The sequence below is a fragment of the Paenibacillus pedocola genome, assembly GCF_031599675.1.
Classification (GTDB): domain Bacteria; phylum Bacillota; class Bacilli; order Paenibacillales; family Paenibacillaceae; genus Paenibacillus_AQ; species Paenibacillus_AQ pedocola.
Map to the genome: position 1 here is coordinate 1,844,550 of NZ_CP134223.1, position 57,671 is coordinate 1,902,220.

The 57,671-nt window shown below is 51.5% G+C and carries 48 protein-coding genes (2 of these 48 cut by a window edge); 39 read left to right on the forward strand and 9 right to left on the reverse strand.

Annotated features, from left to right (window positions below; translation table 11 throughout):
* The 16 genes from spoVAC to QU597_RS08025 form a co-directional block, all read left to right on the forward strand.
* Window positions 1-212 carry the 3' end of a stage V sporulation protein AC gene (spoVAC, locus tag QU597_RS07950; protein ID WP_370656238.1) on the forward strand. 286 nt of this gene lie to the left of the window's left edge, so the window shows 212 of its 498 coding nt (coding positions 287-498); its start codon lies off the left edge, out of view; the stop codon is at window positions 210-212.
* Between the two features lies 1 nt (window position 213).
* Window positions 214-1,248 carry a stage V sporulation protein AD gene (gene spoVAD, locus QU597_RS07955; RefSeq protein ID WP_206103824.1) on the forward strand — a complete coding sequence of 345 codons (1,035 nt, stop codon included), beginning with the start codon at window positions 214-216 and terminating at the stop codon, window positions 1,246-1,248.
* Window positions 1,245-1,595, forward strand: a complete 351-nt coding sequence (gene spoVAE, locus QU597_RS07960) for a stage V sporulation protein AE (RefSeq protein ID WP_054939558.1) — start codon at window positions 1,245-1,247, stop codon at window positions 1,593-1,595. Before spoVAD ends, spoVAE begins: the two co-directional genes overlap by 4 nt.
* Before the next feature lie 152 nt (window positions 1,596-1,747).
* The gene (locus QU597_RS07965) at window positions 1,748-3,223 is read left to right on the forward strand and encodes a methyl-accepting chemotaxis protein (RefSeq protein ID WP_310832150.1); all 1,476 of its coding nucleotides are present in this window, start codon (window positions 1,748-1,750) and stop codon (window positions 3,221-3,223) included.
* Window positions 3,224-3,498: 275 nt separating this feature from the next.
* The gene (locus QU597_RS07970) at window positions 3,499-4,455 is read left to right on the forward strand and encodes an AAA family ATPase (protein WP_310832151.1); all 957 of its coding nucleotides are present in this window, start codon (window positions 3,499-3,501) and stop codon (window positions 4,453-4,455) included.
* A 2-nt stretch (window positions 4,456-4,457) separates the two neighbouring features.
* Window positions 4,458-5,708: a DUF58 domain-containing protein gene (locus QU597_RS07975; protein ID WP_310832152.1), complete on the forward strand. Its 1,251-nt coding sequence runs from the start codon at window positions 4,458-4,460 to the stop codon at window positions 5,706-5,708.
* Entirely contained in the window at window positions 5,705-7,933 is a 2,229-nt protein-coding gene (locus QU597_RS07980) for a DUF4129 domain-containing transglutaminase family protein (protein ID WP_310832153.1), read from the forward strand. Before QU597_RS07975 ends, QU597_RS07980 begins: the two co-directional genes overlap by 4 nt.
* An 80-nt stretch (window positions 7,934-8,013) precedes the next feature.
* Entirely contained in the window at window positions 8,014-8,541 is a 528-nt protein-coding gene (locus QU597_RS07985; protein WP_206103829.1) for a YqeG family HAD IIIA-type phosphatase, read from the forward strand.
* Window positions 8,538-9,665 carry a ribosome biogenesis GTPase YqeH gene (yqeH, locus tag QU597_RS07990; protein WP_310832154.1) on the forward strand — a complete coding sequence of 376 codons (1,128 nt, stop codon included), beginning with the start codon at window positions 8,538-8,540 and terminating at the stop codon, window positions 9,663-9,665. The genes QU597_RS07985 and yqeH overlap by 4 nt, the downstream gene beginning before the upstream one ends.
* Window positions 9,666-9,708: 43 nt before the next feature.
* A complete protein-coding gene (aroE, locus tag QU597_RS07995) occupies window positions 9,709-10,581 on the forward strand; it encodes a shikimate dehydrogenase (RefSeq protein ID WP_310832155.1) in 873 nt (290 codons plus the stop codon).
* Window positions 10,582-10,627: 46 nt separating this feature from the next.
* Entirely contained in the window at window positions 10,628-10,921 is a 294-nt protein-coding gene (gene yhbY, locus QU597_RS08000) for a ribosome assembly RNA-binding protein YhbY (protein ID WP_036697934.1), read from the forward strand.
* A gap of 33 nt (window positions 10,922-10,954) precedes the next feature.
* Window positions 10,955-11,557, forward strand: coding sequence for a nicotinate-nucleotide adenylyltransferase (locus QU597_RS08005; RefSeq protein ID WP_310832156.1), 603 nt, complete (start codon window positions 10,955-10,957; stop codon window positions 11,555-11,557).
* The gene (gene yqeK / locus QU597_RS08010) at window positions 11,529-12,107 is read left to right on the forward strand and encodes a bis(5'-nucleosyl)-tetraphosphatase (symmetrical) YqeK (RefSeq protein WP_310832157.1); all 579 of its coding nucleotides are present in this window, start codon (window positions 11,529-11,531) and stop codon (window positions 12,105-12,107) included. Before QU597_RS08005 ends, yqeK begins: the two co-directional genes overlap by 29 nt.
* A complete protein-coding gene (gene rsfS, locus QU597_RS08015; protein ID WP_206103834.1) occupies window positions 12,104-12,451 on the forward strand; it encodes a ribosome silencing factor in 348 nt (115 codons plus the stop codon). Before yqeK ends, rsfS begins: the two co-directional genes overlap by 4 nt.
* Window positions 12,448-13,362, forward strand: coding sequence for a CvfB family protein (locus tag QU597_RS08020; protein ID WP_054939565.1), 915 nt, complete (start codon window positions 12,448-12,450; stop codon window positions 13,360-13,362). Before rsfS ends, QU597_RS08020 begins: the two co-directional genes overlap by 4 nt.
* A gap of 15 nt (window positions 13,363-13,377) precedes the next feature.
* Window positions 13,378-14,148 carry a class I SAM-dependent DNA methyltransferase gene (locus tag QU597_RS08025; protein WP_310833258.1) on the forward strand — a complete coding sequence of 257 codons (771 nt, stop codon included), beginning with the start codon at window positions 13,378-13,380 and terminating at the stop codon, window positions 14,146-14,148.
* 125 nt (window positions 14,149-14,273) lie between these two features.
* Here QU597_RS08025 and QU597_RS08030 read toward each other — a convergent pair whose 3' ends face one another.
* Entirely contained in the window at window positions 14,274-14,432 is a 159-nt protein-coding gene (locus QU597_RS08030) for a hypothetical protein (RefSeq protein ID WP_054939566.1), read from the reverse strand.
* Window positions 14,433-14,945: 513 nt separating this feature from the next.
* Here QU597_RS08030 and QU597_RS08035 point away from each other — a divergent pair.
* The 3 genes from QU597_RS08035 to QU597_RS08045 all read left to right on the forward strand — a co-directional run bounded on the left by QU597_RS08035 (window position 14,946) and on the right by QU597_RS08045 (window position 18,081).
* Window positions 14,946-16,280, forward strand: a complete 1,335-nt coding sequence (locus QU597_RS08035) for an ABC transporter substrate-binding protein (protein ID WP_310832158.1) — start codon at window positions 14,946-14,948, stop codon at window positions 16,278-16,280.
* Window positions 16,281-16,347: 67 nt separating this feature from the next.
* On the forward strand, window positions 16,348-17,244 hold the full coding sequence (locus QU597_RS08040) for a carbohydrate ABC transporter permease (RefSeq protein ID WP_310832159.1): 897 nt from the start codon (window positions 16,348-16,350) through the stop codon (window positions 17,242-17,244).
* Window positions 17,245-17,247: 3 nt separating this feature from the next.
* Entirely contained in the window at window positions 17,248-18,081 is an 834-nt protein-coding gene (locus QU597_RS08045; RefSeq protein ID WP_310832160.1) for a carbohydrate ABC transporter permease, read from the forward strand.
* Between the two features lie 70 nt (window positions 18,082-18,151).
* Here QU597_RS08045 and QU597_RS08050 read toward each other — a convergent pair whose 3' ends face one another.
* Window positions 18,152-19,108, reverse strand: coding sequence for an ArsR/SmtB family transcription factor (locus tag QU597_RS08050; RefSeq protein ID WP_310832162.1), 957 nt, complete (start codon window positions 19,106-19,108; stop codon window positions 18,152-18,154).
* A gap of 358 nt (window positions 19,109-19,466) precedes the next feature.
* On the opposite strand from QU597_RS08050, the gene arfA reads away from it, so the two are divergent.
* The 8 genes from arfA to QU597_RS08090 all read left to right on the forward strand — a co-directional run bounded on the left by arfA (window position 19,467) and on the right by QU597_RS08090 (window position 29,887).
* The gene (gene arfA / locus QU597_RS08055; protein ID WP_370656239.1) at window positions 19,467-20,993 is read left to right on the forward strand and encodes an arabinosylfuranosidase ArfA; all 1,527 of its coding nucleotides are present in this window, start codon (window positions 19,467-19,469) and stop codon (window positions 20,991-20,993) included.
* An 89-nt stretch (window positions 20,994-21,082) separates the two neighbouring features.
* Complete coding sequence (locus tag QU597_RS08060; protein ID WP_310832164.1) at window positions 21,083-22,327, forward strand: extracellular solute-binding protein; 1,245 nt, start codon at window positions 21,083-21,085, stop codon at window positions 22,325-22,327.
* Window positions 22,328-22,406: 79 nt separating this feature from the next.
* Complete coding sequence (locus QU597_RS08065; RefSeq protein ID WP_310832165.1) at window positions 22,407-23,285, forward strand: carbohydrate ABC transporter permease; 879 nt, start codon at window positions 22,407-22,409, stop codon at window positions 23,283-23,285.
* A 66-nt stretch (window positions 23,286-23,351) separates the two neighbouring features.
* Window positions 23,352-24,254 carry a carbohydrate ABC transporter permease gene (locus tag QU597_RS08070; protein WP_370656255.1) on the forward strand — a complete coding sequence of 301 codons (903 nt, stop codon included), beginning with the start codon at window positions 23,352-23,354 and terminating at the stop codon, window positions 24,252-24,254.
* 30 nt (window positions 24,255-24,284) lie between these two features.
* A complete protein-coding gene (locus tag QU597_RS08075) occupies window positions 24,285-25,763 on the forward strand; it encodes an alpha-N-arabinofuranosidase (RefSeq protein ID WP_310832167.1) in 1,479 nt (492 codons plus the stop codon).
* Window positions 25,764-25,797: 34 nt separating this feature from the next.
* On the forward strand, window positions 25,798-26,760 hold the full coding sequence (locus tag QU597_RS08080) for a glycoside hydrolase family 43 protein (protein WP_310832169.1): 963 nt from the start codon (window positions 25,798-25,800) through the stop codon (window positions 26,758-26,760).
* Between the two features lie 257 nt (window positions 26,761-27,017).
* On the forward strand, window positions 27,018-29,120 hold the full coding sequence (locus QU597_RS08085) for a phosphatidylinositol-specific phospholipase C domain-containing protein (protein ID WP_310832170.1): 2,103 nt from the start codon (window positions 27,018-27,020) through the stop codon (window positions 29,118-29,120).
* An 86-nt stretch (window positions 29,121-29,206) separates the two neighbouring features.
* Window positions 29,207-29,887: an SOS response-associated peptidase gene (locus QU597_RS08090; protein ID WP_310832171.1), complete on the forward strand. Its 681-nt coding sequence runs from the start codon at window positions 29,207-29,209 to the stop codon at window positions 29,885-29,887.
* A gap of 89 nt (window positions 29,888-29,976) precedes the next feature.
* On the opposite strand, the gene QU597_RS08095 is transcribed toward QU597_RS08090, so the two are convergent.
* Entirely contained in the window at window positions 29,977-30,831 is an 855-nt protein-coding gene (locus QU597_RS08095) for an AraC family transcriptional regulator (protein ID WP_310832172.1), read from the reverse strand.
* 263 nt (window positions 30,832-31,094) lie between these two features.
* On the reverse strand, window positions 31,095-31,625 hold the full coding sequence (locus QU597_RS08100; RefSeq protein ID WP_310832173.1) for a hypothetical protein: 531 nt from the start codon (window positions 31,623-31,625) through the stop codon (window positions 31,095-31,097).
* 212 nt (window positions 31,626-31,837) lie between these two features.
* On the opposite strand from QU597_RS08100, the gene QU597_RS08105 reads away from it, so the two are divergent.
* Window positions 31,838-34,507, forward strand: coding sequence for a YhgE/Pip family protein (locus tag QU597_RS08105; RefSeq protein WP_310832174.1), 2,670 nt, complete (start codon window positions 31,838-31,840; stop codon window positions 34,505-34,507).
* A 13-nt stretch (window positions 34,508-34,520) separates the two neighbouring features.
* On the opposite strand, the gene QU597_RS08110 is transcribed toward QU597_RS08105, so the two are convergent.
* Both QU597_RS08110 and QU597_RS08115 read right to left on the reverse strand, forming a co-directional pair.
* Window positions 34,521-34,889, reverse strand: a complete 369-nt coding sequence (locus QU597_RS08110) for a hypothetical protein (RefSeq protein WP_310832175.1) — start codon at window positions 34,887-34,889, stop codon at window positions 34,521-34,523.
* Window positions 34,890-35,093: 204 nt separating this feature from the next.
* Window positions 35,094-36,068 carry an aldo/keto reductase family protein gene (locus QU597_RS08115; RefSeq protein ID WP_310832176.1) on the reverse strand — a complete coding sequence of 325 codons (975 nt, stop codon included), beginning with the start codon at window positions 36,066-36,068 and terminating at the stop codon, window positions 35,094-35,096.
* Between the two features lie 183 nt (window positions 36,069-36,251).
* Here QU597_RS08115 and QU597_RS08120 point away from each other — a divergent pair, with 183 nt between their 5' ends.
* The 9 genes from QU597_RS08120 (at window position 36,252) to QU597_RS08160 (ending at window position 48,179) form a co-directional block, all read left to right on the forward strand.
* Window positions 36,252-36,920, forward strand: a complete 669-nt coding sequence (locus QU597_RS08120) for an SGNH/GDSL hydrolase family protein (protein WP_310832177.1) — start codon at window positions 36,252-36,254, stop codon at window positions 36,918-36,920.
* Between the two features lie 54 nt (window positions 36,921-36,974).
* Window positions 36,975-37,112, forward strand: a complete 138-nt coding sequence (locus QU597_RS08125) for a hypothetical protein (RefSeq protein WP_310832178.1) — start codon at window positions 36,975-36,977, stop codon at window positions 37,110-37,112.
* Between the two features lie 13 nt (window positions 37,113-37,125).
* Window positions 37,126-38,961 (forward strand): sensor histidine kinase, encoded by a 1,836-nt coding sequence (locus QU597_RS08130; RefSeq protein ID WP_310832179.1) that lies wholly within the window; start codon window positions 37,126-37,128, stop codon window positions 38,959-38,961.
* A complete protein-coding gene (locus tag QU597_RS08135) occupies window positions 38,942-40,570 on the forward strand; it encodes a response regulator (protein WP_310832180.1) in 1,629 nt (542 codons plus the stop codon). The genes QU597_RS08130 and QU597_RS08135 overlap by 20 nt, the downstream gene beginning before the upstream one ends.
* 189 nt (window positions 40,571-40,759) lie before the next feature.
* The gene (locus QU597_RS08140; RefSeq protein ID WP_310832181.1) at window positions 40,760-42,139 is read left to right on the forward strand and encodes an ABC transporter substrate-binding protein; all 1,380 of its coding nucleotides are present in this window, start codon (window positions 40,760-40,762) and stop codon (window positions 42,137-42,139) included.
* A 97-nt stretch (window positions 42,140-42,236) separates the two neighbouring features.
* The gene (locus QU597_RS08145) at window positions 42,237-43,139 is read left to right on the forward strand and encodes a carbohydrate ABC transporter permease (protein WP_310832182.1); all 903 of its coding nucleotides are present in this window, start codon (window positions 42,237-42,239) and stop codon (window positions 43,137-43,139) included.
* Between the two features lie 13 nt (window positions 43,140-43,152).
* On the forward strand, window positions 43,153-43,989 hold the full coding sequence (locus QU597_RS08150) for a carbohydrate ABC transporter permease (protein ID WP_310832183.1): 837 nt from the start codon (window positions 43,153-43,155) through the stop codon (window positions 43,987-43,989).
* A 98-nt stretch (window positions 43,990-44,087) separates the two neighbouring features.
* Complete coding sequence (locus QU597_RS08155; RefSeq protein ID WP_310832184.1) at window positions 44,088-45,092, forward strand: glycoside hydrolase family 130 protein; 1,005 nt, start codon at window positions 44,088-44,090, stop codon at window positions 45,090-45,092.
* 6 nt (window positions 45,093-45,098) lie between these two features.
* The gene (locus tag QU597_RS08160; RefSeq protein ID WP_310832185.1) at window positions 45,099-48,179 is read left to right on the forward strand and encodes a glycosyl hydrolase; all 3,081 of its coding nucleotides are present in this window, start codon (window positions 45,099-45,101) and stop codon (window positions 48,177-48,179) included.
* A 32-nt stretch (window positions 48,180-48,211) separates the two neighbouring features.
* Here the strand turns inward: QU597_RS08160 and QU597_RS08165 are convergent, their stop codons facing one another.
* The gene (locus QU597_RS08165) at window positions 48,212-49,042 is read right to left on the reverse strand and encodes a helix-turn-helix domain-containing protein (protein ID WP_310832186.1); all 831 of its coding nucleotides are present in this window, start codon (window positions 49,040-49,042) and stop codon (window positions 48,212-48,214) included.
* A 142-nt stretch (window positions 49,043-49,184) separates the two neighbouring features.
* Between QU597_RS08165 and QU597_RS08170 the strand changes: the two genes are divergently transcribed.
* Together QU597_RS08170 and QU597_RS08175 are read left to right on the forward strand one after the other, a co-directional pair.
* Complete coding sequence (locus tag QU597_RS08170) at window positions 49,185-50,471, forward strand: Gfo/Idh/MocA family protein (RefSeq protein ID WP_310832187.1); 1,287 nt, start codon at window positions 49,185-49,187, stop codon at window positions 50,469-50,471.
* A gap of 267 nt (window positions 50,472-50,738) precedes the next feature.
* Window positions 50,739-56,534 (forward strand): S-layer homology domain-containing protein, encoded by a 5,796-nt coding sequence (locus QU597_RS08175; protein WP_310832188.1) that lies wholly within the window; start codon window positions 50,739-50,741, stop codon window positions 56,532-56,534.
* An 81-nt stretch (window positions 56,535-56,615) separates the two neighbouring features.
* Here the strand turns inward: QU597_RS08175 and QU597_RS08180 are convergent, their stop codons facing one another.
* Window positions 56,616-57,428, reverse strand: a complete 813-nt coding sequence (locus QU597_RS08180; protein ID WP_310832189.1) for an ABC transporter permease subunit — start codon at window positions 57,426-57,428, stop codon at window positions 56,616-56,618.
* Window positions 57,425-57,671, reverse strand: partial view of an ABC transporter ATP-binding protein gene (locus QU597_RS08185; protein ID WP_310832190.1) — the 3' end only. The gene runs 641 nt beyond the window's last position; only the last 247 of its 888 coding nucleotides appear in the window; its start codon lies off the right edge, out of view; the stop codon is at window positions 57,425-57,427. Before QU597_RS08185 ends, QU597_RS08180 begins: the two co-directional genes overlap by 4 nt.

Genomic DNA, 57,671 nt, shown 5'->3' on the forward strand with positions numbered 1-57,671 from the left:
CCCAGTGGTGCGGAGCCGGGACTGCGGTGCCTGTTACAGGTTTCGCCAACAGCATGTGCTCCGCGGCGCTGGAACACCGTGCAGAGGGTCTGGTGCTCGGGGTAGGCGGAAATATGTTCAAGCTGGCCGGTTCCGTCATTGTGTTTGGTGTGGTTGCTGCGTTTGTGGTCGGTGTAGTGTACGCCATTATGGGCTGGGGAGGTTCGCACTAAAATGGAGCAGCTAGGCAGCCAGACCTGGAAGTTCACTACCCGTCCTGTCATTCTTGGTTCCTCTGCCGTCGTAGGGCCGGAGGAAGGGGAGGGACCGCTAGCATCGGATTTTGATTTCATTTATGATTCGCTCGAAATGGGCGAGAAGACTTGGGAAAAAGCAGAGCGTGCCCTGTTCGAAAAAGCCTCCAAGCTGGCGCTGATGAATGCCGATCTTGAGCAGGACAAGCTGGAGTTTTTTGTCGGCGGTGATCTGATGAATCAGATTATCAGCAGCTCCTTTGCGGCTAGAAAGCTGGGCGTACCCTATCTCGGGGTCTTCGGGGCCTGTTCCACCTCCATGGAGAGTCTAGCCATCGCCTCAATGATTGTTGATTCCGGAGGCAGCAAATATGCCCTGGCCGGAACCTCAAGCCATAACTGCACAGTGGAGAAGCAATTCCGTTATCCGACCGAATACGGGTCACAAAAGCCGCCGACCGCCCAATATACCGTTACAGGTTCAGGCTGTGCGGTTGTCGGCCGCAATGACGGCAGTGCACAGGGGATTCATGTGGTATCTGCAACGATCGGCAAAATTATGGACTTGGGGCTAACCGACCCATTCAATATGGGGACCGCCATGGCCCCGGCTGCAGCAGATACGATTACTGCCCATTTTCGTGATACGGCCCTGTCACCCGGGTATTATGATTTAATTGTGACCGGTGACCTTGCTTCCGTAGGTCTGCCAATTGCCAAAGAGTTGCTGGCCAAAGAGGGCATTCCGATGGAACAAACGACGTTTAATGACTGCGGACTGCTTATTTTCGACCTGGATAAGCAAAAATATGTGATTGCAGGAGGAAGCGGCTGCGGCTGTTCAGCCGTTGTAACTTATGGACATATTCTTAAACGGATGAAAAAAGGAGAGCTGAAGCGTGTGCTCATCGTAGCAACCGGAGCACTGCTCTCACCGCTGTCTTACCAGCAGGGGGAGAGCATTCCCTGCGTGGCGCATGCCGTAGCTCTTGAGAGCGGAGGTGAAGAGCAGTGATCTACTTATGGGCGTTTCTCATTGGCGGGGCAATTTGTGTAATCGGCCAATTGATGTTCGATGTGCTCGCGCTGACCCCCGCCCACACGATGAGTACACTCGTAGTGGCAGGGGCGGTAGCCGACGCGTTCGGACTGTATGATCCGCTGGTGAAATTTGCCGGAGCCGGAGCCAGTGTGCCGATTACGAGCTTCGGGAACTCCTTGGTGCATGGTGCATTGACGGAATTGGAACGGGATGGCTGGGTCGGTGTGGTAACAGGCATTTTCGATGTGACCAGCGCCGGGATCTCCTCGGCAATTGTCTTCTCATTCCTGGCAGCGCTGGTCGTAAGACCGAAGGGTTAGAGGTTTTGAACAGCAGGAAGTGCCTGCGAACAAAGATCGCCGTGAAGGCGGTCTTTTTTTTTGCTCTGTGCCTTATCTGGGATATAAATAAATTGTCGAATATTGACGATATAAACTCAGGGTATATAAAAATGACAGGGGACGTGCAGAGGTTGCAAAATGAACGTAAAACTGAATTATTCTGGATGAGAAACAAAATTATTATTACTATTTTTTGGGTGGTAACTGTGGTTGGAGTCATTCTTGCCTTTCAGGTTCCAAAATTGTGGGGGACAAGTGCGGTCGCTGTTCCGCTGGCGGTGGCACTCAGCTTATGCAACTGGAAACGAAAAGGTGTGCTTGTAATTCCATGGATTATCACAGTGATCCTAACTTTGATGGCTTTCTATTTAACTTTAAGCTCTGTGGATGGTTTGGTGGTGCTGCTGCTCTGTTCTTTGCTGCTGCTCTATCCTCACTATAAATATTATGCGGTTTCAGCCGCTGTGAGTGCTGTCAATATTCTGGTCCAGCTGTTAATCGGAGCTGAGGACTCAGGGGCTGACAGTAAATTGATGCTCTATTTTACAAGCCTCGGGCTGTACATTATCATCAGCGTCGTGCTGTTGGTAGTCTCCTACCTGAATGAGAAGCTGCAGTCAAAGAGCGACCAGCAGCGGGAGCAGGTAGAAACCGCCAGCACTCAGGTGGAGTACCTTCTTAGCCGTGTGAAAACTGCGGTGGACGGTCTATATGCATTCACAGCCAGATTCAAAGAAGAGGTAGAAATGACTGGGGCCATAACAAGTGAAGTGGCAATCGGATTCCAGGAGGTTTCCAAGGGTATTGAGTATCAGGCAACCAGTATCGGAGAAATCACGGAAGCGATTGCAGTTTCGGACCAGCATATCCGCGATGTTGCCGGCTATTCCCAGGAAATGAAGGAGCTGTCGGAAGCGACTGCTGCGGTCAGTGAGCAAGGCAGCGGCAACGTCACAATGCTGGCGGGTCAAATCTCAGAGCTTACTGAAACGATGGATATTACCTCCACACAGATGCAGGAGTTCAGCCGGCGCAGCCTGGATATCAATGAAATGCTTGAAGGAATTATGCAAATCTCCAGACAGACCAATCTGCTTGCCCTTAATGCGTCCATTGAAGCTGCCCGTGCCGGTGAACATGGCCGCGGTTTCGCGGTAGTTGCCGGAGAGGTGCGGAAGCTGGCCGAAAGTTCCGGCAAGACAGCGGATTCTATCAGTGAAGTCATCGCGGGCCTGCAGCAGCAGACACAGACATTGATCGCACAGTTTGAACAGAGCCGCAGCATTCTGCAGACCGGACAGGAGTCGGTGCAACGGACGGAAGAGGTATTTCAATCAATTCAGCTCAACGCTCAAAAGGTGCTGGCCCAAGCCGGTGAGGTGGAGCAAAGCTCAGCGGGCATGAAGCATTTCTCGGAAAAAGTGGTGAGCGAAATAACAGAGTTCTCCAGTGTTACCGAGCAGTCCAGTGCAGCTACTGAAGAAATTCTGGCCGGTGTGGAAGAACAGCGCCGGATGACGGATAACATGGTGGGCAGCTTCAAACAGCTTGAAGGTCTAATTGTAGGTTTGAATGAACTGGTAAGCGACCACAATCAAACGAATTAAGAGAATGGCTGAAACAGGGCAGTGCTTCTCCAGATCCGGGAGAGCGCTGCCCTGTGTTTTGGTTTACTGACTTTTTGCTGCGGATATAGGAAGTGTGCTGGATTGATTTTTGTAATATATTACAAGAAATAGGCGGTTTCGCTACTCATATTTGTAAAACGGGCTATATGTTAGGATATATGCAATTTCACCTCCTTCAATAATGTACTTTGGGTCCCATAATCATGTAAAATATAATTATTACTGTTTATTCTGACATTGGAGGTCTACCATATATGCCCGTACGTCAAGAATCAACGCAAATTATGAAGGCTGTGCGCTCTAATCTGGAATCCTGCATACTCGGCAAAACTTTTGAAATTGAACTCCTGCTCACGGCACTCTTGGCTGGTGGACATGTCCTCATTGAGGATGTGCCGGGAACCGGCAAAACCCAGCTGATACGGGCGTTGTCACGATCCATGTCCGGCGATTACCGGCGGATTCAATGCAATCCGGATATTCTGCCAAGTGATATTACCGGGGTATCTGTCTATCATCCCCGGGATGAAATGTTCCATTTCCGGCCCGGTCCGGTCATGACCAACATTCTGCTGGCGGACGAAATTAACCGGGCTACGACCAAGACGCAGTCGGCGCTGCTTGAGGTCATGGAGGAACGAAATGTAACCGTGGACGGCGAGACCTATCCGCTTCCCCATCCCTTCATGCTCTGTGCAACTCAGAACCCGATTGATTTCGAAGGCACATATACACTGCCGGAAGCCCAGCTCGACCGCTTTATGCTGCGGATCAGCCTTGGTTATCCGGATAGCGAAACCGAGAAGAATCTGCTGCTGAGCCACCAGGACGGACAGCCGGTGGACAAGCTCACACCGGTCACGGGCATGGAGCAGATCGCTGCTATTCAAGAGGAGATTCGTGAGGTGTATGTCAGTGATCCGGTGCTGAACTATCTGCTGGACATCGTGCGCCAGACCCGGGAGCATCCGCTGGTGCTGCTGGGTGCGAGCCCGCGGGCCTCGCTGTCATTCATGATGGCGTGCAAAGCCTACGCCTTCCTGCAGGAACGTGATTATGTGCTGCCGGATGATGTGAAGATCCTGGCCCCATACGCCCTGGGACACCGCATCATTCTCCGTCCGGAATCGCGGCTTGACAATGTGAGTGTGGAATCCCTGCTTCAGAAGCTGCTGCAGAGCATCCGTGTGCCAGTTACGATGAGGCAATAAAGATGAAGAATTATCTGTCTGGGGCGGCCGCTGTCATCCAGCCACGAAAATTCGCCGGTATACTCGCAATTTGGGCTGTTACGCTGCTCTATGTGCTGTTTCAGGGCGGCAAGACCTCATTCATGCTGTTCATTATGGTCTCCGTGCTCATTCTTTATTTGGTTATCGGCGCCCTTGGCGGAGTCCGGCGGGCCAAGGGTACACGCAGCCTGTATTCGGAGCAGGAGAAGCCTGAGCTGCTCTACGCAGGCGGCTATCTGCGTGTGAAGCTGAACATCACCATTCCGGGCTTTCTGCCGTTGCCGTATGTAGTGGTAAGAGAAATTCTGAAGCGCCATAACGGCGAGTCCTGGGTATTTGAAGAAAGTCTGGTCCCCAGCCTGAGAGGCCAGGGAGAGCTGCTGTTTCAGACACCGGCACTGGAGCGGGGCAGCTACACGTTCGAGAACACGGATATTATTGCTGAGGATATTTTCGGACTGGTAGAGCATAAAGGCACATTCAAGGCCGAAGGGCAGTTCCGTGTGCTCCCCCGCGCAGTATTTGTGCCGCGCTGGCATCTGTATGAGCGCAGATCACGGCTGGCCGGGCTGCAAACCTCACTGCTCCATTCGCGGCGTGAGACAACACAGATTAACGGTGTGCGCGATTATATCTACGGCGACCGGTTAACACGCATCCACTGGAATGCCACTGCCAAGACCGGCGAATGGAAGTCCAAGGAATTTGAGCATGAATCGGTGCCTAAGACTATCCTGGTGCTGGACGGCAGTTACATGGCTTATGGCAGCTCCAGCCAATTTGAGCTGGCGGTTTCCATTACAGCTTCGCTGCTGGGATTTGGCATCCGTGACCGGATCGGCATCGGGCTCTGCTGCCTGGACAGGACGACCAAGGTATTCAGTCCTGCCGAAAGCGCGGCGGAGCGGCAGAAAATGATTCAATATCTGATTGATATCAATGCCGAAGGCCGGGGGCCGCTCGTGCCAAGGCTGGAAAAAGGCCACCGCATGTTTCCGAAAGGGGCATATTTCGTTCTGATCAGCCCGCAAAGCGGCCAGCCGGTGCTGGATGTGATGCGCTGGGCGGAGAGCCGGGGAATGACCCCTTCGCATATTCAGGTACGCAATCCAGCCGGTAAGGCCGGCAGCGGGGAATGGCTGGATGTTCTGAAATCACGCGGGGTGACGGGGTATAGCATCAGCTCCCTGCAGGAGCTTCCTGCAATCCTTGGAGGTGATACTACAGTATGAACCGCTGGTGGAACGGAATCAAATCATCCTGGCATCATTCCTTCAGCCTCCTCTGGCTGGTACTCATTGCCCTGCAGTGGGTGTCCTTCACAGAACCTTTCTGGCTGGAAACGACTACATCGGCTGTACTGCTAACCCTTGCAGCTGTGGCCGTTATTGAAATTCTTTTACCGGTTAAATGGGGCTACCGGCTGGTTCTTGAAGCACTGGCCATGCTGTACGTGGTATACCGGCTGATCCTGTACAACAAAATCTATGTCCCTGATCCCTGGGCTCCGGCACTGCGTGACCGGCTGCCTGATACCGCAGCTCATATGGTCCCGTATATATGGTTTGCTCTGGCTGCCGGAGCCTTGCTGCTGCTGTCCTCCTGGTGGGTCACCTCGAAAGCACGGATTCTGATGTTTCTCACCGCGAATATTGTTGCTTTTGCCGCACTGGACTCTTTTACTTCATCTATACTTTGGCAGGAGGTTGCCTGGACGGTATTTTCCGGAATGGGCTGGCTGGTCACCCAGCATTTGCGGAGCTTCCAATTGCATTATCCGCGGGGCTGGACCTACTTGCTGCAATACCCTTTTAAAGTAGCTGTCAATATTGCCATTATCTTCTCTCTGGTTATTGTTACTGGCGTTAATATGCCTGATGTGCGGCCTACACTGACTGATCCCTATACAGCCTGGCAGGATTGGAATGGCGTAGGGAAATCCTCCGGTTCAGGAACCTCAGGATCTTCGGAGGCAGGCGAGGGCGGAGCGGCAGCAGGCAGTTCCTCTTCCGGTTATAGTCTTGATGATAATAATTTAGGCGGAGGCTTTAATTTCGATTATTCACCGGTTATGACCGTAACCTCCGATTTGCGGACCTATATGCGCGGAGAGTCACGCAGCGTGTATTCCGGCAAAGGCTGGAGCGATGACGACCGGCTTAAACGGGGACCGCTGGAAAAGGCCTCAGTAGGAGCAGAATTGGACCGGGCAACGGCCTCCAAAGGAGAGACCCGGACATTGCAGCAGACCGTTAAGCTGCTCGGTAATAATGATTATCCGGTACTGTTTGGCGCTTATTCCATTTCCAAAGTGGATTCGATCGACGGTGAAGAGGCTGGTAACGGCCTGTTCTGGCGGAGTGTGGACAGCGAGATGCTCTGGGGTTCCACTGAAGATCTGGCCTATCCGCAAACCTATGTACTGACCTCGGAGATTCCCGTTGTTTCAGTCCAGGAGCTGAGCAAGCAGACCTATGATCAGCTTTACACAAACCAGGATATTACGAGATACCTTCAGCTGCCGGATAATTTTCCTAAACGGGTCAGTGATTTGGCTGAGAACATTACCCAAAGCGCACAGACTCCTTACGAAAAAGTAGCCCTGCTGCAGCAATATTTGCAGGTGAATTTCCCGTATACGAATCAACCGGATCTCTCCCGTAAAAAGAGCAGGGATATGGTGGAAAGCTTCCTGTTTGAGATTATGGAGGGGTATTGCGATTATTATTCGACAGCGCTTGTAACGATGGCCCGTTCGCTCGATATCCCGGCCCGCTGGGTAAAAGGTTATGCCCCGGGTGAGCAGGCAGAGCTGCCCGATAATCTGGCGCAGCAGGGCATTGTTAACAATAATTACACCATCACCAATGCCGATGCCCATTCGTGGGCGGAGGTGTATTTCGGAGACTATGGCTGGATTCCGGTGGAAGCGACACCCGGGTTTACCGTCCCGCTGCTGACTCAGAGCGAGGAGACGGTCACTGAGGAGCCCGAGCAGCCGGAAGAGGAAAAGGCCGAGCCGCAGCAAGCGGCAGCCGGCAAGGATTCCTCGGAAGGAAACTTGCACCTCGGAGTATGGAGTTTCTCAGCAGCTGCAGCTATACTGCTGCTCTGGGCAGGTTATCAGCTCTGGCAGCACCGTATGAGCCTGCGCTTCCTGATTCAGCGGCTGCGTAACGGCCAGCCGTTGTCACCGGTGCAAAAAGTTGTAGTTGAAACAGAGCGCTGGGTAAGGTATTTACGCAGAAAGGGCATGCTGAAAGAAGAGCATGAAACCCTGCGCGAGGCAGTCGGCCGCTGGAGCCGTGAGACTCCGGAAGCCGCGGGCAGCCTCTCTTCACTGCTCCGGTTGTTCGAGCAGGCGAAATACAGCCCGGATGTTATAGAAGACAAAGACTGGCGCAGCGTGTATACTGAAGCTTTGCGGCTTCAGCGAAGCCTTAGATCACGCAGATAAACCCTACGCGGCTCAGCAGGTTCATTTGCGAAGCGCAAAGAGTATGTTATAGTTTTTTGTATGAAATCGAGGTGAACGTATTGTTTGAAAGGTTAGTTCCGAAACTCCGGGTGAACACGGTATTTGATATTGGGCTGGAAGAGCTGTACCAGAAGGGATACCGGGGCATCATTACGGATCTGGATAATACGCTGGTCGGCGCCAAAGCCCCACTGGCTACTCCGGAGCTGCTGCTGTGGTTCGCGAAGGTGAAAGAGCTTGGCTTCAAGCTGATCATTGTATCGAACAACAACATGGACCGGGTGTCACGCTTTGCAACGCCGCTGAATATTGAATTTGTTCATCAGGCCCGCAAGCCGAGCAATACACCGTTCCTTAAGGCGATGAAGCTGATGGGGCTTACGCCGGAACAGACGATCGTAGTCGGCGATCAGATGCTTACGGATGTATACGGCGGAAACCGGCTGGGTCTGTACACTGTATTGGTATTGCCAATCTCCGTTAAGGACGAAGGGATTGGAACAAGAATTAACCGCCGGGTTGAGCAAATTGCACTGACACGGCTTCGCAAGCAAGGATTGTGGCACGAGGAGGATAAACCCCAATGAATCAACTGAATGAAACTCAGCGCCCTGCCAAATGCAGCGGCTGCGGGATTACGCTGCAGACCGGGAACAAGGAGCTTCCGGGCTATATCCCGGAGGTTGCCTTTGAACGGGAACCGGTCATCTGCCAGCGCTGTTTCCGGATTAAGAACTATAATGAAGCTTCTTCCGTATCCGTCGATCAGGATGAATTTCTTCATCTGCTTAGCGGAATAGGCGAGAAGAATGCGCTTGTGATCCATATCGTGGATCTGTTTGATTTTGAAGGCAGCCTGATTTCCGGCCTGCAGCGGTTCGTAGGCAACAATCCGGTGATCCTTGCAGTGAACAAATGTGACCTGCTGCCGAAGGTGACGAACTGGAACAAGCTGCGTAACTGGATGCAGCAGCGCTGTAAGGAGCATGGTCTGCGGACAGCCGAAATTGTACTTGTCAGCGCCAAGCGCAATCAGGGCTTCGAACGCCTGCTGGAGACGGTTAGTGAGCTGCGCGGACAAAGGGACATCTACGTAGTTGGTGCAACGAATGTGGGCAAGTCAACGCTGATCAACCGCCTGATCTCCGATTACAGTGATCTGGAGCAGGAGCTGACGACTTCACGTTATCCCGGCACAACGCTGGATACGGTCAAAATCCCGCTGGATGACGGCCACTATATTATTGATACGCCGGGAATTGTATATCCTTGGCGTTACAGCGAGCTGGTGGAGCGGCGTGATCTTGGCGCAGTGATGCCGGAGAATCCGCTTAAGCCTGCAGTTTATCAGCTTAATGAAGGGCAGACGCTGTTCTTCGGCGGGCTGGGACGCTTTGACTTCATTCAAGGTCCGCGGCAATCCTTCACCTGCTACATCAGCACGACCCTTAAGATTCATCGTACGAAGCTCGAGCGTGCAGATTCCCTGTATCAGGACCACCGCGGCGAGCTGCTGACACCACCGGTGGCGGCAGACATGGATAAGCTTCCGCAATGGCAGCGCCATGAATTCCGGATCGGCCGCGGCAGCCAGACGGATCTGTTCATCTCAGGCCTCGGCTGGATCAAGGTAAATGGAACCGAAGGCGCAGTAGTGGCTGTTCATGTTCCGCGGGGAGTTAAGGTGCTGACCCGCCCTTCGCTGATTTAACTTTAAGTATATGCTAACAAAACTTTTAGGAGGATCGGTGCCTATGGACGGCAATCACAGAAACATGGACATGCTGCTTGGCGTCATGGGCGATCCGATCGCCCAGTCGAAATCACCGGTGATGCACACAGCAGCACTGAAAGCATTGGGCATAACGGGCGCCTATGTACCTCTGCACATCACAAGCGGTCAGCTTGGTGAAGCGGTGCAGGCGATCCGTACGCTCGGCTTCCGCGGAGTCAATGTGACGATTCCGCATAAAGTTGCAGTCATGGAGTATCTGGACAAGCTGGATGAGAGCGCGCTTGCCGGAGGTGCGGTTAATACCATTGTCAATGATGATGGTGTGCTGACCGGATATAATACCGACGGTATCGGATATGTGCGCTCACTGAAGGCGGAGGCTGTGCCGGAGCTGTCCGGCACCCGTATCCTGGTCCTCGGGGCCGGAGGTGCGGCAAGAGGCATTGTCAGCGCTTTGCTTAAAGAGAACCCGGCCTCTATCGTTATCGCTAACCGCACTGCGGACAAAGCGCAGGAGCTGGCGGCAGCATGGCAGGCTACAGGCAAAGTAACAGGCACGGCTATGGATGGGGTTGCCGGTATAATTCCGGAGGCGGATATTGTCATCAATACCACATCTGTCGGCATGTTTCCATACCCTGACGAGCTGCCTATTGACCCCGGGCTCCTGCACGGGGGGCTCGTGGTCAGCGATCTGATCTACAACCCGCTGCGTACCCGGCTGCTGGAGGAGGGCTTGCGTGCAGGCTGCACCATTCACGGAGGTCTCGGTATGTTCATATACCAGGGCGCCTATGCGTTTGAGTATTGGACAGGGCAGGCGGCTCCTACGGAGATTATGCGGCGGACGATTATAGAATGTTTTGGCGGCAGTGAAGACGAAATGGAATGACAAGTTTAGGGTAATAATATTTGTTAATTAAGGGGTTTGTTCATTTATGTTAACTGGAAAACAAAAACGTTATCTCCGCTCTTTGGCGCATCATCTTGATGCTGTATTTCAAGTCGGCAAAGGCGGCGTAAACGACCATCTGATCCGCCATATTGAAGAAGCGATTGAAAAGCGCGAGCTGATGAAAATCAGTGTGCTTAACAACAATGCGGATGATCCGAAAGAGATCGGTGCTGCCCTGGCAGAGCAATCCGGTTCCGAGCTCGTACAGGTGATCGGTAAAACCATCGTGCTCTATAAGGAATCACGCGACAACAAAACCATTGAGCTTCCGCGTTAGACTTTACTTGGAGAATAAGAGGAGGTACACCTCTTGAAAGTTGGAATTATGGGAGGAACCTTTGATCCTCTTCACATAGGTCACATGATGGCGGCAGAAGCCGCAAGGGATACGTATTCACTGGACGAAGTATGGTTCATGCCCTCGCATATCCCTCCGCATAAACATGAGGCCGGAGCTTCGGGGGCGGACCGGCTGGCGATGGTACAGAGCGCGGTAGAAGGACATGAGGCGTTCCGCATTCTGGACTGGGAAATTGTCCGGGGCGGTGTATCCTATACCATTGAGACCGTACACAGCCTGAAGGAAGCCTATCCCCAGCATGAGTTCTATTTCATCGTTGGTGCGGATATGGTGGAATACTTGCCGAAATGGCACGGGATTGAAGAGCTGGTGGGCGCACTAACCTTCATCGGTGTAGGACGCCCTGGAACACCGCTTGATCTGGCGGCACTGCCCGGCTTCATCGCCGAGAAGGTTGTGCTCGCAGATATGCCGCTGGTGGATATATCATCCACGATGCTCAGGTCACGCGCGGCAAGCGGCCGCTCAATCCGCTATATGGTGCCTGAGCAGGTATATAAATATGTGCAGAGGAGTGGATTGTATGGCCTACAGCCGCGAAGCGCTGATTGAGGCAGTCTCTGCCCAGATGCCAGACAAACGCTGGCAGCATACGCTGGGGGTAATGGAAACGTCGGTTAAGCTGGCCCGGCATTATGGCGCCGATCCCGTTCAGGCGGAAACGGCAGCTATTCTCCATGATGTAGCCAAATATTGGCCGGTGGAGAGAATGAAGGAGATCATTGAACAGAACGGGCTGTCAGCCGAGCTGCTTCAATATGACAAGCAGCTATGGCATGCTGAGGTGGGAGCATTTGTTGCGCAGCAGGAGTACGGAATTACGGACCCGGAAATCCTGGGGGCAATCCGTTACCATACTTCCGGCCGCGAAGGGATGAGCCTGCTGGAGAAGGTCGTCTGTCTGGCGGATTACATCGAGCCCGGACGGGACTTCCCGGGTGTAGACGAGATCCGGAGGCTGTCTAAGGTAAGCCTTGAAGAAGCGCTGATCGCCGGATTTGATTCCACCATCAGCCTGCTGCTGCAGAAGCGCCGGATTGTATTTCCGCTTACGATGCTGGCGCGCAACGACTTAGTAAGAATACTGGAGGATAAAATATGAGTGTACAATCAAGCAAGCTGCTGGAATTGGCCCTTAAAGCCGTTGAAGACAAAAAAGCGATGAATGTTGTGGCATTGGATTTGCGCAATGTTTCACCGATCAGTGATTATTTCATCATCTGTCATGGTAATTCAGATACCCAGGTACAGGCGATTGCTACTGAAGTGCGCAAAGTGGTTCATGAAGCCGGCGGTATGATCCGCGGGATTGAAGGCATGGATGCGGCCCGCTGGGTTCTGATGGATCTAGGGGATGTTGTCGTGCATGTGTTCCACCGCGACGAGCGTGAATACTACAACATCGAGCGTCTCTGGTCTGACGCCAAGGTTGTGGAGACGGTATGAGCCTGATTGCAGGTACTACGGTAACGCTGGAAGTATTGCGGGAAGTCTCTCCTTACGGCTACTTTCTGGGCGCAGGTGACCAGGATGTCATGCTGCATTATACAGAGCTGGTAGGCAGCAAGCCTAAGCAAGGCGACAAAGTGGAGGTATTTATCTTTTTTGATACCGAGGACCGTCTTGCCGCCACTATGAAGAAGCCTTTTCTCACTCTGGGTGAGATGGCCCTCCTGGAAGTGGCGGATATTCATCCGCGTCTGGGCTGTTTTCTGGAAATGGGACTCGGCCGCCAGCTGCTGCTGCCGATCCGGGAGCTGCCTGAACTGGTGGAGCTTCGCCCGCAGATCGGCGACAAGGTATTTGTACTGATGGAGCATGATAAGCAGGGGCGTCTGCGCGCCAAGCTGGCCGGAGAGCAGGAGCTTGCTCCGCTGGCTCTGCCGGCGCCGTCCTCGTGGATGGGGCAAACCGTTACAGCCAGAGTCTACAAGCCGCTGCAAATGGGTACATTTGTCCTCGTGGACGGGGGCGTGCTGGGATTCGGGATCATCGGAATGGTCCATTCCTCCGAGCGCAGCCGTCTGCTTCGGCTAGGCGAACAGTTTGAAGCGCGTGTCTCGCATATCCGCGAGGATGGCCGTGTCAATCTGGCCATGACCCACCGCAAGGAAGTGGGACGGGATGTGGATTCCGCAGCATTGCTGGAGTTCCTGCATTCACGCCCGGGCGGGGCGATGCCTTATTCGGATGCTACGCCGCCGGATATTATCAAGCAGCGCTTTGGCATCAGTAAGTCCGCATTCAAACGCGCCATGGGCAAGCTGATGAAGGAAGGTCTCATTACCCAGAAGGAGAACTGGACCTATCTTGCAGGGGCTGAAGAAGAGAAGGGTCCGGAACAGAATCAGGAATAGAAAGCGGTGTACGTTGTGTCTTCCTATGGGAAATTTGCTTATGTATACGACGAGCTGATGGCGGACATGCCGTATCCGGATTGGCTGACCTTTGCGGAAACCGCATGGGGCATGTACGGCAAACCCCGGACCGTGGCTGAGCTTGGCTGCGGTACGGGCAGCATCACCATTCCGCTTGCTGCGGCAGGCTATCACATGACCGGCATCGATTTATCTTCGGACATGCTGTCCGTGGCGCAGCAGAAGATGGAACGGCATCCGCAGGGACGCCGGTTTTTACGTGAGGGCAGCGTGCGCTGGATCAGACAGGACATGAAGGAGTGGGAGCTGCCGGAGCCGGTAGATGCCGTGATCTCTTTCTGTGACTGTCTGAACTATGTGCTCGAAGAGCAGGATATTCAAGCGGTTCTGGCCCGGACATACGCAGGCCTCAAAGACGGGGGGACTTTTCTGTTTGATGTCCATCATCCGAATACACTGCTCCGTTATGAGGAGGAGCAGCCTTTTGTTCTGGATGAGCCTGCCGTGTCCTATATCTGGACTTGTGAGCTGGATGTGCCGCGCCGTGAAATTGAGCATCATCTGTCTATATTCGCCCGTGAAGAGAGTGGCAGCGGCCTCTACCGCCGTTTCGAGGAGACGCATATCCAGCGCGCTTATGATCCGCAGTGGCTGACAGACGAGCTGTACAAGGCCGGATTCAGTCTCGTTAAGACGTATGCCGATTTCGAATGGATCCCGGCAGATGACAGTGCCCAGCGTCTTTTTTATGTAGCTGTGAAATAAATCTTATGTATATAGGGGTCCTTGCCTGCCGGGTGAGGGCCTTTTTGCTGTCCCGCTGACGGAGTATTGGACTATAAGGGAACCGGCCTGTACTTGCAGTACAGAGCCGGCATCTTCCAACCTTTTTACCGGTGCTCAAACAAGTCGATGGTGCCCAGTACAATATGCGCCAGACCAAAGCCAAGCACGCCGGTTGCGGCCAGCTTATATTTGCTTCCAAGAAAAGCTGCGCCGGAAGCGGAAACTACGGTACCAAGAACGGTGGGGATCAGACCTTCACGCATATGAAACACTCCTTCTCGGTGGTATGGGAGACAGGAGTTATTGTTCGTTAGCCGGCCCCGAATTATGTATCAGGAAGCAGAAGGGCTAATATGGTTTAAATGGATTTAAATAAAACGAAATAAATCAGAGCGAAAACTATCTTTTTTTACAATTTCAATTAAATATTATGATATTTTTCGAAAAGTTCTTCTCTTGGTTTTAAATCCATTTGGACTAAAAGCTCATTGTTTTCGTAAGAAAGCTGCCTTGTTTTCGTGGAATTTTCAATTATGGGCTTTGATTTACAAAAGAATTAATAAATATATGTTTTTTTAGGTCTCAGAAGTTTCTATTTGCTCTTCCAGCTGAATACATTATAACTGCCTAAAACATTTAACAAATGTGTAAAGGGAGGTTGATGCAAGGCTCTGGGAGCCGCAGGCAGCCCAAGCAGCCATAATCCGGGGATTAAAATGTATCCGTTTACACAAATGCGGGCAACAATTATTTTTCATCATACAGGAGGGTCAAGCATGAAAAACAAATGGTTCATTTCTTTGATGGTACTCTCGATGATCGTGTTTCTGGCAGGCTGCGGTAAATCTTCCTCCAATTCCTCAAGCGGGGAATCTTCTGTCCTGAACGGCGGTGCAGGGGAGAAGGCCACGGAGCTGTCGTACTGGACATTTGTAGAGCTGCATGGGCAGCATTTTGAGAAAATGCTGGAGAAATGGAACGCGGCGAATCCCGACCGCCAGATTAAGCTGAATGTAACCGTGATGCCGTACGATGATATGCATAACAAGTTATCGATTGCGGTGCAGACCGGGGTGGGTGCGCCGGATATCGCCGATATCGAGCTGGGCAAATTTCCGGATTTCCTGGCGGGAGATCCGCAGCTTGAACCGCTGAACGATGTGGCGGAGCCGTACAAGGGCACGGTTGTCCAATCCCAGCTCGACCTCTACAGCAAGAATGGCAATATTTATGGATTATCCACGCATGTAGGAGCAACGGTTGCCTTTTACAATACAGAAATCCTCGAACAGGCCGGGGTGGATTACAAGACTATCGTAACCTGGGAGGATTTCAAGAAGGCCGGCATCCAGGTATATGAAAAAACCGGCAAATATATGGGCACCGCCGACACCAGTGCGACCTGGCAGGCTTCTCTGCTCTTAGCGCAGCAGAATTCCGACTTCACCGATGCTGACGGGAAACCGCAGGTCAATACGCCAGAAATGGTAAGAGCGCTGACGATGCTGAAGGATCTGCAGGACAACAATGTAATCTCCACAATTGCCGGCGGACAGCCGGATACAGAAGAAGCTTACGGTGAGTTCAACTCCGGCAACTACGCAACCGCCTTCATGCCGCTGTGGCAAATGTCCCGGTATACCAATTACATGAAGGACCTGAGCGGCAAAATCGCCATCGCTCCGCTTCCTGTTCTTGAAAAAGGGATGCACAGATCGTACGGCGGCGGCGGTACCGGTACGGTGGTCACCAAGACAGCCAAGGATGTACAGCTGGCTAAGGATTTTATCGCCTATGCCAAACTGTCGCTGGATGCGAACATTGAAATCTGGAACACGCTCGGTTTTGACCCGATCAATATGAGTGTCTGGGATATGAAAGAGGTAACCCATAATCCGGACAATCAATTCGTCAAATATTTTGTAAACAACCCGTTTGATGTGCTGAATGAAATCCGGGAGGAAATTAATCTGATTAGATCCACCTCTGCTTCGCCGACGATCAACAATGTGCTGTGCACCGTAACCTTAAATGAAATATTCGAGGACGGGAAGGACATACAGAAGGCGCTGGATGATGCCCAGACACAGATTGAACAAGAACTGAAGTAGTAGCGGGTACGGTTACTTTCAGAGCTGTCCAACCCGTGGGCAGCTCTATTCAAAAGGAGCAGAAGCCATGATCAAGAACTTCTTATATTCGCAAAAGGTTGCTCCCTACGTGTTCGTGCTGCCTTTTGTGCTTGTATTCATTATCTTCTGGGTCTATCCGCTGCTGAGTTCCTTCGGCATGAGCTTTCAGAAGGTGACGCTTGGCCAGGAAGCACATTTTATTGGCGCGGATAACTACACAAAACTGATGGGGGATACTATCTTTTTCAAAGCGGTACGCAACAGTGCAGTATATATGCTACTGACGCTGGTGATTCTGATCCCGTTCCCGATGCTGTTCGCCGTGCTGATTAATAACAAATCAATGTGGGCCCGGGAATTTTTCAAATCCGCCTTCTTCTTTCCAGCGCTGACCTCTGTAGTTGTGGCTGGAACCATCTTCCGCCTGATGTTCGGTGAGATGGAAGGCTCTCTGATCAACAGCATACTGGGTGTGTTTGGTGTAGAGCCGGTGAAATTTCTAAAAGGACAGACTACCGGCTTCATCGCCCTGGTGGCGCTGGCGACCTGGCGGTGGATGGGTGTGAATATGCTCTATTTCTTATCGGGGCTCAAAAATATTCCGGATGATTACTATGAAGCGGCCTCTATCGACGGAGCTTCCGCCTTCCAGCGCTTCACCCGTATTACCGTCCCGTTGCTGAAGCCGACGACAATCTATGTGCTGACAATCAGCATTTATGCCGGCCTTGCGATGTTTATTGAGAGCATGATGCTGTGGAACGGCAATAACTCCCCGAAAAATATCGGTTTAACCATCGTCGGCTATCTCTACCGGCAGGGGATTGAGAAAAATAATCTGGGATACGCGGCTGCGGTCGGCATTGTGCTGCTGCTCATCACCATGGTGATAAATCTGACGCAACTCGCCTTCAGCGGCATGTTTAAGAAGGAGGAGGATTAGGAGATGAAGACAGGGAGCATCCGGAAAACCATCCTCTTTGCTTTTTTTAGCGTGCTGTGCCTCCTGATCCTGGTGCCTTTCTATGCGGTGACCATCGCTTCATTTAAACCCGGCGAAGATCTGATCCGGTATGGCCTCAACCTCAGATTCAACCTTTCGGCGATGAGCTTTGATAATTTTGTTTTTCTGTTTACCGGGGAGCATGCCTACTTTACCTGGTTTTTCAATTCGCTGCTGCTGACAGTGGTACAGGTTGTGGTGACGCTGCTGGTCAGTGCCACGGTAGCCTACGGTTTTTCAGCCTATGAATTCAGGGGCAAAACCTTGCTGTTTATCTGCGTGCTGCTCATTATGATGGTGCCGTTTGAAATTCTGCTGCTGCCGCTGTATACATTAACCTTCAACATGGGGCTGATGAACAGCTATTCTGCGATTATTTTGCCGGGTGTGGCCAGCGCAGCGACCATCTTTTTCTTCAGGCAATATTTACGGGGGATTCCGAAGGAAATGATCGCTGCCGGCCGTGTGGATGGTGCGAATGAATATGCGATTTATGTACGCCTGATTCTGCCGGTGATGAAGCCGTCCTTTGCGGCGATGGCGATCCTGAACGGGATGAACAGCTGGAATAATTTCCTTTGGCCGTTTATGGTGCTGAGTGATGAGAACAAGTACACACTGCCGATTGGCCTGAAGACACTGCTTACTCCATACGGCAACAACTATGATCTGCTGATTGTCGGCTCGTTTTTCTCCATCCTGCCGATTCTGGCCTTATTCCTCGGCTTTCAGAAGTACTTTATTGACGGAATGACGGCAGGTGCGGTGAAGGGATGAGTTCAAATAAATTATCAAACTAAAAAGCAAACCTCCATTGCCGGAGGTTTGCTTTTTGGTGTATAGAAAGCTATTCAATAGATGAAGAGGTGAGGCGGCTGCCCGCTTCTTCAACTTCATGGACGTTGTAGAGTACCCGGGCCAGCAGGTCCTGGCTGTAGTTGCCAAAATGCTTACCGTAAATGGTCAGCCCGCGTTTGTTGACCGGCTTGTCGGTAACGGCAATGCGGAAGGTCAGCTCGCTTTTGTAGTCCAGTTTAATATCGTCCAGTGTAATGTCAGAAATGCGGCAGCCGTCGATGAAGCTTCCTTCATTGTTAATCCGGATCAGCTTAAGCATGCCGTACTGATTCAAGTGAGGCGGCCACCAGTCAGGATTGAACGTGCCGCGCTGGTCGCCGAAGTCTCCGGGACTGGTCCAGTATCCGATCTCAATCCCGTTCACATAAAAGTACAGGTCGGAAGGATAGTTGTCGTTGAACCCGGGAGCTTCGGAACCGATTTCCATAGAGAACTGAATCTCACGGAAGGTCTGGTTTGCCTTCAGATAGTTCGGAATGCGGTATTCCAGGAAACCTTCCGCCATCCAGATAATCTCTGAATCAATCCGCTGAGGATCGGCGAAGTAACGGGGCTCGTCGAAGTCACCGATAATGCTGTCTTTGGTAGCCAGACCACAGGTTGGAACTGCCTGATAGTTGCTGTAATGCCCAACCTGGATTTCAACCTCATAAAGGTTGTCGACATCCTTGCTGCGCAGATCGACCATCAGTTTATCCTTATTTAAGTAACATACCTTCTGGATGCCGTGTTTGCCTACTGAAGTATTGATTTCGATGAGGCCGCTTTCCTCCAGCTTCTTAATATGCATGGTGATGGCGCCATTGCTGAGATTCAGCTTCTTGGCAATTTCATTCAGGTTAAGTGCCTGATTAGTGGCTAGTAATTCCAGAATTTGAATCCGGATTTCAGAGCTAAGCGCTTTGAAAATTTCAATGCCACTCATTAAATCTTTGATATAAATCATATCAAACCTTCTTCCGCAGACGTCGTAAAATAACTATTTTATAAAATTATAAACTAATTGAGGTAAAAAGGAAAGCTTTCTTCCTTTATTTGTGATAAACAATTAAATTTGAGCTATTATTAATTGAAATAATTGTTTTACTTTAGATTAATATGAATATAGTTTTATGATTTCTTGCAAAAATACCTACTTTTTTTCTGAAAAGGCCTATATTTAAGGTTTGTTTTGAAGAGTTATAAATAGATTTATACTTTTATGTTTACAACCTAGCTTATATATGTTATTTTATATCTGTAAGCGAATACATTCAAATGTTTTTTAACTAATTAATGAATATGTGAAATGGATGGTGGTCACATTGACGTCAGACACCCTAAGAGCAACGCTTATCGCCGATAAGTCATTTGTTATCGCCGAAGTGGACAAGCGTATTTACGGCTCATTCATAGAACATTTGGGGCGGGCGGTCTATGGCGGTATTTACGAGCCGGGTCATACTGCTGCGGATTCTCTCGGCTTCCGGGGCGATGTGAAAGCGCTGGTTAAGGAACTGAATGTACCGATTATACGTTATCCCGGCGGTAATTTTGTATCCGGATATAACTGGGAAGACGGGGTAGGACCTGTAGAACACCGTCCCAGACGGCTGGAGCTGGCCTGGAGAACGGTCGAACCGAATGAGGTAGGCACGAATGAGTTCATGGAATGGGCCAAAGAGGTCGGCTCAGAAGTAATGATGGCAGTGAATCTCGGAACACGGGGTGTTGATGCGGCCCGTAATCTGCTGGAATACTGTAATCATCCCGGTGGTACATACTGGAGTGATCTCCGGCGGCAGCACGGTGTAGCACAGCCGCATAAGATCAAGACCTGGTGTCTGGGCAACGAGATGGACGGGCCTTGGCAGATCGGACAGAAGACGGCTGCCGAATACGGACGGCTAGCTTACGAGACGGGCAAGGCGATGCGCCTGGTCGATCCGGACATCGAGCTTGTCTCCTGCGGAAGCTCCAGCTCGGCAATGCCAACCTTCCCGGAATGGGAAGCAGTAACACTGGAACATACTTATGACGTTGCCGATTATGTTTCCCTGCATCAATATTATGGAAACCGCGACAACGATTCCGCCAATTTCCTGGCACGCAGTATGGACCTGGAGCATTTTATCCGCACCGTAACGGCCACCTGCGATTATATCAAAGCAAAGAAACGCAGTAAGAAGACCATGTATCTCAGCTTTGACGAATGGAATGTCTGGTATCATTCTAATGAATCCGATACCAAGATTGAGCCTTGGACCATAGGGCCGGCGCAGCTTGAGGATCATTACAATTTTGAGGACGCGCTCCTGATTGGCAGCATGCTGATTACTTTTCTCCGGCATGCAGACCGGGTGAAGATGGCTTGCCTGGCTCAACTGGTGAATGTCATCGCTCCGATTATGACGGAAGCGGGCGGAGCGGCCTGGAAGCAGACGATTTTCTATCCTTATCTTCACGCTTCGACATATGGAAGGGGCCTTTCGCTTCAGCCGATTGTCAATTCTCCTAAATATGATGCGCAGGATTATACAGATGTCCCTTACCTGGACAGCGCAATCGTATACAATGAAGAAAGTGACGAGCTGACAATCTTCGCTATTAACCGACATCTGGAAGAAGCACTGGAGCTGAAATGCGATGTGCGCGGATTTGAAGGGTACCGTCTGATTGAGCATATCGTGCTTCATCACGACGACCTGAAAGCGGTTAATACCGCACAGGAGCAGATTGTTAAGCCAAGGCAAGCATCAGGTACTGAATGCAAGGACGGATATGTTGAAACTCTTTTGACTAAAGCGTCCTGGAATGTCATTCGTCTGGGCAAGGCGGCAGTAAACAGCTGACCCGTCCGGAACTAAGCTAGAGTTAATTGTTTGCAAAAACATTTTTGTAGATGATTTACTAATTTTTAATCATTTAGGAGGAGAAAGTATTGAATAAAAAGTGGGGTTTATCAGCATTAGCACTTGTTCTATCCTTATCTACGGTATTGGCGGGCTGCGGGAACGATGACAAAAAGACAATTACGTTCTGGACGCCGCTGACAGGTGATGACGGTGCTTATATGGATCAGTTGGTCAAAGACTATAATGCAACTAATCCGGAAATTAAAGTGAAGCATGTCATTACAGCAGATATGTATACAAAGGTTTCCACCGTGCTCAACTCCGGTAAAGGCGTGCCAGACCTGGCAATTATCCACGCTGACCGTGTACCGGGCTTTGTAAAGCAAGGTCAATTGGAGCCTATGACTGCCGTAACTTCAGCGCAGCCTGAAATCAAGGAAGAAAACTACCTGCCGCAGGCATGGAATACAGGAAATATTGACGGAACCCAGTACACTGTACCGCTCGATATCCACAGTAACGTAATGTACTACAATAAAGATTTGCTCAAGAAGTATGGAGTGGAATCCTTCCTTGACGATAACGTGGTAACTATTGATGAAATGCTCTCCCTGCAGGGAAAATTGGATGAAGGCGATTATGTTGTCAATGATGCCTTACTTGGCTGGGTTATTCTGGGACAAATTCAGAACCTTGGCGGAGATATCCAGGAGAACGGCAAACCTGCTGTAAATACACCGGTTATGAAGGAAGCCTTTGAAGATGTTAAAAAAATCAACGATGCCGGCCTGATGACACCGTTTGGTGAAGACGGCTACCTGATGTTCCAATCCGGGAACGTATTGTTCTCCACAGACGGTACTTGGAGCTCCACTGCACATGCCAAAGTGGAAGGCCTGAACTTCGGAGTTACCAACGTCTATTCCGCAACACCTGACAAGTTCACTAACAGATCCTCTTCCCACTTATTCGCAATGCTGAAGAACAAAAACAGATCTGAAGAAAAAGTAGCCGGAATCGGCGCCTTCCTTGAGTTCATCCGTGAGAATTCCATGGAATGGGCGAAAGCAGGACAGACTGTAGCAAGTAAACAGGTTATCGAGAACCCTGAATATAAGAACTACATGCAATCCTTCTTCACCTCCGATGAAAAAGAAATCCAATCCCTGTACATCTACACTTATGAATACTACCCGTACATTGCAGAAGCCGTTGATACCTATTGCGGAGATATCGTCCGCGGCAATGTAGATATCGATGAAACGCTGGCTACCATGCAGAAATTCGTAGAAGACAAAATTGCCGAAGGAACAAGCGGCGAAGCGAAGTAAAACGTAAGGGGAAATGATTGTATAGAGCAATGTGCCATTCATGGCACATTGCTTTATGCCAAAGGAGAAAAGATTGCCTATGAAAAAGAAACTAAATTTGGCGCCTGTTTTCTTTGTAGGTCCACATGTCATCTTATTCATTGTATTTATTTTACTGCCGACAATATACGGGATTTATGCGTCGTTCACCAAATGGAATCTGATGAATGATCCGGTCTGGGTTGGCCTCGACAATTACAAGACCATTCTTTTTGATAATGGATCTACCTTTCATACGCAGTTTAACAACGGCCTGAAGAATACGCTGTTATTCGTTGTCCTCAGTGTACCGCTGCTAATTGTGCTCCCGCTGCTGATTGCAGTTGCGCTAGAACACAAGAAAGTGAAGGGGAAAAGCTTGATTCAGGCGATTCTGTATGTTCCGGGCCTGATTTCCATCTCGGCGGGAGCTTTGATCTGGCTGCTGCTCTTCAACAAACAGCTAGGGATGGCCGGCAATGTATTCGGTTCCGATGTATCCTGGCCGACCCACCAGCCTTATGCCTGGATTCTGATTATTATCATTACGATCTGGGGCGGCGTCGGGGGCAACCTGATTATTTACCGTGCTTCGATCAGCGGTGTAGCCCAGGATCTATATGAATCGGCAGAAATGGACGGAGCAGGACCGATCCGCAGATTTGCGAGTATCACTTTGCCTTCGATTCGTTTCCCGCTCGTCTATACCTTTGTTATGACTACTGCAGGAGCCTTTAACGTCTTCGGCCAGCCGCTTATGATGACAGACGGCGGTCCGCGCCAGAGCACGCATGTACTGATGATGTATATCCGCCAGCTCGCATTCGGTAACGGCGAGTCTATTGCGGGGATGGCTTCGGCGATGGCGGTACTCTTGGGACTGGTTATTTTGCTTATTTCAGCCCTCCAGTATTATGTGATGAACCGGAATGCAGCGTAGTCTTGGATAAGACTATGGATCAAGCAGCGAAATTGAAAAGGCAGGTGTACCCGCATGGCAAACCAAATGGCTGGGCAATTGGATAAAGGTCCGCTTGTAAAGGGACAGCATGTAGACAAAAGAAAAGGATCAGGCATTAGCATCTCAAAATATATCTCTTATCTGTTCCTGATTATACTGTGTGTAATTTGGATCGTCCCTGTCGTCTTCGGCATCACAACTTCCTTCCGGTCACAGACCGAGGTTGTCAGCTCAGGGTTCAGAATGTTTCCGAAAGAATGGATCCTTGAAAACTATGTAGCGATTTTGGAGAACACTTCAACGGCTCCTATCCTGCGTTGGCTCATGAACTCTTTGTTTATAGCAACAATGCATACCCTGCTCGTAGTTATTGTGATCTCCATAACCGGTTACGGCTACTCCCGCATGAAGTTCAAAGGAAGAGATACACTCTTTTTCACCCTGCTGGGTATTTCCTTTTTCCCGGGTGTCGTGAACCTGATTCCTTCCTACAAAATCATTGATGCTCTAGGCTGGGTTAACACCTCCTGGGCGATGATTATTCCCGGACTGGCTGGTATGGGAAATCTATTCCTGGTCCGGCAATTTATGAATGGTATTCCAAAGGAACTCGATGAATCGGCTCATGTGGATGGTGCAGGCCATTTCCGTATTTATGCCTCGATCATTGTACCGCTGATGAAACCGATTCTGATTGTATGCGGACTGTTCTCGTTCACCGGATCGTGGAATGACTTCCTCTGGCCGGTCATCGTATTTACAGATGTAGACAAAATGCCAGTTACAGCGGGACTCTTGCTGCTGCAGGATATTTACGGAAACTACCGGATGATCGGGCAGTTGATGGGCTCGGCGATTCTGGCAATTATTCCTACACTGCTGCTGTTCTTGTTCGCACAGAAGTACTTTGTACAATCCATTAATCTGAATTCAGGGATAAAGGGCTAAATAGAAAGCTTACCCAAGGAGAGAGAAACTATGACTGCAAAGCTTGTAATCAATGCCGATCTTCCTAAAAGTAAAATCAACAAAAATATATACGGGCATTTCGCCGAGCATCTGGGCAGATGTATTTATGAAGGCATATGGGTAGGCGAGGATTCGCCGATCCCGAACACGGACGGCATTCGTAATGATGTGGTCGAAGCGCTGAAAAAGCTGAACATACCGGTGCTGCGCTGGCCGGGCGGCTGTTTTGCCGATGAGTATCACTGGAAAGACGGGATTGGTCCCAAGGAAAGCCGCAAGCGGATGGTTAATACCCACTGGGGCGGTGTAGTCGAGAACAACCATTTCGGAACGCATGAGTTTTTCCGCCTGTGCGAGCTGCTGGAATGCGAGCCTTATATTTGCGGCAACGTCGGCAGCGGTACGGTTCAGGAGATGTCGGAGTGGGTCGAGTATATGACCTTTGACGGCGAATCCCCGATGGCTGCCTGGCGGCAGGAGAACGGGCAGGAGAAGCCGTGGGCGCTGAAATATTTCGGCGTCGGCAATGAGAACTGGGGCTGCGGCGGCAATATGCGTCCGGAATATTACGCTGACTTGTACCGGCGTTATCAGACCTATGTCAGAAACTATGGCGACAACCGGCTCTACAAGATTGCCGGGGGAGCGAATGTTGATGATTATAACTGGACGGAAGTAGTCATGCGGGAAGCGGGCAAAATGATGGACGGACTCAGCCTGCATTCCTATACCATTCCCGGCAGTTGGGAAGAAAAACGCCAATCGCTCGGGTTCGATGAAGCCGAATGGATCGAAACGATGCAGAAATCACTTCACATGGACGAGCTCATTACCCGTCACTCGGCAATTATGGATAAATATGATCCGGAGCAGCGGGTAGGATTGATTATAGATGAGTGGGGAACCTGGTTCCTGAGCGAACCGGGAACGAATCCCGGATTCCTCTATCAGCAGAACACACTTAGAGATGCGCTGGTTGCAGGCATCCACCTGAATATTTTCCACAATCACAGCAGCCGGGTGCAGATGACGAACATTGCCCAAATGGTCAATGTGCTGCAGGCGCTGATTCTGACAGAAGGCGACAAGCTGCTGCTTACGCCTACCTATCATGTATTTGAGATGTACAAGGTGCACCAGGATAATGAACTGCTGGAGGTTGCGTTCGAGAGCCCGCTCTACACATACGGCGGGGTTACGATACCGCAGCTTAGCATTTCTGCGTCCCGTGACAAGGAAGGCAAAATCTATGTCTCGATCTGCAACCTGAGCCATGAGGCTGATGCCAGCCTAAGCTTTGCTGTCAGAGGCACTGGTGCCAGCCGGGTATCCGGACAGATCCTGACGCATGCAGAGCTTGGGGCACATAACACATTCGAAACACCGGATACTGTAGCGCCTGTTGCCTACGAGCAGGCAGAGCTGAAGGATGGCATTCTGAATTGTACCCTTCCGCCGGCGTCTGTAGTTGTACTTACACTGGAATAGGAATCGATCTTTGATAGACCAAAGGAGCAACGATATGAGCACGAACAAAGAATACAGCAATCCGCTTGTGGAGCAGCGCGCGGATCCTTGGGTATATAAACACACAGACGGTTATTACTACTTCACCGCTTCCGTACCGGAATACGACCGGATTGAGGTTCGCAGAGCGGAGACGATTGAAGGACTCAGAGATGCAGCACCGGTTGTTGCCTGGCGCAAATATGAAACGGGACCGCTTAGTGCTAATATCTGGGCTCCCGAAATCCATTATATCGCCGGCAAATGGTATATTTATTTCGCTGCAGCCCGGACCACAGAAACCAATGACGGACTGTTCGACCACCGGATGTTTGTGCTGGAGAATGAATCGCCGAACCCGCTGGAAGGCAGCTGGACCGAGAAGGGCCAGCTGAAGACAGCCTGGGAATCTTTTGCCCTGGATGCAACTACCTTCGAGCATAACGGTGTCCTCTATTATGTATGGGCACAGAAGGATCCGGAGATTCCGGGGAATTCCAATCTGTACATTTCTGAAATGAGTAGCCCCTGGACCCTGACCGGACGGCAGACGATGATCGCTACACCGGAGTATGAATGGGAAAAGATCGGCTTCAGCGTGAATGAAGGAGCAGCCGTGCTGAAAAGAAACGGACGGATCTTTATCAGCTTCTCGGCCAGTGCTACCGATTTCAATTACTGCATGGGTCTGCTGACTGCCGATGAGGACAGCGATCTGCTGGATGCCGCCTCCTGGAAGAAGCATCCGGAGCCGGTGTTCAAGACCAGTCAAGAAACCGGACAATACGGTCCGGGTCATAACAGCTTCACTGTCAATGAGCATGGCGAAGATGTGCTAATCTATCATGCCCGCAATTATAAGGAAATTACCGGAGATCCGCTGTATGACCCGAACCGCCACACCCGTGCCCAGGTACTGGGCTGGAACGAAGACGGTACGCCGGATTTCGGCGTACCGGTGAAGGACAGCCGGAAGTAGGTTTTAGGAAAACAGGACTAATTTATTCAGGAACAGCGGCAGTCATGGACTAGGAAGTCCTTGGCTGCCGCTGTTTTGTTGTAGTAGGCTTCGATGAAATTAGGTGGAGTTACTTCTGAAAAATGTAAACAACTCAAACAATATAAATAGGCTATTCATTTAAAATTTTAACTTCAAAGACAATATAATGGGTTAATATTGGAATTGTCTATGAAAAGTCAATAAGAAATAAATATTTAATAAATGGAGGGATGATATTGGATTACAAGAATTGGATGTATGTAACGACGGGAATTCATAATCGTAAACTGCGAAATATTTGTCTGCCTGCATCGCATGATTCCGGTACCTATAATTTGAGTCATACATTAACCCCTGATCCGAACCCCGAACTGAAAAAAGCACTCGACATTGTCCAGAAAATCGCAAAAGATATGGATAAAATACCGGGAATCGGGAAAATCATAAACCCCTTCGCCTGGGTACAGGATGCTATCGTTCCGGCGATCAAAGGGGTGTCCACCGCTACTACCCGCAGCATTGGACAGCAATTGTCTGACGGGATCCGAAGTTTGGATCTGAGAGTATATTACAACGCCGGCGATAAACAATTTTATACCTATCATGGGCTTATGGGCACCAGAATAACCGACATCCTGAATGATATCTTGACTTTTTTAAAATCTACATCTGGAGAGATTGTCTTCGTGACAATGGGACATTTCAAATGCTTTGAGGATAAGCAGTACACTGATTTTTCGAACTTGGTCAAGCAGACATTAGGAGACTACGCCTATACAAGAAAGAACGATCTTTCGAACCGGATCATGAACGATCCGTTCGATAATACCTACACCGAAATTATTAATCAATCCGGTAGCGCAAAATCGAGGGTCATCCTGGTGAACGATAAATCGGAAGATCCTGTGTTCTGGCCTAAAACCTACAGTCCTCCTGATAACAATAAAAATAATAATACGCTTTACGGGTATTACACCGATACCAATAAATTAGATTATATGTTAAACGAACAGTACTCCAACTTCCAAAATGCTAACCGTGACAAGCCGTTCGCGCTCTATATGACATTGACTCCAAATGAATCGGACGTCACTCACATTATCATTTCCAGTCTTGCATCCGCCATTGCCAAACTTGCTGCCGGTTTACTACTAAACCCGATCACATTCTCAGTGGGAACGGCCTTGGAGGGCGTTGCCGCTGGTCTTGCAATCTATAACGCTACGCTGGACTGGAAGACTTTGAAAAAGCTGAGTTGGAAAGTCGACTCGGATATCGAAAAATTAATGGTAAACCATTTTTTAGCTTCTTTTCAGGGAAACAATCCGATCTCGTTTATTTACCTGGATTATTACGAAACGACAGACATCGTCCATTTTGCTATCAATCTCAGCCTGAACAAGTACTACAAGTGGTATGGAAACGAGCGTATATCCGCTGTTTCAGGGATTTCCCCGGAGTCCAATTTGTCACCAGCCTTAGCATCTTACAACACTCAAATGCACATGGTGTTTAAGGGAGCGCATTCCAACGACCTTTGCCAAGCCGTATTCAACGGTAGCCAGTGGACCGGAAATGTCAAAATTTCCTCAATCTCAGGCATTTCTCCGGAGTCAGGTCTAAGCCCTGCCTTAGCGGTATTCGGAGATAAACTGTATATGGTTTTCAAAGGAGCACATTCTAACGATCTATGCCAAGCTGTTTTCGATGGTAGCCAGTGGACCGGAAATGTCAAAATCTCCTCGATCTCGGGCATCTCCCCGAATTCGAATGTTAGCCCGGCCTTAGTCACTTTCAGAGACAAGCTGTATATGGTTTTTAAAGGAGCACATTCTAACGATCTATGCCAAGCTGTTTTTGACGGTAATCAGTGGGCCGGTAATGTAAAAATTTCTTCGATTTCAAGAATTACTCCAGAATCCACCTGTACACCAGCTTTGGCGGTATTCGGTGATAAACTGTACATGGTTTATAAGGGGGCGCATTCTAATGACCTGTGCCAAGCTATTTTCGATGGTAGCGAGTGGACTGGGAATGTGAGTATTTCCTCCATCTCTGATATTTCTCCACAATCGGACAGCAGTCCAGCCTTGACGGCTTTCAGCGATAACCTGTACTTGGTCTACAAAGGAGCCAATTCCAGCGACACTTATCAAGCCGTCTTTGACGGCAGTGGGTGGATGGGGGACGTAAAACTTTCAGATATATCGGATATATCTCCGGCGTCCGACCACAGGCCTTCCCTGTCTGCCTTGGACGAAAAGCTGTTTATGGTCTACAAAGGTTCCGGGTCCAACGATATTTACGAGAGCATAATGGAAGCTATTAAATTTGGATGAAAATGATTTTTGCAGCCGCCATCGTTATTCATGAATAATTTCCCTCCCCATACAAACACTAGGTGAAAAGGGGAGGCTGATGCTTCATGTGTCAACGTTTTTCTATGGCTGCGGAGCTGCCGGAGGTTCAGGAGCATTTTCAGATTGATCGTGTGATGTACTACTATAAAAACCGTTATAACATTAGTCCCACGCAGCATACGCCAGTCGTGCTACAGCAGAACGGGGTGCGGATACTTGATGAATTTCGCTGGGGATTCATTCCTTACTGGGGGAAAGACGCAATCAATGCGGACCTCAGGAATGTGCATCAGAATTCGAGCTACCGCAAAATGGTGGACAAGCAGCGGTGCGTGATTCCGTGCAACGGGTTTTACTATTGGAAAAAAGAAGGAAAGAAGGAATATCCGGTGCGGGTGATCATGAAGAACGGCAGCATGTTCGGGGTGGCCGGTCTGTACGAAATTTGGCGGGATACGCGAGGGGAACCGCTCCGCACTTGTACCCTGGTCATGACGGATGCCAACCCGCTCATTGGGGAATTTGAGAGCCGGATGCCTGCGATTCTGTCCCGGGAGAACATGGCCCGATGGCTCGACGAGAATACGAACGATCTGGATGCCCTCGATCCGATTCTGCGTCCCCATGTGACTGAAGAGATGCACGCGTATGCGGTGACGCCATTGATTGATAATGATGAGCATGACACCGATGAATGCATCCGTGAGTGGGATCTGAAGCGGCCGCTCGTTAAACGCTTATATTAAACAGATCATGAAGCGGTAAAAAATTAATAATGTCCCGGCTACCCTTGAAGAGGCGGCCGGGACATTTTTTTGTTGCAGCAGTCTGCTCCTTACTCATAGAACAGCAGCCGCTTGGCGTAAGCGTTGCGGAAGTCGGTGGGTGTCAGGCCGACAATTTTCTTAAACGATTTCATGAAATTATGGCAGTCCTTATAGCCAAGCTGCAGCGATACCTCGCTGATATTCTGGTTGGTGTCGGACAGCAGGAACTTTGCCAGCTCCATCTTCTGCTGGAGAATGTACTGCTTGAGCGAGATCCCGGAGATCGTGGTGAACAGATGGGATAGATACTTCTCGTTATATCCGAAATAAGCAGCGATCTGCGATACCTTGATATGCTCGCTCCGGCTCCATTTGATATAGTCCACAATATCGTTGTACAGCTGCTCCTGCTTCGTTTTCTTGACCGGATTATGTTCGTTCTGGAACACCTGGTTATACAGCTCGCACAGAATGACTGTCGCCATATAATTGTTCAGTGTTTTCTGATTATAGCCTTTCACTGAATCCTGCAGCTGCTTCATCATGACGATGATCTTCTCCAGGCTTTTTAGGCTTCCATACTGCGGCAGCAGCAGCTTGTTGTCTTCCCTGTTCAGCGTGTGCCCGGTGACATCGGTGATTTTGATTCCGTCCGGGGAATTGAAATGGAGCCAGTAAAAGCTGCAGTTCGAAGATTGATATCCATATTGCTTAGTATATGGAGGAAGCAGCAGGTACTCCCCCTTAGAGACGGTAAAATATGTTGTGTCACCCGCCAGGTAAAGCACACCCTCGGTCATAACGATCAGCTCATAATCTTGCAGAATCCGGCTCAAGTGAATCCAATCGGAAGACGGGGCCACGAATTTGCCTGTGATCTCAAAGTCGACAGGCATATCTACGATCAGCTCAAAAGCAACCATATGCATGTCCCCTTTTTTTCTGACGTTAATACACTTCTAGTTACTCCTATTATTAATTAAAGAGTATTTGAAGTAAAGCCGCTTACTCCTTGGAAATTGGTGAAGAAGGGTTGCGCGGCATGTCCGTTCATAAACCTAATAAAATAAAAACGCTTCTGTCCAAACCTTTGGCGTAGTTTCTTACAAAAATGATTAAGGGGCTACCCCGTAGTAGATGAAACTACTACGGGGTAGCCCCTGTTCAATGATTAGCAAGGTTAAATTTATGGAGTGTATTGCTGCACAATTGAAGTGATTTCGCCGTTCTCCATTGTCAGGTGGTAAGGCGACTGGCTGAGGTCAAACACATCGGTTTTGGCGAACTCTGCAGCAAACTTCTGTAAGCTAATGCTTTCGTTCCAGCTAATGTCGAGATCCTCAATCTTGCCGGTATGGTCGTAGATTTGCATGGTTACTGCGGCGTTATCCGCTACCTGATATGTGGTCAGCTGAGTGCTGTCATTCACGATATAGTAATCATCCAGCGCCCCGCCGATTTCTGCAGCGGCTTCCGGCTCCCGCTCGGCAAAGACGCGGTCGGCATCGACACCTTCATACCATTCAATAGGATCGGCTGTTAGCGTTAGCTTGCCGTCAGCAGCCGGCTGAAGCGCATGAATGTACACGGTAAGGTGTTCGATCTTTGCTCCGCCCTGTGCTTCTGCACGAGTTCCTGCTGTACTTGCCGTAGTGACGAGGGAAAGGAACAGCAGAACCAGCACAGGCAGTAAATACATGGATTTTTTAGTAAACATCTTTCGTTTTCCCCCTTGGCATGATTTGACACGGAATTTCGCTGATACTCTTTCTTTACCCTCCGCCATATTTCTCAAACGGGGGATGTACCCTTATTAACGTTAATTCGCCGGAAATGTTGCAAATAATTTTGCGTACAGCCCGGTTTGTAAAAAGAAAACTCCCAGGGCATATTAAAATATCCAAATAACAGCTCGGAGGTGACTGGCAGATGGCAAACATATGGCGGATTTATATGAACGACTGGCGGAATTTATTCAAGGTTCCTGTGGCGGTACTGTTGATATTCGCCCTTGTCGTGCTGCCTTCTGTCTATGATTGGGTGAATGTCGCTGCGGTATGGGACCCTTACAGCAATACCTCCGGAATCCGGATCGCCGTATCCAGCCTGGATGAAGGGGCGGAGGTTCAGGGCAAGAGCTTCAACATCGGCGAAGAGGTGCTGGCCAGCCTGCAGAACAATCGCTCGCTGGGCTGGACCTTCACGGATTCCGCAGCTGCAGTGGCCGGAGTCAAGCGCGGAGATTATTATGCCAGCATAATCATTCCTGCCGACTTCTCACGGCGGATGGCGGGAATTCTGGAAGGGAAGCTGGTAAAGCCGGAAGTGGAATATACCGTCAATGAGAAAATAAATGCAATCGCGCCAAAGATCACCGGTAAAGGGGCATCAGCGGTCACTGCACAGATCAGTGAGAAGTTCACGGAGACGATCAGCAGTACAGTGCTCACCGCCTTAAGCGCGATCGATCAGGAATTCCAGTCCGAGCTGCCGGTTATCCGCAGAGTAGAGCAGGGCTTGTTCAAGCTGGAGGCCAGCCTGCCGGAGATTGACAAGGCGGGCAAGCTGGTGCTGAAGCTCCAGCAGAACTGGCCGGAGATTGCTTCGTCTGCCGGGCGGATTGTATCTCTGCAGGACAAGCTGCCGGCTGTAGAGCAGGCCGGTGCGGCGGCGGAGACGCTTGACGCGCATTGGGGGCAGATCAGTGAAGCCGCCACCCGCCTGCAGAACCTGGAGAGCAAGCTGCCGGAGCTAGAACGCGCCGCAAGGCTAGTAACGGAGCTGGACAGCCACTTCGGCCAGGTGGAGGCTGTGCTGGACCGGGCTTCCGTAAGACTCACGGAAGCCGGTTCGGTTGTGAATGCGGCGGCGGAGGCACTGCCGCAGGCGGACCGGCTGGCTGCCGCCGGAAGCAGCTTCGGCCAGGAACTGGAGCAGTTCCTGGAGCGCAGCAGCACGGCTTTTGCGGCCGTGCCGGGGGCAGTGCAGCAGAATCTCTATCTGCTGCAGCAGACCGGAGACGCGGCAGCACAGCTTGCCGCGCAGCTGCAGACCGGCGCCGGGCAGCAGCGCGCAAGCCAGCTGGAGCTGGCTTCAGCACGGCTGGCTACCGGCAGCGAAGCGCTTGCGCACACCGCAACGCTGCTCGGCGCCGTGAACACGCTGGCGCCCGGGACCGTGGGCGCCAGCGAGCTCCGCGCGCTGAGTGAAGCCCGCGTGCAGTATGCCGCCGCCGCTTCGCAGGCCGGCGGGCTGGCGGCCGCGCTGCAAGGCGGCGCCCGGCCGGATAGCGCCGGGCTGTCGCAGTTCAGCCTTGCCGCCGGGCAGGGCAAGAGCATGGCGGGCGGGCTGATCACGCGCTTCAGCGCGGAGACATTGCCCGCCGTGACGGACCAGCTGCAGCGGCTGACCACGGCTGCCAGCACGGCCGCCACTGCGCTGCAGCAGGCTCCGCAGCGCCTTGCCGCGCTGGACACGATGCTGGCCGAAGCGGGGCATGTCATCCAGTCCGGGCAAAACGGCCTGGCTGCGCTCCAGCAGAACCTGCCGGCCATCCGGCGAGAGGTGCATGCGGCGGCAACCGGGATTACGGACAACATGGAAACGTTCGATACTTTCGTTACCGATGTGCTGCCGCGGATCCAGAGCGGGCTTCCTGCCGCAGGCAATGCGGTGCATGAGGCAGCCGAATTTGCCCGCAAGGATCTGCCAGCGGCGGAGGAGAAGTTCCGCACGGCTGCGGATCTGATCAACACCGGCCTGCCGCGTGCCGGCAAGGGGGTTGAGCGTGCCGCAGCGCTGGTGCGGGAGGATCTGCCCACGCTGGAGGCAGCGGTCCGCAAAGCGGCGGATACCCTGCGTCAGATCAAGGAAGAAGTGAATCTGGAGGAAATCGGGCAGCTGCTTGGCGGGGACATTAAGAGCAAAAGTGATTTTTTGGCCAATCCGGTGGTACTCACGGAAAATAAACTGTATCCGATTCCGAACTACGGCTCGGCGATGACACCTTTTTATGTTGTGCTTTCTCTTTGGGTGGGAGGAACCCTGCTGATCTCGCTACTGCGTACCGGAGTGGATACCGGGGGGAAGGAATACCGGGGCTATCAGCTGTATTTCGGCCGTCTGCTGACCTTTCTGACCGTAGGCATTCTTCAGGCGCTGGTGGCGGTGCTGGGGAATATTTTTATCTTGAATTGTTATGTCGCGGATAAAGTGTGGTTCGTTCTCTTCGCGGTGCTGATCAGCATCGTGTTCGTGACTATCGTATTCACGCTGGTGTCTGTATTCGGCAACATCGGCAAGGGGATAGCTATTGTGTTTATGGTGCTGCAATTCTCCAGCTCCGGGGGAACGTTCCCGGTCAGCACGACCGGGCACTTCTTTCAGGCGCTGAATCCGTTCATGCCTTTCACATATGCCATCAGCCTGCTGCGGGAAGCTGTGGGCGGCATCGTGCCGGAGGTGGCAATCCGCGATGCGCTGCTGCTGATCCTCTTCGGCCTGCTGGCCCTGCTGCTGGCGCTTACCCTGCAGAAACCCCTGGCACCGTTTATCCGCAAATCCGCGGAGCAGGCCGAGAAATCCAAGCTGATTTCGTGAGGAGAATAGTAGGCTAAAGAATCAAAGGTAAAAATCCCTTTGATTTCGCCGAAACGCCCGTTGGTGCAAGAATCAAAAGTAAAAATCCCTTTGATTTGCCCGAATCGCCCGTTGGCGCAAGAAACAAAGGTAAAAATCCCGTTGATTTCACCGAAACGCCCGTTGGTGCAAGAATCAAAGGTAAAAATCCCTTTGATTTCGCCAAAACGCCCGCAGGCGCAGGAATCAAAGGTAAAAATCCCTTTGATTTCGCCGAAACGCCCGTTGGCGCAAAAATCAAAGGTAAAAATCCCGTTGATTTCGCCGAAACACCCGTTGGCGCAAGAAACAAAGGTAAAAATCCCGTTGATTTCACCGAAACGCCCGTTGGTGCAAAAATCAAAGGTAAAAGTCCCTTTGATTTCGCACCGAATCGCCAGCCTCCCGTACACCCGGCGGGTGAACCCGGCTGCAAATGAACCTACATACAACAGGGAGTCCCGAATGACCCGGGACTCCCTGTTGTGTTGCCAATATGTGCAGGCAGAAAACCTGCTTATCCGGTAGCCTCACAAGTGAGGGGATTACTTACATCCAGCCACGCATTTTATCTCGCCGGAGCAAAGTCTGCCACTTGTCCGAGGAGGCGGTCGATGGTCTCCAGCGTTTCCGGCTGGAGCACGATTTCCACAGCCCGGGCATTTTCTTCCACCTGGCCGGGCTTGCTCGCTCCGATCAGCGCCGAGCTGACACCGGGCTGGCGGAGAATCCAGGCCAGGGCCAGCTGTGACAGCTTCACGCCGAGGCCTTCTGCGACTTCATCCAGCTGGGCAACAACGCCCAGCACATCGTCGCGCAGGTAGCTGCGGATGACGCCATTGACCGAGTCGTCGGCACCGCGGGTCCCTGCCGGAGCCTGCTGGCCCGGCTTGTATTTGCCGGTCAGGATACCCTGCGCCAGCGGAGAGAAGACTACCTGTCCAAGTCCGGCCTGCTTGGACACTTCAAGCACTTCTTGTTCGATGTAGCGCTCGAACATGTTATAGATCGGCTGATTCGCCGCCAGCGGACGCAGATTCAGCCTGCTGCTGATACCGCTGGCGCTAACGATCTGCGCTGCGCTCCACTCGCTGACAGCGGAGTAGAGAATTTTCCCCTGGGCCGTAAGGTCATCCAGTGCGCGCAGCGTTTCTTCCAGCGGAGTCTCATGATCAAAACGGTGGCAGAAATAGATGTCGATGTAATCGGTGCCGAGACGCCGCAGGCTGGCTTCGCATTGCTCCATGATGTGCTTGCGTGACAGGCCGCGGTCGTTCACACCGTCCCCCATAGGAAAAAACACTTTGGTGCTCAGCACGTAATCCGAGCGCTTATACGGACGGAGCGCGGCTCCGATCGCTTTTTCCCCTTCTCCGCGGTTGTATGCGTTGGCAGTGTCAAAGAAATTGATACCGCATTCAAAAGCTTTGGCCACACAAGCATCGGCTGCCTGCTGCTCTGCCGCCGTTCCGTAAGTCAGCCAGCTGCCCAGGCCGATCTCGCTGACCTTCAGGCCAGTATTACCAAGTCGTCTATACTTCACTTTATTTCATTCCCTTCTTTTCTAGCGTATGATTGGTGTTTCGAAACATTCAAGTTAATACTATCACAACTTCATAGTTTTTCGGGAGGCAGACTTGTTATAATAGGAAGAATCCGCGGTGACAAGCCGGGAATGTGTGCAAATGGTGAAACTTACTAAATTATAGTTAAAGGGTGAACATTGATGTCAATTTCATGGTCCAAACCGAACAAGATCATTCTGTTTCAGGGAGATTCCATTACCGACGGCAACCGCGGGCGTGATGAGGACCCCAACCATGTTCATGGACACGGCTACGCTTATCTTATCGCGTCCAAGCTGGGCAGTGAGCTGGCAGAACAGAAGCCGGTATTCTACAACCGCGGAATCAGTGGAGACCGGATCTCAGATCTTTATGCGCGCTGGAACGAGGACGCCATCTATCTGCAGCCGGATGTGCTCAGCATTCTGATCGGGGTCAATGATATCTGGAGAGCTCTGAAGGGCGAGCCGGGCGGGATCACAGACCGTTATGAACGCGCTTACCGCCATGTGCTGGAGGAGACGCGCGGGGTGCTGCCGCAGACGAAGCTCGTGCTGATGGAACCGTTCATCCTGAATACAGGCGCACCGGCGGAGGACTGGCCGCAATGGCATGAACAGATAACCCGTTACCAGCAGATTGTGCGTAAGCTGGCAGAGGAGTTTAATACGGTGTTTGTTCCGCTTCAGGAAGTGTTTGAGGCTGCCGCACAGCGGGCGGATAACGCCTACTGGCTGTGGGACGGTGTACATCCGACAACAGCCGGACACGATCTGATTGCTAAGCAGTGGCTGAGTGTGGTAGAGAAAAGCGGTATTCTGAACGATTAAGGCACTGTTGGCATTTGGTGCAGCAGCCCTCCGGTTTAGGAGGGCTGCTTATTTGTGTCCAGCAGTTTAATTCATTCGGCATGTTTCGCTGGCCTGTTGACACCATCCCGGGATCAGTCGTATGGTACAGGAAGTACAGCCTGGTTATCTGACGGGCATATGAAGCAGCTGGTTCATTTCAGCTGCAGCTAGGAGGGGGGCATCCATGAGTACCCTAAGGAAATGGAGCACGCAGGTCTGGGGGAAGCTTAGCGATATTTTTTACCGGGTGTCTATCAAACAGCGGGTGCTGCTGTCTTTTATATTGTTGATAACGCTGTCAATTAGTGCGATGGGTATCCTGACCTACCGGATTGCCGGTAAAGAGATCCAAAATAATGCCTTTGCAGCCAGCAGGGAAACGGTGGACAAGACGATGCAGCTGCTGGATTACCGGCTGAATGATGTGGCAATGTCCGTTCAGTCGCTGATGCTGAGTGATGCCTACAGGCAGATGATGCTGGATGTGCAGGCTCATGATGTGACCAATTACTATGTGCGCCTGTCGGAGCTGCAATATGTTCTTTCCCAGACTACCTTTAATGAGCCGATGATTGAGAACGTTCTCATTGCCACGCCGATTGGCGATTTTTATTCAACGACACAGGTCCGTGCGCAGGACAATTCATTTTACGGTTCGGAATTGTATGACAACAGTAAAAGAAACCCTGGCGGTTACTGGGCTAAAGGCCATTACGACCGGCTGTTTACAGGCAATCAGCGGGTAGTTTCTTTTGTTGTACGGGGGATATATGATTATACACCCATTACCAATGTGTTCATTGTAGTAAACCTTAGAGAGAACAGGATCGCCTCATTGCTTGGTCAGAATACCGCCAAAAATGAGCGGCAATACCTGCTGATTAATAAAGAAGGGGAAGAGGTTGTACAGAGCAGCTGGAACCCGCAGCAGGACCCGGTGAAGGATCCGAAGTTTCTGCAGGACCGCTCCAAGGGTAGTGAAGGCAATTTCTTTTACACCTCTGATGGCGAGGAATATTTAATGAATTACAAGCAGTCGGCTGTGGCTCCGGACTGGACGCTGGCCGGAGTGCAGTCCAAGGATCAGCTTCTGGGGCAGCTCAAAGGAATCCAGCGGACAATTATCATCGTAATCCTGATATTTCTGCTGACCACCTGGTTTTTCTCGAATAAGCTTACGGCCGCGCTCCTGAGACCGTTGTTTAAGCTGAGCAGGCTGATGCGCAGGGTGGAGGAGAATCAGCTTAGCGTATCTTTTGAGAGTAAATATCAGGATGAGATTGCCCAGGTCGGCTTCCAGTTTAACCGGATGATGGCGGAGATCAAAACTCTGATCGAGGATGTGCGCAAGAATGAAGAGGGCAAACGTCAGGCAGAGATCCGGGCGCTGACTGCGCAGATGGAGCCCCATTTTCTCTATAACACGCTGAATACGATCTACTGCAAATCTGTTATGGGTGAAAATGATGATGTCAATGAGATGATTCTGTCTTTGTCGCAGATGTTCCAGCTGGGGCTCAGCGGCGGCAAGGATCTGATTCCACTGGAGGATGAGCTGTCGCATGTGCAGCAGTACTGTGCTATCCAGCAAAAATGCTATGAGGATCTGTTCGAGTATCAGGTGCTGATCGAAGAGGAGGAGCTGCTGTCTGTTCCCATACCGAAAATACTGCTGCAGCCGATTGTCGAGAACAGCATTCAACACGGGTTTGCCGACCGCAGGACAGGCGGCGTGATCCGCGTGCGGATTGTGCTGAAGGATTCCATGCTGCATATTGTCGTGGAGGACAACGGCAGGGGAATGGATGCTGCCAAAGTAGAACAGGGGATGCGCAAGCGGGAGGTTTCCAAAAAAGGCTATGCTTTGGTCAATATCAGGCATCGGCTGAAGCTCTATTACGGCGCTGAAGCCCGGATGGAGCTGTCCGGTGAGGCTGGTATGGGCTCCCGTACCGATTTATGGATACCGCTCAGTCCGCTTGGGGGAGAGGAAGAAACTTATGGATTATCCGCAGGCTAAGAAAATAAAACTATGCATTATCGATGATATCAAAAGTGTGGTGGACATGATTGCCCGCAAGCCGCAGTGGCAGGAGCACGGCATTGAGGTGGCCGGTACAGCGCTGGACGGCGAAGAGGGCCTGGAGATGATCCGCAGGGAGAAGCCGGATATCGTGCTCACTGACATCCGCATGCCGCGCATGGACGGGCTGGAGATGACCCGGGCGATTCTGGGGTTCGCCCCTGAGTGCAAAATTATTATACTCAGCGCTTACTCGGAATTCTCTTATGCACAGCAGGCGATCCGCCTCGGAGCGATGGATTTTGTTAAAAAGCCCTTTTCGCTTGATGAGATCGTGAACGTAGTCCTGAAAGCTAAAGCATTGTGTCTGCAGGAGCGGGAGGAGCAGGACAGAATCCAGGCGATGGAGCTCAAAATCAAAGAAAGCCTGCCGGTCCTGCGCCAGGAGTATCTGACCTTCCTGATGCAGCATCAGACTGCGGGGCACAGTGCGAAATCGAGATGGGAGTATCTCGGGATCCCGCTTGCGCAGCACAATTTCGTGGTGTTTATTGCAGAGATTGATCATTTTGCTGAGAAGTACTACCGCCAGCCGGTACAGGAGATTGAGCTTATCAGGTTCAGCCTGCAGAATATACTGGAGGAGTCAGTGGCAGAGTGGACCCGGGGGATTATTTTCCGGGAAGCGGCGAACCGCTATGTCTGCATTATGAATACGGATGATTCCGGGATTGCCGGGCAGATTGCCGAGGCCTGCTGCGCCAATGTCAGCCGCTATTCCCGCTGCACCATTTCGGTCGGCATGGGGCTCTATGTCTCTGCGATTGATGAGCTGGCGGATTCCTACGGGCAGGCGCTCAGCGCGCTGGCGTATCATTTTTACACAGACGGGAACGCGGTCTACAGCTATGCCAACATTGTCCATAAGCCGCAGGCCGTGAACAGCTATTCGCTCTCTGCTGAACAGGATTTTTTGTTTGCGCTGCGCTCGGGGAACCAGGATAAAACCCGGCTTATCTTGAACCGTATTTTTGGGGAGCTGCTGGAGCTGAATCCGCTGCCCGCCCCACAGTATGTAGAGAACATCGGATATGAGCTGGCGTTTAAAATCTGCCGGGTAATGCTGGAGCTGTTTCCGCCCGGGAAGGTGCAGGTATTGGAGCAGCAGGTGAACCAGCTCAGGAGCCGGCCGCATCCGTCGCTGCAGGAAATCCGTTCGCTGCTGGAGGGCTTATGCGCTGAAGGCTGCCGCTGGATTGAAGAGGAGCGTTCGTTTGAATCCAACCGGATTATCCACCAGGCCAAAGCCTATATATGCGCCAATCTGCATACCAGCCTGACGCTGGAGCAGGTAGCGAAGCAAATCAACCTCAGCCAGGGCTATTTTTCCAACCTGTTCAAGAAAGTGCTGGGTATCTCCTTTCAGCAATTCGTTATGCATGAGAAGATGGAGAAGGCCAAAACGATGCTGATTGAAGGGCTTCAGGTGCAGGAAATCGCCATGGAGCTTGGTTATGAACACCGGCGCTATTTCAGTGAGGTATTCAAGAAATACACCGACATGACACCCTCGGAGTTCAAAATCTCTTATCTGGGTAGGTCATAGCATCTATATACTTAGGAATACCACGGGGATGAACGATCCGCTGCAGGTGCGGGAGTTCATCCCCGTTTGAGATTAGTTCAGCAGAAATCTGCCCTTAATGTGGGTTTACCCGCATTATGAAGCCGGATGGCCTGCTCTATAATCATGGTGTAAGCAATCATCGCTTTGAACATATAAGGGGGTTAACTAATGAAAAAACAACTGCTTCTCGCTTCGCTCAGCGCGGTGCTGGCCTTCGGCCTGGCTGCTTGCGGTAACTCTAATAACGCAGAGAATTCCGGGGAGGTATCTGGATCGGGAAATGTGCCGGGTGAAAAGACGAAAATCAGCTATTGGACGGGTGACCGCCATGATGCCGACTTTGTGAAGGAGAAGGTTGCCGAGTTCAACAAAACGAACACCGACGGCATTGAGGTTGAGCTGGTCGTGAAGGGTGATGATTTCGATACGGCGCTGGACCTGTCCTTCCAGACCGCAGACGCGCCGGACGTGATCCGGGTGAAGGAGAATACCATCGGTACTTTTTATAAAAAAGAATATCTCGCACCGATCGACGAATATTTGTCAGATGAAATGAAAGCGGAATTTCCGGAGATGGCTAATCTGAACACCTTTGACGGCAAACGCTACAGCTTGCCAAACTACGGAACAACCATGCGCCTGGTTTACAACAAGGACCTGTTTGCCAAAGCGGGGATTGCCAATCCGCCAACGACCTTACAGGAACTGGTGGACACTGCCAAAAAGCTGACCGAAGCGGGGAAAGCGGACGGCGCCTACGGTTTCGCCCAGAACTTCAAAAACCCGCCCAGTGCACTTGGTCGGTCGGCCCGTGTCATTGCTGAGATGAGCGGCTTCGGCGGCTTCGGCTATGACTTCAAAACTGCCCGTTACGACTTCAGCGGCTTTAAGCCGATTATTGAGGCGTTCAAGCAGATCAAGGATGACGGCAGCATGCTGCCGGGTGTGGAATCGCTGGACATCGATCCGCTGCGGGCACAGTTTGCTGAAGGCAAAATCGGGATGTATCTGAGCTTCTCTTCGGAACCCGGGGTATACAGCACCCAATTCCCGGCCAAAATCGACTGGGCCGCAGCGCCTGCTCCGACAATTGACGGCAAAGCCAAAGGAGCTTCCGGTTTCCTCGGCGGTCAATGGCTGGCACTGAGCTCCAAGTCAAAGCATAAGGACGCTGCTTGGAAGTTCATGGAATACATGTACAGTGATCCGATACTAACTTCTTATCAGGAAAACGGGTATGGCATCTCGATGGTTCCATCCATTAGCGCCGCTGCCAAAACTCCGGAAGTGAACGGAATCGAAGGCTTCCTGCCGAACCAGTATGACGGGGTATGGCCTGTATATCCGACAGTGGCGCCTGAGGGTATGAAATCGGATGACGCCTTCTTCAAATACATGCTGAACGGCGGAGATCTGGATGCCACTATTGCCGATCTGAACAAACGCTACAACGCGGCACTGGATGATGCGATTAAGAATGACGGATTAAAGGCGGAGCCGGATCCTGGCTTTGATCCTGCGGCGCTTGCCGGTAAATTTGCCAAATAATTCTCTCTGAGGCACTTAAAGAGAAATATAAGGAGGGGGAGTCATCCCCCATCCTTATTCATTGTCAGTCAACAGGAAAGGAGCCGCTAAAGAACCCATGAACAAAACCAAGAATGCCGCCTTTGCCTACAGCTATTTACTGCCGAGCGCAATTCTAACGCTGGTGCTGGGAATTTACCCGATTGCCTGGGCATTCCGCTATATGTTCTACAATTATAAGGGCTACGGGGCGGCACGGTTCACCGGCCTCGATAATTTCACCCGGATTATGCACGATACCCAGTTTTGGGACTCTGTCGTCAACACCTTTGTTTATGCCGGAGGCAAGCTGCTGCTCTCCATCCCGCTGTCGCTGCTGCTGGCGGCGATTCTGAACCGCCGGATCAAGGGGAGACAACTTCTCCGCGCCGTCTTTTTTATGCCGACAGTAATCAGTACTGCCGTTATGGCTGTGGTTTTTTTCACGATCTTCAATTCATACAACGGAATTCTGAACCAGTTCCTGATCAAATTTAACATGTCATCCTCCGGCATCGACTGGCTGGGTCCGAAGCACGCCATGCTTACAGTGATTCTTGTGGCGGTATGGGGAGCGGTCGGCAACTATATGCTGCTGTTTCTGGCCGGACTGCAGAATATCCCTGAGGATGTTTACGAGAGCTCCTCTCTGGATGGGGCCAATAAAATACAGCAGTTCCGCTTCATAACGCTCCCCATGCTGGGACCTGTGCTGCAAATGGTCATTATGCTGGCAATCATCAATGCATTGAAAGGGTATGAGAGCATTATGGTCCTGACGGAAGGCGGTCCTGCCGGCAAAACGGAAGTGATGTTCCTGTATTTGTATAAGTTATTCTTTCCTGTCGGCGGCAGTTCTGCCTCAACCCAGGTGCAGGAGTTTGGATATGGCAGTGCGGTCGCGTTCGTTTCTGCGCTTATCGTGGGGATGATTTCCGTGATCTATTTCTATGCCTCCAGACGGATGAATCGGATCGATTGAGGAGAGATGTGATATGAGAACCAAAGAAATAACGGGTAAGACCGTATTATGGATTTTTTTGCTGGCATTTGCCTTCGTTACCTTGATTCCTGTAGTGATTACCATTCTGGGATCCTTCAAAACAAACATGGAACTGACTTCCGGCGCAACCTTCCTGCCGGGCAAATGGCAATTTTCCAACTATGGCGAAGCCTGGGATAAAGCCAACTTTTCCACGTATACCCTTAACAGTCTGATCGTCTCGCTGTCTACGGTAGCCGGTACGCTGCTGGTGGCCTCTATGGCTGCTTATGTAGTAGACCGGATGGACTTTTTTGGAAAAAAAATCTATATCGGCATCCAGTCCTTCACCATGTTCGTCGCTGTGGGGGCGGTGGTGCTGCGTCCGCAGTTCGATCTGATGGTCAAGCTGCATCTGCACAGCTCATTATGGGGTGTCATTCTAATTCTGATCTCTGCGCATGCTTCGATTTTCTTTATCCTGCTGAGCTTCATGAAGGGCATCCCGCGGGAGCTGGACGAAGCCGCAAGGATCGACGGAAGCTCACTGGGCCGCACCTTTTGGACAATTATCCTGCCGCTGCTCGGTCCAGGCCTTGGCGTTGGGGCGCTGTTCACCTTCCGCGGTGCATGGAATGAATATCTGCTGCCGCTCGTATTCACCATGACGAAGCCGGAGCTGCAGACGCTGACGGTGGGTCTGGCGAATCTGAAATACGGCATATCCGCAGCCTCTCAGACCCACTATATGATGGCCGGGGCCTGCTTGTCGATTCTTCCGATCCTCGTAGCTTATGTATTTGCCAATAAATCCTTTATGCAGATGACGGCGGGTTCCCTGAAGGGATAGACTCCTGCTGACATTGGCTATGTCATGACTAAACTGCGTATAACAATGACAATACGAATGTGTATATATTACTAGCAACAACCAGGAGGTTTTTCACAATGACAGTTCAGGTTCCCGCCATTCTTACTTCCAGTCCGCTGATTCACCGTTATCACGGCAATCCGGTACTGGATGCGTCTATGGTTCCTTATCCGACAGCACTAGTGTTTAACGCGGGTGTGACTAAATTTCGCGGCAAATATGTGATGGTGTTCCGCAACGACTACGGCTCCCTTGCTGAACAGACCATTGAGCCCCATCATACGACTGATCTGGGAATTGCCTTCAGCGATGACGGCATCCACTGGGAGGCCAGTCCGAAGAAATGCTTCAAGCTGCATGACGAAGAGATTATCCGCGCCTACGACCCGCGCCTGACGGTGATCGGGGATCGCTGCTATATGTGCTTTGCGGTCGATACCAAGCATGGCATCCGGGGCGGGATAGCGGTGACCGATGATTTTGAGGAGTTTGAAATTCTCAGCCTGTCGTCGCCTGATCTGCGCAACATGGTGCTGTTTCCGGAGAAAATAGGAGGCAACTACGTCCGCCTGGAACGTCCGTTTACCGTGTACAGCCGGGGCGGAAAGGACCGCTTCGACACCTGGATTTCCGAATCCCCGGATTTGAAATATTGGGGCAACTCCGATTTGCTGTTCGCTGTGGAGCATGTGCCGTTTGCCAATGATAAGGTGGGACCGGCGGCGCCCCCGGTGAAGACGGATCGTGGCTGGTTGACCACCTTCCATGCGGTAGATATTGATCCGGCGCGCGGTAAGCACGGCTGGGAGCCTTCGTGGAAAAAGCGGTATACCGCAGGCATTATGCTGCTGGATCTGGAGAACCCGAAGAAGATTATCGGGATGTGCAGGGAGCCGCTGCTCGCGCCAGAGGCCAGCTATGAGATTGACGGCGGCTTCCGCAATAATGTCATTTTTCCGGGCGGGATGATTCTGGAGGATGACGGCGAGGTCAAAATCTACTACGGCTCTGCTGATACGATCGAATGTCTGGCGACCGCACATGTGGATGACCTGATCTCCCTTTGTCTGAAAGGAAGATGAAGCAAAATGACTGCGCTATGGAATAAGCTGGTCAGCCCGCCTGCCGAATACCGCTCCGTTCCGCTCTGGTCCTGGAATGACAGGCTGGAGAAGGAGGAGCTGGAGCGGCAGATAGAAGAGATGCACGAAGCGGGCATCGGGGGATTCTTCATGCATGCCCGCGGCGGGCTGCGGACACCGTACATGGGCGGGGAATGGATGGAAGCGATCCGAATTTCGATTGAGAAAAGCCGCGAGCTGGGAATGAACGCCTGGTTCTATGACGAGAACGGCTGGCCCAGCGGTTTCGGGGGCGGAGAGGTCCCGGCCAAGGGGCTGGCTTACCAGCAGAAGCGGCTGGTCTGTGAACAGGCTCCCTTTCAGGGTACGCCCGAACGGACAATTGGCTGGTATGTCTTGGAGGCGGGTAACCGGAGCTACCGGCTGCTGCCTCCAGGTAAGGAAGCGGAGGCTGACCTTAGAATCTGCTATGAGGTCAATCCGTTCTATACGGATACGCTCAGCCGGATGGCAGTAAAAGAATTCATTCACACCACCTACGAGCGTTATTGGGAACAGTTCGGTGAAGATTATGGAGCAGAGCTTCATGGTGTGTTCACAGATGAGCCGCAGTTCGCACGCGGCGGTCTTCCATGGTCCTTCGAGCTGGAGGAGGCGTTTATCTCCCGCAAGGGCTATGATGTGAAGGAGGTGCTTCCTTCTTTGTTATTGGTAACAGAAGGCTGCCATAAAGCCAGATACGATTACTGGGAGACGGTGACCTTCATGTTTACACACGCTTATGCCAAGCAGATCGGGGACTGGTGCGCCGGCAAAGGCTGGTCGGCGACCGGCCATGTCGTTGATGAACAGGAGCTGATGCATCAGGTGACCTCCGTCGGCGATCCAATGGCCTTCTATGAGCATCTGCAGATTCCCGGCTGCGACTGGCTCGGCCGGTTCGTCGGGAGCGATCCGCTGGTGCCGAAGCAGGTCAGCTCGGTCGCCCGCCAGCTTGGCAAGAAGCGGACAATTACCGAGAGCTTTGGCTGCTCCGGGTGGAACGTCAGCTTTGCCGATCTGAAAAGAATCGGTGAATGGCAGTTTGTACATGGCATCAATCTGATGTGCCAGCATCTGCAGGGCTATTCACTGCAAGGACTGCGCAAGCGTGATTATCCGCCGTCCCTGTTCTATCAGCAGCCCTGGTGGGAAGATTATAAGGGCTTCAATGACTACTTCGCCAGGCTGTCCATGCTGCTCTCCGAAGGTGGCAGCCTGGCGGAGGTCTTGCTGATCCATCCGGTGCGGACCGCCTGGACCCTGCAATGCGGCGGGGACATGTCTGCGGTTGTTCCCTATCATGAGTCCTTCGCTCAGCTGACAAGATGGCTGTGCCAAGGCCTGATCGAGCATGATTACGGCAGTGAGAGTGTCATCGCCGGGCATGGGCGGGTCAGCGGCGGAAGCTTTATTGTCGGTGAAGCGAAATACCGTGTGGTCATTGTTCCGCCGTGTCTGACGCTGGATGAAGTTACAGTACAGCTTCTGGCCCAGTTCACTGCGGAGGGCGGCACGCTGATCGCTTTTGAGAATTATCCTGTGCTGATAAGCGGAAAGGAAGACAACGGGTTCGCGGACATTATGGCTGATGCAATCCTGCCGGATTGGAGCTGCGGGGCGGTGGTAGAGGCGGTATCGGGAGCCTCCGCGCCATTCATCCGGATCACGGATATAGACGGGGGGCGGGTTGCTGCGGATACCCTCAATGTGCGGACTATGGAGCTGGAGGGCTCACGTCTTTATTTCGTGGTGAATTCAGGGACGGATCACTATCCGCAGCTGCACGTTGAACTGTTCAGCCAGGGTGTAGTCTCCCTGATCAATCTGGAAACCGGAGAGATCGGTCCGGTTCGGCAGGAAACGCATCAGAAGAGCGTTGTCCTGCGCCTGCCGCTGCATCCCGGGCAATCCCTGATGCTCAAGCTTGATTCGCCGGCAGCTTCAACGGCAGAAGCTGTGAATGAACATCAGGCACCGGCGGATAAAAGAGAAGAAATTAGACCGGAGGAGGCTTATACTGTTGCGGAGCTTGGTCCTCTGTGGGAAGTCTCTAGTGTCGGCCTTAACAGCATAACCTTGGATAATGCCCGTCTGCGGATAGAGGGCGGGGAGTGGTCAGCACCTCAGCCGGTAATTTTTATCCAGGAGCAGCTGCTGGCTTATGGACGGCCCGTAGAGCTGGAGCTGGAATTTGATTTTGAGGTATCTTTTGATCCGCTGCGTCAGCGGGAGCTGTATCTGGTGCTGGAGCAGCCGGAGGGATACGGGATCTTCCTGAACGGTATTCCTGTATCCCTTGAGTACTGCGGCTGGTGGAGGGATATCTCCATGCGCAAGATTGACATTCAAGGAAGGGCTGTATCCGGCTTGAATACAATTCTATTGAAAACGGAGTTCCGCCCTTCGCCTGAGCTTTATGCAAGGCTGGAACGGGCCAAACAGTTTGAAGCGGAAGGCAACAAGCTTACCTTCGAACAGGAGATCGAAAGCATCTATGTGCTCGGTTCCTTCGGAGTTGAATCTGCAGCGGACTTTGAAGAAGCTGAGCGCCGGGCTGTCTGGACTTCAGGACCTTTTACCCTGACAGAAGTCCCCGGGCTGGTAACTTCAGGCGATCTCACGCGGCAGGGCTTTCCGTTTTTCGCCGGAAGCATCCATTTGCGCCAGTCACTTGAAATCGCGGCAGAGTCTATCTCTGAGGCTAAATGGTCATTTCAGGCTCCGCCGGATTCAATCGTCAGCAAGCTGCTCATTAACGGCATCTGTGTACGAACCTTCCTGTGGGAGCCGTATGAAGCGGATATTGCACCGTATCTTCACTCCGGCTGTAATGACATAGAGCTGATACTGACAGGCAGCTGCCGCAATCTGCTGGGGCCACATCACCATATCAAAGGCGAAGTGTATAAGGTGGGTCCGGACAGCTACAAGGACAAACCGGGCTGGACGGATAAGGATTTAGCGCCGGACACACATGTATACCAGGACCTTTATGCCTTTGTCCGTTTTGGACTGGCGGCTGCCCCGCAGATATTCATAAGATGATTACAGAAGGATCTCCTAGCGGGGATCCTTTTTCAGCGGTTCTGCTTGCGGTATTGCAAGGGAGAACGTTTGGCAATGCCCTTGAAGACTCGGCCGAAGTGGGCAATGCTGTCAAACCCGGTATCCTCTGCGATCCGCGTGACTGAATCACTGCTCTCCCGTAGCCGCCGCTGCGCTTCCTGGACACGGATCGTGTTCAGATATTCCACGATGGTGAAGCCGGTTGTCTGTTTGAACAGGCGGCAGAGATAAGGAATGCTGATGTAAAACCGTTCTGACAGTTCCTCTAGGGTTACTGTCCGGCGATAATGGGCCTGCAGGTATTCAATAATGTCATAAACTTTCCGCTGCTTCTCATTATTGGCCGGAGCGATGGCTGCCCGGGCACTCTCGCGGATTCTATTCATTTGAATTAACATTTGCACCAGCAGGCTCTGCAAGTAGGGAAGCTGCTGGGTACATTGCTCCTGCTGCTCTTTCAGCATGGCAAACAGGATATTCTCGATTCTGCCCTGTTCATGGACATCCGGGCGGAGCAGCAGGCATTGTTCACTGAAGAAGGGGAAGGCCAGCTCCATGCCGCCGGGCATCCCCTGAAGAAATTCCTGGCGGAAATTGATCAGGATACGCTCATGCCGGACAGTGCCTTTGGCCATCGTTCGGTGAAGCTCATTACGGTTAATGAAGATCAGATCGCCTTGGCGCAGGGCGTAGACCAGGTTATTGATATAGTAGTTTCGTTCTCCGGCCAGCAGATAATAAATTTCATAGGTATCGTGAAAATGGTCGGTGTCCATGCTGAAGGCGCCGGCTCTTTTGATTTGCTCCACATAAAACTGGAATTCCTGCTTCTCTTCCTGCACACTCTTTTGCTCCTTTCGATTAGGATAATATATGCATAATTTGGCTGGTTTTCAGCAAGAATCGTTTAGAAAAGGATGTATCTTATACTATACAATATACCTAGTAAACGCATTCAAAACAATAAGCGATGGAGTGATTGGAATGGGCAAGCGTAAATATGCATTTGTTGGTACCGGCGGCCGCGCCGAGTTTTTTTATGGAGAGATTACACGCCATTATCTTGAAACCTCGGAGATCGTCGGCTTCTGCGATGTCAACGGTGCGAGAATGGCCTATGCCAATACGCTGCTGGAAGAGAAATACGGCTATCATGCGGTTCCGGTCTACAAGGCGCATGAGTTTGACACTATGATCGCTGAGACCCAGCCGGATACAGTCATCGTCACCAGCATTGACCGTACACATCACCGCTATATTATCCGGGCGATGGAGCTGGGCTGCGACGTGATCTCCGAGAAGCCGATGACTACAGACGAAGAGAAGTGTAAGGAGATTCTTGATGCCGTAGAGCGCACCGGGAAGAAGCTGCGGGTCACCTTCAACTACCGCTATGCACCGCATAACACCAAAATCCGCGAGCTCCTGATGGATGGGGCGATCGGCGAGGTGCTCTCCGTTAACTTCGAATGGCTGCTCAATACGCAGCACGGGGCAGATTATTTCCGCAGATGGCACCGCGATAAGCGCAACAGCGGAGGGCTGCTGGTCCACAAATCGACGCATCATTTCGACCTGATGAATTTCTGGCTGGGCTCGCAGCCGGACACGGTGTTTGCGATGGGCGATCTGCGCTTTTACGGCCGGGAGAATGCTGAGAAGCGCGGTGTTACTGAATTTTATCAGCGTGTACACGGAAGTGCTGCGGCAGAGAATGATCCGTTTGCTCTGCATTTGAAGGACAATGAGCAGCTGAAGCGGATGTATCTGGACACCGAGCATGAGGACGGATATCTGCGTGACCAGAGTGTATTCGGCGACAATATAAGCATTGAGGACACGATGGGCGTCATGGTCAAATACAAGAACAAAGCAATTATGAACTATTCACTCAATGCATATCTGCCTTGGGAGGGCTTTAATGTTGTGTTTAACGGCACTAGGGGACGTATGGAAGTAAAGGTCATTGAGCAGTCCTATGTTAATGCCGGTGGCGGCAAGGAGCAGGAGGGGGCGGTAAAAGACAAACAGATTACGGTGTATCCGCAGTTTGCTGCGCCGTACGAGGTGGAGATTGAAGAAGGCGCCGGCGGACACGGAGGCGGTGATCCGGTGATGCTGCGGGATATTTTTGAGCGCCCGGCCGATGACCGTTTCCACCGGGCAGCTTCCCATATTGACGGTGCCTGGTCGATTATGACCGGCATCGCCGCCAACCGTTCGATCGCAACCGGCCTGCCGGTGAAGGTTGACCAGCTGATAAAGCTGTAGAATAGAAGCTGTTACAACAAAAGTTTCCACCTGCTAATGAACCTAAGTCATTCATACTTTAAATAATAAGGGCCGGTCCGGGCAGTCATTTTATGACTATGTCGGACGGCTCTTATTGTTTTTTTAACGGATCTTTTTGTAGAGATAGGACCTATTACATAGCAATTTGTCGATATTTGTTAAGAGATTGTTTAGAGCTACCTGTTAATATGTTTTTCAGGCATGAAAATAGGTAATTAGTATTAATTGATCAGGAGGAAAAGTAGGATGAAGAAAAAGCGTCTTTTTTCAGCGGTCTTATCACTTGTCACAACCGTCAGCCTGAGTCTGGGCTCTTTCGCAGGTGCCGGAGTAGTCAGCGCACAGTCGGACTCGAGTGCGTACGGTGAGGTTCTGGTCAGCGATACCAGTAACTCTGACTGGACGATAGCCCCAGGCAATACCTCAAGAAATCTGGCTGTGTCGCCGGACGGGTCTATTTATGCCGTATATAACGGCGGTGATGAAATCCGTGTTGCCAAGAGCACAGACAACGGCAAGACGTTCCAGCCCAGCGTTCTGGCAGCCACAGGCAGCTTTGAGCCGGAAATCGCCGTATCCTCGTCAGGGACGGTATATGTTGTAGGCATAAATGAAAGTGCTGGTGTGCTGGTTAAAAGCACCGATGGCGGTAAAACCTTCAGCGATCCAATCGCGGTTGGCGCGTTTTTAGGTACCTCTGCACATATGGCTGTAGATGGAAGTTATATTTATGTAACGTCCCCTTCAGGCAGCACTCTTTATTACAGCAGCAATGAGGGGACAACCTTCAACAATTATGATTTTAACGAATCCTATGTGTTTACCGATCTGCACGTTGATCCGCAGACTGGAAATTTGATTGTACAGAAGGATAATCCTTCCCTTAAATATTATGTCAGCAAGGATCATGGGCAAAGCTTTGGAACGCCTGTAATTCCGGAGAAAAATGTATTCTTTTCTGTTGGGGCATTATCCGCCGGCAGCAAGGGCCAGTATCTGTTTGTAGCGGGTTCTGATTCCAATATGGTCCGCATGAATATCGGGGACGGAACCGTGACTGATCTAATGGGTGGAAATAATATGAGCTCACAGGGACGTTCGCTGAGCGCGGACAGTTACGGCAATGTCGTGACCGGATTCAGCAACGGTTCCTCCGTGTTCTTCAGCGTCAGCCAGGATCTGGGTGCAAACCTGTCCTCCCCTGTTGAAGTCGCGGCTACAAGCATTGCCAATGCAGCGATTAATACCACAAACGGAGATATTATGTACCTGTATGAAAAAAGCGGAAAAATTTATTTGAAGGTGTATCAGGGACTTCTGAGCGGATACAAATTGTATCTCTCCAATACGAATCTGTACTTCAACTATCCAACGCAGAAGAAAGTATCCGTTACAGTAACCAATACCTCGGATGCTCCGCTCAAAATTGGTGAAGTGTTGATTAACGGTGATTTTAAAATCACAGACAATACGGTTCCTCCCGAGCTTGCTCCAGGGGAGAGCGGAATTATTGAAGTCCAGTACTCCCCGCAGGGAGCAGGTTCCTCTAACGGAGCACTGACGCTGAAAGTAGACGGTGAACCAGACCGGGTGGTTCTGTTGAGCGGGATTAGCGAAGCAGCGGCAGGAAGCTCAGCGCCGCAAGTAGAAGATGTAACAGCCAATTCTACAACGGATATTGTGACTGTTAAGAAGGTACCAGCCGGCACCAAGGTAACTGTCTACGCAGCCGATGGCGTGACCGTGCTGGGAACAGCCACGAATGAAGCGGGAACAGCTGGGGAAGTGGCAATAGCAATTCCTGCAGGGTTAACGGCCGGAGATACCGTCAAAGTCAGCCTGATTGAGCCGGATTTGACGGAGAGTACACTGACGGATATCACTGCACACAATGAAGTAACAAGTGCACCCGCAGCGGCGGATGTTACTGCAAATGCTACAACGGATACTGTGACTGTAAAGAAGGTACCAGCCGGTGCCGAGGTTACTGTCTACGCAGCCGATGGCGTTACCGTGCTGGGAACGGCCAAGAATGAAGCAGGAACATCCGGGGAAGTAACCGTATCGGTTCCGGCAGGATTACAATCCGGGGATGTAATCAAAGTTAGCCTGACCGAACCGGAAAAGACGGAGAGTCCGCTGACGGACATCACTGCGCATAGTGAAGTAACAAGTGCACCCGCAGCGGCGGATGTTACTGCCAATGCTACAAAGGATACTGTGACTGTGACAAAGGTACCAGCCGGTGCCGAGGTTACTGTCTACGCAACCGATGGTGTTACCGTGCTGGGAACGGCCAAGAATGAAGCGGAAACATCCGGGGAAGTAACTGTGCCGGTTTCGGCAGGATTACAATCCGGGGATGTGATCAAAGTCAGCCTGACCGAACCGGAAAAGTCGGGGAGTCCGCTGACAGACATCACTGCTCATAGTGAAGTAACAAGTGTACCCGCAGCGGCGGATATGACCGCCAATGCTACAAAGGATACTGTGACTGTGACGAAGGTACCAGCCGGTGCCAAGGTTACTGTCTACGCAGCCGATGGTGTTACCGTGCTGGGAACGGCCAAGAATGAGGCGGAAACATCCGGGGAAGTAACCGTGCCGGTTCCGGCAGGATTAAAATCCGGGGATGTAATCAAAATAAGCCTGACCGAACGGGAAATGTCGGAGAGTCCGTTGACGGACATCACTGCGCACAATGAAGTAACCAGTGCACCCGCAGCGGTAGGAATTACTGCCAATGCTACAAAGGATGCTGTAACTGTGACGAAGGTACCAGCCGGTGCCGAGGTTACTGTCTACGCAGCCGATGGTGTTACCGTGCTGGGAACGGCCAAGAATGAGGCGGAAACATCCGGGGAAGTAACCGTGCCGGTACAGGCAGGATTACAATCCGGGGATGTGGTCAAAGTCAGTCTGACCGAACGGGAAATGTCGGAGAGTCCGCTGACGGACATCACTGCTCATAGTGAAGTAACAAGTGCACCCGCAACGGCGGATGTTACTGCAAATGCTACAACGGATACTGTGACTGTAAAGAAGGTACCAGCCGGTGCCGAGATTACTGTCTACGCAGCCGATGGCGTGACCGTGCTGGGAACAGCCAAGAATGAAACGGAAACATCCGGGGAAGTAACCGTATCGGTTCCGGCAGGATTACAATCCGGGGATGTAATCAAAGTTAGCCTGACCGAACCGGAAAAGACGGAGAGTCCGCTGACGGACATCACTGCGCATAGTGAAGTAACAAGTGCACCCGCAGCGGCGGATATGACCGCCAATGCTACAACGGATACTGTGACTGTAAAGAAGGTACCAGCCGGCACCAAGGTAACTGTCTACGCAGCCGATGGCGTGACCATGCTGGGAACAACCACGAATGAAGCGGGAACAGCTGGGGAAGTGGCAATAGCAATTCCTGCAGGGTTAACGGCCGGGGATGTAATCAAAGTCAGCCTGACTGAGCCGGAATTGACGGAGAGTACACTGACGGACATCACTGCGCATAGTGAAGTAACAAGCACACCGGCAGCGGCGGATATTACCGCCAATGCAACTTCATCTACTGTCACTGTGAAGAATGTGCCGGTGGGCGCTACAGTTACAGTCTACGGGGAAGACGGACTTAATGTACTGGGAACTGCAGTTAATGAGAGCGGAAGCCCGGCTGAACTGATAATTACGATAGCTTCCGGACTAGCTGACGGTCAGATTCTAAAGGTCGGGACATGGGAGCTTGGCAAGGATCCAAGCCCGCTCACCGAGATTCCTGCAGCCTATGAGCCTACTCAGGCGCCTGCTGCCGGAAATCTGATTGCTAATGCTACAACTGGTGTTGTTACAGTAAACAACGTTCCAGCCAATGTCACGGCTTCCGTATATGCGGAGGATGGGACTACGCTGCTGGGTACAAGCTTCAATGATACCGGAGCTCTGGCTGAATTCCATTTCGCCGTGAAGGGTCTGGAGCCGGGGCAGATCGTGAAGATCAGTTTCACGGAAACGAACAAAGCACAAAGCGCCAAGGTAGAAGTTGCCGCTGTCTATGAGCAGTCTGCTCAGCCGCTGGCAGGCAACATTGTAATCAGTGCTGCACAAGGCAAGTTCACTGTGAACCAGGTGCCGGCCGGAGCTGTTGTTTCCATCTACAGCAAGGAAGGCAAGCTGCTTGCCAGTGCAACCAATACCGGGGCAGTGGCCGGACCGCTGACCTTTACAGAAATAGCGCTGACTGAAGGAGATACTCTAACTGTAACTCTTACAGAGAAGTTGAAGACAGAAAGTGCACCACTAAGTGTTACCGTAGCGATCAAGTCAGCGGACGTGGTGAATGAAGCTTCCAAAACACTTCAAATCGGCTACGCCGCAGGCGAAACCTGGGAGAATGTTCTGACTTCACTGTCCCTGCCATCTACCGGAGGCTTCGGTACACAGGTCAGCTGGACTTCCAGTAAGCCGCAGGTTATTGAGATTCCGGCAGCAACGGACAGCAGCATCAATGCCGTTGTATACCGCAGTGCCCAGGATGAGGCAGTAGTTCTCAGCGCGACCGTCAGCCGCGACGGTGAAGCGAAAACCCGTACCTTCCTGGTTGTTGTAACAGCCAGCGGGGCAATCAAGGTCGAGGACACGAGCAATATCCGCAATGTCAAAGTGAAGGATCAGTCGGACAACACAGCACTGGTTCCGGTCAAACGAATCAACGTTACTTCAGCAGATGGTACTAGTTCGAAAATGGATAAGGTAGTATTTGATTCGGCTAAGGCACAAGAGATTGTCACTGCTTCTGTACCTGGCCACAACAATTCATCTACGATCTACATTGATGAGTTGCCGGGCGATACTGCTGATGAAATTGCAGTTGAAATTCCGGCAACAACGCTTGCACTACTCGGTGCGAATAGCTTCAACTTGAATATCCAAAGTGATTATTCGACCATTTCCCTGGATGCAGCTACTCTGCAGTCCATGATGGCGGACAATCTGGATCTGTATTTCCGGATCGTGCCTGCCCGCAATGCAGAAGACTCGAAGAACCAGGTTCCTTCGTCCTATAATAACCAGAACCTGAAGGCGCTCAGCCCGCCGCTGGATATTGAGACCAACTATACCGGCTATAATACACAGCTAATGCTTCCATTTGCCAAAAACGGTGTGGATGTAAGTACCATGAATGCCAGCAGCCTTGCTGTATATATTGTGCACAGCGACGGTACGATTGAGCTGTCCAAAGGCACTGTCGTAAACAACGATAAGAACGAACCATATGGCATCTCGTTTGACATTTCTAAATTTAGCAGCTTTAGTATTGTAGAGACCAGTTCCTCCCTCCCTGGCAGCATCGTCACTGGGCCTGCTACACCTGCTACACCTGCTGCACCTGTAGTAGTACCTAATGGTGCAGGAACAGCAACTGCAACAGATGCAGTCTATTCCCATGCAGCTTATATCAAGGGCTATGAGGATGGCACCTTCAAGCCAAGCCGTGCACTGACACGGGCCGAGCTTGCAGCACTCCTTGCCCGCAACATAGAAATTGATGCAGCAGCATCAGGAGTGAACTTTACAGATGTATCTGCGAAGCACTGGGCAGCAGCTGATATTGCCAAAGTAGCCGCAGCCGGTCTGATGAAGGGCGATCCTGACGGCAGCTTCAATCCGGAACGTGCGGTAACCCGTGCGGAGATGGCAATCCTGAGCGCACGGCTGAAGCAATTGTCCTTTGACGAGAGCAGCACAGCGGTTTCAGCAATTTCCGATGTGAATAAGCACTGGGCGGCAGGAGCTATCGATGCCGTGAAAGCAGCGGGACTGATGACAGGCTTCGCGGACGGCAGCTTTGCTCCGGCCAAGATGCTGAGCCGTGCAGAAGCGGTTACGGTGATTAACCGCCTGTTCGGCAGAGGCCCGCTCAGCGGCGTGACCCGTTCCAGCTTCTCTGATGTTCCGGTTACACATTGGGCATTTGCCGATATCGAAGAAGCCAGCCTTAACCACAAATACACTGTAAAGAACGGCAAGGAAGTTATCGCCGACTAAGCACAAGCAATAACAGCAGAAGCCTGTTTGAATTCCGGGTAGCCCCCGGCTTCAAACAGGCTTCTTTGTGCAAGAATGAAATTATAGCGGCAAATCGCGCCGCCGGAAAATCTGAATGCCTGCGGCGAAGCACAGCAGCCCGGTCAGCAGCAGCCAGAAGGAAATCCAGCCGATATCTGCTGTGCCCTGCACAATCTCGCCGGGACGGTAAAAGCTGAACAGCGTGAAGTAGCGCAGTACATCAAGCTTATCGGTGATTTTGGCAAGGATATCGATCGTGAAGAAGGCGAAGGTGATCCCTCCGGAGATCCCGAGCGCTTTTTTCTCGTCATTGCAGACACAGGAGACCAGAAAGGAAAGGCCGCCAATGGCAAAAAACAGCAGGAAGGCGGCGGTGTTCAACTGGCTGAACCGGGCCATGCCGAATTCATATTCGCTGCCGAGAAACCAGACTTTGCCGGCGAACCCGGCCAGCGTAGTTACAGCCATAATAATGAACAGTGAGGTAACCAGCACGAGCGCCTGCGTAAAAGCGACCTTGCGGCGTGTGGTCGGCGTGGCCAGCAGATAGGCCATGGAGCCGCGGTCGACCAGCCGGGCGATCAGCTGTGTAGACATTTGCACGCAGACAATGGAGAGGATCAGCACCAGAATAAGCCCGTAATACTCACCGGAGATAAAACCCTCCGCACTGGAGAAACCATTGTTCAGCCCAAAGGCATTGCCAACCCCCTCGGGCATTGCTTTGACAAGATCGTTAAGTGCTTCCGTATTGTCCGCCAGCCCCGGATACAGCCAGATCATGAATACAATATAGAAGGCGGAGCCAAAGGCATAATTCATAATACCCTTCAGATTGACCCGCATCATTTCTTTATAGAGTGGAAGATTCACTTCACAGCACCCCCGCGGTCATAATAATTCATGAAAATATCCTCCAGGTTCTGCGTCGTTACATCCAGACTCCGGATCCGGTAACCTGCGATCTCCCGGGTGAACTCATTGTAGTTGCCCTGTATCGCAATCCGCACAAGGTTCCCTTCACGGCTGACCACCTGCAGGCCGGAGGCGGTGAAGCGCTCGGCTTCCTCTCCAGTCTCGAATATAATCTCAAACAGCTTGCGCTGCATCGACTGG

What these genes read in the sequence shown, in the direction of transcription:
- QU597_RS08040 (WP_310832159.1), top strand. Translation starts at nt 16,348, where the DNA reads ATGATCAAGAACTTCTTATATTCGCAAAAGGTTGCTCCCTACGTGTTC.
- QU597_RS08095 (WP_310832172.1), bottom strand. Translation starts at nt 30,831, where the DNA reads ATGGTTGCTTTTGAGCTGATCGTAGATATGCCTGTCGACTTTGAGATC.
- rsfS (WP_206103834.1), top strand. Translation starts at nt 12,104, where the DNA reads ATGAGTGTACAATCAAGCAAGCTGCTGGAATTGGCCCTTAAAGCCGTT.
- QU597_RS08100 (WP_310832173.1), bottom strand. Translation starts at nt 31,625, where the DNA reads ATGTTTACTAAAAAATCCATGTATTTACTGCCTGTGCTGGTTCTGCTG.
- QU597_RS08080 (WP_310832169.1), top strand. Translation starts at nt 25,798, where the DNA reads ATGAGCACGAACAAAGAATACAGCAATCCGCTTGTGGAGCAGCGCGCG.
- QU597_RS08030 (WP_054939566.1), bottom strand. Translation starts at nt 14,432, where the DNA reads ATGCGTGAAGGTCTGATCCCCACCGTTCTTGGTACCGTAGTTTCCGCT.
- QU597_RS08140 (WP_310832181.1), top strand. Translation starts at nt 40,760, where the DNA reads ATGAAAAAACAACTGCTTCTCGCTTCGCTCAGCGCGGTGCTGGCCTTC.
- spoVAD (WP_206103824.1), top strand. Translation starts at nt 214, where the DNA reads ATGGAGCAGCTAGGCAGCCAGACCTGGAAGTTCACTACCCGTCCTGTC.
- yhbY (WP_036697934.1), top strand. Translation starts at nt 10,628, where the DNA reads ATGTTAACTGGAAAACAAAAACGTTATCTCCGCTCTTTGGCGCATCAT.
- QU597_RS08155 (WP_310832184.1), top strand. Translation starts at nt 44,088, where the DNA reads ATGACAGTTCAGGTTCCCGCCATTCTTACTTCCAGTCCGCTGATTCAC.
- QU597_RS08120 (WP_310832177.1), top strand. Translation starts at nt 36,252, where the DNA reads ATGTCAATTTCATGGTCCAAACCGAACAAGATCATTCTGTTTCAGGGA.
- QU597_RS08075 (WP_310832167.1), top strand. Translation starts at nt 24,285, where the DNA reads ATGACTGCAAAGCTTGTAATCAATGCCGATCTTCCTAAAAGTAAAATC.
- yqeK (WP_310832157.1), top strand. Translation starts at nt 11,529, where the DNA reads ATGGCCTACAGCCGCGAAGCGCTGATTGAGGCAGTCTCTGCCCAGATG.
- QU597_RS08130 (WP_310832179.1), top strand. Translation starts at nt 37,126, where the DNA reads ATGAGTACCCTAAGGAAATGGAGCACGCAGGTCTGGGGGAAGCTTAGC.
- QU597_RS08135 (WP_310832180.1), top strand. Translation starts at nt 38,942, where the DNA reads ATGGATTATCCGCAGGCTAAGAAAATAAAACTATGCATTATCGATGAT.
- QU597_RS08160 (WP_310832185.1), top strand. Translation starts at nt 45,099, where the DNA reads ATGACTGCGCTATGGAATAAGCTGGTCAGCCCGCCTGCCGAATACCGC.
- QU597_RS08065 (WP_310832165.1), top strand. Translation starts at nt 22,407, where the DNA reads ATGAAAAAGAAACTAAATTTGGCGCCTGTTTTCTTTGTAGGTCCACAT.
- QU597_RS07980 (WP_310832153.1), top strand. Translation starts at nt 5,705, where the DNA reads ATGAACCGCTGGTGGAACGGAATCAAATCATCCTGGCATCATTCCTTC.
- QU597_RS08035 (WP_310832158.1), top strand. Translation starts at nt 14,946, where the DNA reads ATGAAAAACAAATGGTTCATTTCTTTGATGGTACTCTCGATGATCGTG.
- QU597_RS08105 (WP_310832174.1), top strand. Translation starts at nt 31,838, where the DNA reads ATGGCAAACATATGGCGGATTTATATGAACGACTGGCGGAATTTATTC.
- QU597_RS08070 (WP_370656255.1), top strand. Translation starts at nt 23,352, where the DNA reads ATGGCTGGGCAATTGGATAAAGGTCCGCTTGTAAAGGGACAGCATGTA.
- QU597_RS08050 (WP_310832162.1), bottom strand. Translation starts at nt 19,108, where the DNA reads ATGATTTATATCAAAGATTTAATGAGTGGCATTGAAATTTTCAAAGCG.
- QU597_RS08170 (WP_310832187.1), top strand. Translation starts at nt 49,185, where the DNA reads ATGGGCAAGCGTAAATATGCATTTGTTGGTACCGGCGGCCGCGCCGAG.
- QU597_RS08145 (WP_310832182.1), top strand. Translation starts at nt 42,237, where the DNA reads ATGAACAAAACCAAGAATGCCGCCTTTGCCTACAGCTATTTACTGCCG.
- QU597_RS08020 (WP_054939565.1), top strand. Translation starts at nt 12,448, where the DNA reads ATGAGCCTGATTGCAGGTACTACGGTAACGCTGGAAGTATTGCGGGAA.
- QU597_RS07975 (WP_310832152.1), top strand. Translation starts at nt 4,458, where the DNA reads ATGAAGAATTATCTGTCTGGGGCGGCCGCTGTCATCCAGCCACGAAAA.
- QU597_RS08150 (WP_310832183.1), top strand. Translation starts at nt 43,153, where the DNA reads ATGAGAACCAAAGAAATAACGGGTAAGACCGTATTATGGATTTTTTTG.
- QU597_RS08175 (WP_310832188.1), top strand. Translation starts at nt 50,739, where the DNA reads ATGAAGAAAAAGCGTCTTTTTTCAGCGGTCTTATCACTTGTCACAACC.
- aroE (WP_310832155.1), top strand. Translation starts at nt 9,709, where the DNA reads ATGGACGGCAATCACAGAAACATGGACATGCTGCTTGGCGTCATGGGC.
- QU597_RS08090 (WP_310832171.1), top strand. Translation starts at nt 29,207, where the DNA reads ATGTGTCAACGTTTTTCTATGGCTGCGGAGCTGCCGGAGGTTCAGGAG.
- QU597_RS07970 (WP_310832151.1), top strand. Translation starts at nt 3,499, where the DNA reads ATGCCCGTACGTCAAGAATCAACGCAAATTATGAAGGCTGTGCGCTCT.
- QU597_RS08045 (WP_310832160.1), top strand. Translation starts at nt 17,248, where the DNA reads ATGAAGACAGGGAGCATCCGGAAAACCATCCTCTTTGCTTTTTTTAGC.
- yqeH (WP_310832154.1), top strand. Translation starts at nt 8,538, where the DNA reads ATGAATCAACTGAATGAAACTCAGCGCCCTGCCAAATGCAGCGGCTGC.